At 71.0% G+C, this 45,390-nt stretch carries 35 protein-coding genes, 2 tRNA genes and 1 pseudogene; 31 read left to right on the forward strand and 7 right to left on the reverse strand.

What is annotated here, in order from left to right:
• Window positions 1-33 precede the first annotated feature (33 nt).
• The 5 genes from ACZ5C2_RS02705 to ACZ5C2_RS02725 all read left to right on the forward strand — a co-directional run bounded on the left by ACZ5C2_RS02705 (window position 34) and on the right by ACZ5C2_RS02725 (window position 4,878).
• Window positions 34-1,095 (forward strand): iron-containing alcohol dehydrogenase family protein, encoded by a 1,062-nt coding sequence (locus ACZ5C2_RS02705; protein ID WP_468785801.1) that lies wholly within the window; start codon window positions 34-36, stop codon window positions 1,093-1,095.
• A gap of 196 nt (window positions 1,096-1,291) precedes the next feature.
• Complete coding sequence (gene rplU / locus ACZ5C2_RS02710) at window positions 1,292-1,612, forward strand: 50S ribosomal protein L21 (protein WP_030217740.1); 321 nt, start codon at window positions 1,292-1,294, stop codon at window positions 1,610-1,612.
• A gap of 14 nt (window positions 1,613-1,626) precedes the next feature.
• Window positions 1,627-1,881, forward strand: coding sequence for a 50S ribosomal protein L27 (rpmA, locus tag ACZ5C2_RS02715; RefSeq protein ID WP_006132816.1), 255 nt, complete (start codon window positions 1,627-1,629; stop codon window positions 1,879-1,881).
• A 144-nt stretch (window positions 1,882-2,025) separates the two neighbouring features.
• Complete coding sequence (gene obgE / locus ACZ5C2_RS02720; protein WP_468785804.1) at window positions 2,026-3,471, forward strand: GTPase ObgE; 1,446 nt, start codon at window positions 2,026-2,028, stop codon at window positions 3,469-3,471.
• A gap of 276 nt (window positions 3,472-3,747) precedes the next feature.
• Window positions 3,748-4,878, forward strand: coding sequence for a glycosyltransferase family 2 protein (locus ACZ5C2_RS02725; protein WP_468785806.1), 1,131 nt, complete (start codon window positions 3,748-3,750; stop codon window positions 4,876-4,878).
• A 114-nt stretch (window positions 4,879-4,992) separates the two neighbouring features.
• Here the strand turns inward: ACZ5C2_RS02725 and ACZ5C2_RS02730 are convergent, their stop codons facing one another.
• Both ACZ5C2_RS02730 and ACZ5C2_RS02735 read right to left on the reverse strand, forming a co-directional pair.
• Window positions 4,993-8,556, reverse strand: coding sequence for a bifunctional glycosyltransferase/CDP-glycerol:glycerophosphate glycerophosphotransferase (locus tag ACZ5C2_RS02730; protein WP_468785808.1), 3,564 nt, complete (start codon window positions 8,554-8,556; stop codon window positions 4,993-4,995).
• A 25-nt stretch (window positions 8,557-8,581) separates the two neighbouring features.
• A complete protein-coding gene (locus tag ACZ5C2_RS02735) occupies window positions 8,582-10,813 on the reverse strand; it encodes a bifunctional glycosyltransferase/CDP-glycerol:glycerophosphate glycerophosphotransferase (RefSeq protein WP_468785810.1) in 2,232 nt (743 codons plus the stop codon).
• A 337-nt stretch (window positions 10,814-11,150) separates the two neighbouring features.
• On the opposite strand from ACZ5C2_RS02735, the gene galE reads away from it, so the two are divergent.
• Window positions 11,151-12,119, forward strand: coding sequence for a UDP-glucose 4-epimerase GalE (gene galE / locus ACZ5C2_RS02740; protein ID WP_468786674.1), 969 nt, complete (start codon window positions 11,151-11,153; stop codon window positions 12,117-12,119).
• Between the two features lie 37 nt (window positions 12,120-12,156).
• On the opposite strand, the gene ACZ5C2_RS02745 is transcribed toward galE, so the two are convergent.
• A complete protein-coding gene (locus ACZ5C2_RS02745) occupies window positions 12,157-14,280 on the reverse strand; it encodes a hypothetical protein (RefSeq protein WP_468786676.1) in 2,124 nt (707 codons plus the stop codon).
• Window positions 14,281-14,530: 250 nt separating this feature from the next.
• Here ACZ5C2_RS02745 and proB point away from each other — a divergent pair, with 250 nt between their 5' ends.
• The 5 genes from proB (at window position 14,531) to ACZ5C2_RS02770 (ending at window position 19,534) form a co-directional block, all read left to right on the forward strand.
• Entirely contained in the window at window positions 14,531-15,658 is a 1,128-nt protein-coding gene (gene proB, locus ACZ5C2_RS02750; RefSeq protein WP_468785812.1) for a glutamate 5-kinase, read from the forward strand.
• Window positions 15,659-15,799: 141 nt separating this feature from the next.
• The gene (locus ACZ5C2_RS02755) at window positions 15,800-16,258 is read left to right on the forward strand and encodes a hypothetical protein (protein WP_468786678.1); all 459 of its coding nucleotides are present in this window, start codon (window positions 15,800-15,802) and stop codon (window positions 16,256-16,258) included.
• Window positions 16,259-16,421: 163 nt separating this feature from the next.
• Window positions 16,422-17,708, forward strand: coding sequence for a glutamate-5-semialdehyde dehydrogenase (locus tag ACZ5C2_RS02760; protein WP_468785814.1), 1,287 nt, complete (start codon window positions 16,422-16,424; stop codon window positions 17,706-17,708).
• 98 nt (window positions 17,709-17,806) lie between these two features.
• Window positions 17,807-18,373, forward strand: coding sequence for an SCO2584 family spore wall biosynthesis protein (locus ACZ5C2_RS02765; RefSeq protein WP_468785816.1), 567 nt, complete (start codon window positions 17,807-17,809; stop codon window positions 18,371-18,373).
• Window positions 18,374-18,460: 87 nt separating this feature from the next.
• Complete coding sequence (locus tag ACZ5C2_RS02770) at window positions 18,461-19,534, forward strand: SCO2583 family membrane protein (RefSeq protein ID WP_468785818.1); 1,074 nt, start codon at window positions 18,461-18,463, stop codon at window positions 19,532-19,534.
• 196 nt (window positions 19,535-19,730) lie between these two features.
• Here the strand turns inward: ACZ5C2_RS02770 and ACZ5C2_RS02775 are convergent, their stop codons facing one another.
• Window positions 19,731-20,849, reverse strand: coding sequence for a M48 family metallopeptidase (locus ACZ5C2_RS02775; protein ID WP_468785820.1), 1,119 nt, complete (start codon window positions 20,847-20,849; stop codon window positions 19,731-19,733).
• A gap of 295 nt (window positions 20,850-21,144) precedes the next feature.
• Between ACZ5C2_RS02775 and ACZ5C2_RS02780 the strand changes: the two genes are divergently transcribed.
• The 9 genes from ACZ5C2_RS02780 to ACZ5C2_RS02820 all read left to right on the forward strand — a co-directional run bounded on the left by ACZ5C2_RS02780 (window position 21,145) and on the right by ACZ5C2_RS02820 (window position 25,990).
• A complete protein-coding gene (locus tag ACZ5C2_RS02780; RefSeq protein WP_468785822.1) occupies window positions 21,145-21,309 on the forward strand; it encodes a hypothetical protein in 165 nt (54 codons plus the stop codon).
• Window positions 21,310-21,379: 70 nt separating this feature from the next.
• Window positions 21,380-22,018 carry a nicotinate-nucleotide adenylyltransferase gene (nadD, locus tag ACZ5C2_RS02785; RefSeq protein WP_468785824.1) on the forward strand — a complete coding sequence of 213 codons (639 nt, stop codon included), beginning with the start codon at window positions 21,380-21,382 and terminating at the stop codon, window positions 22,016-22,018.
• 16 nt (window positions 22,019-22,034) lie between these two features.
• Complete coding sequence (locus ACZ5C2_RS02790; RefSeq protein WP_468785826.1) at window positions 22,035-23,756, forward strand: LytR C-terminal domain-containing protein; 1,722 nt, start codon at window positions 22,035-22,037, stop codon at window positions 23,754-23,756.
• Window positions 23,757-23,873: 117 nt separating this feature from the next.
• On the forward strand, window positions 23,874-24,320 hold the full coding sequence (gene rsfS, locus ACZ5C2_RS02795; protein WP_468785828.1) for a ribosome silencing factor: 447 nt from the start codon (window positions 23,874-23,876) through the stop codon (window positions 24,318-24,320).
• The gene (locus ACZ5C2_RS02800) at window positions 24,311-24,985 is read left to right on the forward strand and encodes a histidine phosphatase family protein (protein WP_468785830.1); all 675 of its coding nucleotides are present in this window, start codon (window positions 24,311-24,313) and stop codon (window positions 24,983-24,985) included. Before rsfS ends, ACZ5C2_RS02800 begins: the two co-directional genes overlap by 10 nt.
• Before the next feature lie 132 nt (window positions 24,986-25,117).
• Window positions 25,118-25,190 (forward strand) — tRNA-Ala (locus tag ACZ5C2_RS02805).
• A 201-nt stretch (window positions 25,191-25,391) separates the two neighbouring features.
• The gene (locus ACZ5C2_RS02810; RefSeq protein ID WP_468785832.1) at window positions 25,392-25,565 is read left to right on the forward strand and encodes a hypothetical protein; all 174 of its coding nucleotides are present in this window, start codon (window positions 25,392-25,394) and stop codon (window positions 25,563-25,565) included.
• A 3-nt stretch (window positions 25,566-25,568) separates the two neighbouring features.
• On the forward strand, window positions 25,569-25,802 hold the full coding sequence (locus ACZ5C2_RS02815) for a hypothetical protein (RefSeq protein ID WP_006136074.1): 234 nt from the start codon (window positions 25,569-25,571) through the stop codon (window positions 25,800-25,802).
• Between the two features lie 115 nt (window positions 25,803-25,917).
• Window positions 25,918-25,990, forward strand: a tRNA-Ala gene (locus ACZ5C2_RS02820).
• A gap of 145 nt (window positions 25,991-26,135) precedes the next feature.
• Here ACZ5C2_RS02820 and ACZ5C2_RS02825 read toward each other — a convergent pair.
• Both ACZ5C2_RS02825 and ACZ5C2_RS02830 read right to left on the reverse strand, forming a co-directional pair.
• Window positions 26,136-27,746, reverse strand: a complete 1,611-nt coding sequence (locus ACZ5C2_RS02825; protein WP_468785834.1) for an NADH-ubiquinone oxidoreductase-F iron-sulfur binding region domain-containing protein — start codon at window positions 27,744-27,746, stop codon at window positions 26,136-26,138.
• Complete coding sequence (locus ACZ5C2_RS02830; protein ID WP_468785836.1) at window positions 27,743-28,990, reverse strand: cytochrome b/b6 domain-containing protein; 1,248 nt, start codon at window positions 28,988-28,990, stop codon at window positions 27,743-27,745. Before ACZ5C2_RS02830 ends, ACZ5C2_RS02825 begins: the two co-directional genes overlap by 4 nt.
• 483 nt (window positions 28,991-29,473) lie before the next feature.
• Here ACZ5C2_RS02830 and leuS point away from each other — a divergent pair, with 483 nt between their 5' ends.
• The 9 genes and pseudogenes from leuS (at window position 29,474) to ACZ5C2_RS02875 (ending at window position 40,575) form a co-directional block, all read left to right on the forward strand.
• Window positions 29,474-32,410: a leucine--tRNA ligase gene (gene leuS, locus ACZ5C2_RS02835; protein ID WP_468785838.1), complete on the forward strand. Its 2,937-nt coding sequence runs from the start codon at window positions 29,474-29,476 to the stop codon at window positions 32,408-32,410.
• A 142-nt stretch (window positions 32,411-32,552) separates the two neighbouring features.
• Window positions 32,553-33,299: a hypothetical protein gene (locus tag ACZ5C2_RS02840; RefSeq protein WP_468785840.1), complete on the forward strand. Its 747-nt coding sequence runs from the start codon at window positions 32,553-32,555 to the stop codon at window positions 33,297-33,299.
• A gap of 81 nt (window positions 33,300-33,380) precedes the next feature.
• Window positions 33,381-34,226, forward strand: coding sequence for a DegV family protein (locus tag ACZ5C2_RS02845; protein WP_468785842.1), 846 nt, complete (start codon window positions 33,381-33,383; stop codon window positions 34,224-34,226).
• 841 nt (window positions 34,227-35,067) lie between these two features.
• Window positions 35,068-35,808 carry a ComEA family DNA-binding protein gene (locus tag ACZ5C2_RS02850; protein ID WP_468786680.1) on the forward strand — a complete coding sequence of 247 codons (741 nt, stop codon included), beginning with the start codon at window positions 35,068-35,070 and terminating at the stop codon, window positions 35,806-35,808.
• A gap of 8 nt (window positions 35,809-35,816) precedes the next feature.
• The gene (locus ACZ5C2_RS02855) at window positions 35,817-38,345 is read left to right on the forward strand and encodes a ComEC/Rec2 family competence protein (protein WP_468785844.1); all 2,529 of its coding nucleotides are present in this window, start codon (window positions 35,817-35,819) and stop codon (window positions 38,343-38,345) included.
• A gap of 39 nt (window positions 38,346-38,384) precedes the next feature.
• Window positions 38,385-38,537: pseudogene (locus ACZ5C2_RS02860) on the forward strand (arylamine N-acetyltransferase); the annotation flags it as partial.
• 100 nt (window positions 38,538-38,637) lie between these two features.
• Entirely contained in the window at window positions 38,638-38,883 is a 246-nt protein-coding gene (locus ACZ5C2_RS02865; protein WP_468785846.1) for a hypothetical protein, read from the forward strand.
• A 153-nt stretch (window positions 38,884-39,036) separates the two neighbouring features.
• On the forward strand, window positions 39,037-40,026 hold the full coding sequence (gene holA, locus ACZ5C2_RS02870; RefSeq protein WP_468785848.1) for a DNA polymerase III subunit delta: 990 nt from the start codon (window positions 39,037-39,039) through the stop codon (window positions 40,024-40,026).
• Window positions 40,027-40,131: 105 nt separating this feature from the next.
• Entirely contained in the window at window positions 40,132-40,575 is a 444-nt protein-coding gene (locus tag ACZ5C2_RS02875) for a nuclear transport factor 2 family protein (protein ID WP_468785850.1), read from the forward strand.
• A 177-nt stretch (window positions 40,576-40,752) separates the two neighbouring features.
• Here ACZ5C2_RS02875 and rpsT read toward each other — a convergent pair whose 3' ends face one another.
• Window positions 40,753-41,019 (reverse strand): 30S ribosomal protein S20, encoded by a 267-nt coding sequence (gene rpsT / locus ACZ5C2_RS02880; RefSeq protein WP_468785852.1) that lies wholly within the window; start codon window positions 41,017-41,019, stop codon window positions 40,753-40,755.
• Between the two features lie 255 nt (window positions 41,020-41,274).
• Here rpsT and lepA point away from each other — a divergent pair, with 255 nt between their 5' ends.
• Both lepA and ACZ5C2_RS02890 read left to right on the forward strand, forming a co-directional pair.
• Window positions 41,275-43,143 carry a translation elongation factor 4 gene (gene lepA, locus ACZ5C2_RS02885; RefSeq protein ID WP_468785854.1) on the forward strand — a complete coding sequence of 623 codons (1,869 nt, stop codon included), beginning with the start codon at window positions 41,275-41,277 and terminating at the stop codon, window positions 43,141-43,143.
• Between the two features lie 246 nt (window positions 43,144-43,389).
• Entirely contained in the window at window positions 43,390-45,264 is a 1,875-nt protein-coding gene (locus ACZ5C2_RS02890) for an AMP-dependent synthetase/ligase (protein WP_468785856.1), read from the forward strand.
• Window positions 45,265-45,390 lie beyond the last annotated feature (126 nt).

Below are 45,390 nucleotides of genomic sequence, written 5' to 3' on the forward strand. Positions count from 1 at the left end.
CCACGACGACCTCGCCCGCGGACGGGAGATCGCGTGCCAGTACTGACCCGGCTCATCCCCTCGCCGGTCGTCGTCGACATCCGCCCGGGTGCCCTAGACGACCTGGCGAGCGTCCTCGCGGACCAGCGGATCTCGCAGTCGGGAAGACTGGCGGTGGCGATCAGCGGCGGCTCCGGCGCCCGGCTGCGGGAGCGGCTGTCGCCGGCCCTGCCGGGGGCCGACTGGTTCGAGGTCGGCGGCGGCACCATCGACGACGCGGTGCGGCTCGCCGACAGGATGAAGTCCGGCCACTACGACGCGGTCGTCGGACTCGGCGGCGGCAAGGTCATCGACTGCGCCAAGTACTCGGCGGCGCGCATCGGACTGCCCATGGTCGCCGTGGCCACCAACCTCTCGCACGACGGCATCTGCTCGCCCGTATCCATCCTGGACAACGACGCGGGCCGCGGCTCGTACGGCGTGCCCATGCCCATCGCGCTGCTCATCGACCTCGCCGTGATACGCGAGGCGCCGATCCGGTTCGTGCGCTCGGGCATCGGGGACGCGATATCCAACATCTCCGCCGTCGCGGACTGGGAGCTGTCCCACCGCGTCAACGGGGAGAAGGTCGACGGCCTCGCCGCCGCCATGGCGCGCCAGGCCGGGGAGGCGGTGCTGCGCCACCCCGGCGGCTGCGGCGACGACGGTTTCCTGACCGTGCTGTCCGAGGGTCTGGTGCTGTCGGGCATCGCGATGTCGATCGCGGGGCACACCCGGCCCTCCTCGGGGGCCTGCCACGAGATCAGTCACGCCCTCGACCTGCTGTTTCCCAGGCGTGCGGCCAGCCACGGCGAACAGGTCGGCATCGGTGCGGCGTTCGCCATGCATCTGCGGGGCGACCACGACTTCTCCCGGATCATGGCCGACACGCTTCGCAGGCACGGACTTCCGGTCGTGGCGCAGGAGATGGGTTTCAGCGACGAGGAGTTCGTCCGCGCCGTGGAGTTCGCCCCGGAGACCCGCCCCGGCCGCTACACGATCCTGGAGCACCTGGAGCTGTCGCCGGCGCAGATCAAGGACGCCTACGGCGACTACGTCGCGTCGGTCACCGGCTGACGGCGGGGGGTCCGGTTTGACCCTCGTGGGCCGGGCCCCGTAACCTTGACCGTCGGCGTGTCCATCTGGACCGCCACACCCCCGTAAACCTTTTTCCTCCCGGACGCGGGTTCGCGATCGGGAGAGGTCGTCCGTGTGTGTGCGTGGGCGGCTGGCCTGCGGGGTGCCGTTCTTCGAATGAGAGAGTGAGATCCGCGTGTACGCCATCGTGCGCAGCGGTGGTCGCCAGCACAAGGTTGCTGTCGGCGACATCGTTGAGGTTGACAAGATTTCCACCGCCAAGGTCGGCGACACGGTCGAGCTCTCGACCCTGCTCGTGGTCGACGGCGAGGCCGTGACCAGCGACCCGTGGGTGCTGGCCGGCATCAAGGTCCAGGCCGAGGTCGTGGACCACCACAAGGGCCAGAAGATCGACATTCTGCGTTACAAGAACAAGACCGGCTACCGCCGTCGTCAGGGCCACCGCCAGCAGTACACGGCGATCAAGGTCACTGAGATCCCCGCGGCTGCGAAGTAAGGGACTGAGGAGAGATGGCACACAAGAAGGGCGCATCGTCCACCCGTAACGGTCGTGACTCCAACGCTCAGCGCCTCGGCGTGAAGCGCTTCGGCGGTCAGGTCGTCAACGCGGGCGAGATCCTGGTCCGCCAGCGCGGCACCCACTTCCACCCGGGCGCCGGCGTCGGCCGCGGCGGCGACGACACCCTGTTCGCGCTGCAGGCCGGTTCGGTGCAGTTCGGCACCAGCCGTGGCCGCAAGGTCGTGAACATCGTTCCGGTCGCCTGATCGCCTGACCAGGCTTTCGACCGTACGTTTCGCGAGGCGGACCTCACTTCCCGGTCGGGAAGGCGGGTCCGCCTTTCGCGTGTTGACCAAGAAGTACCGAAGTACGTACGCACCTGCGTCCCACCGTTTCTGGAGGCACCCCTCATGACCACCTTCGTGGACCGCGTCGAACTGCATGTCGCCGCGGGTAGCGGAGGTCACGGCTGTGCCTCCGTCCATCGCGAGAAGTTCAAGCCGCTCGGCGGACCCGACGGCGGGAACGGCGGGCGGGGCGGCGATGTGATCCTCACCGTCGACCAGTCCGTGACCACCCTGCTCGACTACCACCACTCGCCGCACCGCAAGGCCACCAACGGCAAGCCAGGCGAGGGCGGGAACCGCTCCGGCAAGGACGGCCAGGACCTGGTGCTGCCCGTCCCGGACGGCACCGTGGTGCTGGACAAGGCGGGCAACGTCCTCGCCGACCTCGTCGGCCACGGGACCTCGTACGTCGCCGCACAGGGCGGACGCGGCGGGCTCGGGAACGCGGCCCTCGCCTCGGCGCGGCGCAAGGCGCCCGGGTTCGCCCTTCTCGGCGTGCCGGGGGACCTCCAGGACATCGTGCTGGAACTCAAGACCGTCGCGGACGTGGCGCTCGTGGGCTATCCGAGCGCCGGCAAGTCGTCCCTGATCTCCGTGCTCAGTGCCGCCAAGCCGAAGATCGCCGATTATCCCTTCACCACGCTCGTTCCCAACCTCGGCGTCGTCACGGCCGGTTCGACCGTGTACACCATCGCCGACGTGCCGGGGCTGATCCCGGGCGCCAGCCAGGGCAAGGGGCTGGGCCTGGAGTTCCTGCGGCACGTCGAGCGGTGCAGTGTGCTGGTGCATGTGCTGGACACCGCCACGCTGGAGTCCGACCGCGATCCCGTCTCCGACCTCGACATCATCGAGGACGAGCTGCGGCAGTACGGCGGTCTGGACAACCGCCCGCGGATGGTCGTCCTGAACAAGATCGACGTCCCGGACGGCAAGGACCTCGCCGAGATGGTGCGGCCGGATCTCGAAGCGCGCGGCTACCGCGTCTTCGAGGTGTCGGCCGTCGCCCACACCGGGCTGCGCGAGCTGTCCTTCGCCCTCGCCGAACTGGTGGCCGCGGCGCGTGCCGCCAAGCCGAAGGAAGAGACGACGCGGATCGTCATCCGGCCCAAGGCCGTGGACGACGCCGGTTTCACCGTCACCCGCGAGGAGGCCGACGGAGAGCTGGTCTTCCGGGTGCGCGGCGAGAAGCCCGAACGCTGGGTGCGGCAGACGGACTTCAACAACGACGAGGCCGTCGGTTACCTGGCCGACCGGCTGAACCGCCTCGGTGTCGAGACGGAACTGATGAAGGCCGGTGCCCGCTCCGGCGACGGGGTGGCCATCGGGCCCGAGGAGAACGCGGTCGTCTTCGACTGGGAGCCGACGGTCACCGCCGGCGCGGAGATGCTCGGCCGCCGCGGCGAGGACCACCGCTTCGAGGCACCCCGCCCGGCCGCTCAGCGCCGCCGGGACCGGCAAGCCGAGCGGGACGAGTCCGAGAAGGAGTACGACGACTTCGAACCGTTCTAGACGGCAGTCGCCCTGTAGAGGCGGTGCCCCGGGCCCGAGCCGTGTGCCGTCCGGGGCACCGTCTTTTCGCCGCGGGCGTCCGTGCTCCGTTTCCCCACATGCCGTCCCGCGGACCGTTCATGACGGAGCGTCAGTCGTTACATAACCTTGCGGAGGCTGACGGGCCGTCGACATCCGACGGGAGGATTCGCGAGCTACGGTGGCCATACGGATGAGGCCCACAAGAGGATCAGTGGAAGGCCTCACCGGGCGCAAGAACGCTGCCATGGGGGGCACATGGACATCGGGCCCGCACGCGGTCTGGCCGTCTCGGTGATCATTCCGGTCTACAACGCGAGCGAATACCTCGCGGAATGTCTGCAGTCGATCGCGGACCAGACCATCGGATTCGACACCATCGAAATCATCGCCGTGGACGACGCTTCCACGGACAACAGCGGGGAATTACTCGACATCTGGGCGGCACGCCATCCCGGGCGGGTCAGGATCGTACGGCTCGAGGAGAATACCGGTGCACCGGGCGGCCCGCGCAATCGGGGCGTCGAGATGGCAGCCGGAGAATTCCTGTTCTTCGCCGACCCCGACGACCACCTCGGTGCCGAGGCGCTGGAGCGGATGGTGGGGGCCGCCCGGCGCAATGACTCGGACGTGGTGCTCGGACGCATCCGGGGAGTGGGCCGCAAGGCGCCGGTCACCCCGTTCCGCAAGAATGTCGAAGCCGGTGACGTCTTCTCCTGCAAAGCCGTCTGGAGCCTGACCGCGCACAAACTGTTCCGGCGCTCTCTCGTCATGGAGCACGGGCTGCGCTTCGCCGAAGGAGTCCGGCTGGCCGAGGAGCAGATGTTCGTCGTCCCGGCCTATCTGCACGCCCGGTCGATATCCGTCGTGGCCGACTACGACTGCTACTACCTGGTCCACCGCGACGGCTTCCCCCACCTGACGCAGGAAGTCCCCGACCCCGCACCGTTCTACGCCAATGTGCGCGACGTGCTGAGCGTCGTGGTGGCACACGTCCCGCCCGGCAGCCGGCGCAACAGCCTGTTGTACCGCTGGCTCACCCTGGAAGTACTCGGCCGTTTCAAAGAGGCCTTCTCCGACTTGCCGGACGGGACGCGCGCCCTGCATGTGAAGCTCGCCGGGCAGTTGCTGCGCGAGTACGTCCCGCCGGAGCTGGTGGCCGGACTGCCGCCGCTCTCCCGGCTGCGCTGCCTGCTCATCTCGCAGGGCCTGGTCGAGGAGCTCACCGACCTGTGCGCCCTGGTGCCCCGACCACAGCCGGCCCCACAGCCGCAGGGCACGTCACAGCGGCCCGCGCCGGGCGTCCGCAGGCGTTTACGGGGCCGCATCCGCGCCCTGACCGTCGCCCTGGCCGGCCGCGGACGCCCGGCCGGGAAAGCCGGGCGCTGACGCCGGCAGCGCCCGGGACAACGGGCCACGCACAGGGCGACGGCCGGGCGAATCCGCCCGGCCGTCGCCCTCTGCCGTCCCCGGGGACCGCCGGTCCCCGGGCTCGGGCCCCGCTCAGACCTCCTTGGCCTGCTCGATCATCCGGTCCACGACCCGCTTCGAGGCGTGGCCGTCGTCCAGGTCGCAGAACAGGTGGTGGAACCGCTCGAAGCGCTCCGTGTACTCGGCCGACACCGTGTCGATGTCGCGGATCGCCGTGACCAGTTCCTCGGACGTGGAGATCAGCGGTCCGGGCGAGTCCTTCTCGAAGTCGAAGTAGAAGCCGCGCAGCGTGTCCCGGTAGTGCTCCAGGTCGTACGTGAAGAACAGCATGGGACGCCTCAGGTGGGCGTAGTCGAACATCACGGACGAGTAGTCCGTGATCATCATGTCCGCCGCCAGGTACAGGTCGGCGATGTCCGGGTACTCCGAGGCGTCCCACACGAAGCCGTTTCCGGCGCCGGGCACCGCGTCGACCACGTTGGAGTGACGCCGGATCAGCAGCACATGGTCCTCGCCCAGACGGCGGCGGGCGTCGTCGAGGTCGATCCGCAGATCGAACAGGTACTGCCCCGCGCTGTGCGACTGGTCGTCCCGCCAGGTCGGCGCGTACAGCACGACCTTCTTGCCGCTCGGAATGCCGAGCGTCTCCCGCACCTTCTCCGCGATCTTGTCGCGGTCGGGCGAGTACATGTAGTCGTTGCGCGGGTAGCCGGCCTCCTGGATCTCCCCGTCGTACGAGAACGCCCGCTTGAGGATCGGGGTGGAGAACCGGTTCGAGGAGACGAGCAGGCTCCAGTTCTTGGCCTCGATCGCCAGACGGTTCTGGTACTCGCGGTCGAAGTACAGCGTCTCGATGTCGTGGCCGATCTTCTTGAGCATCGTGCCGTGCCAGGTCTGCACGATCACCTGACCGGGCCGCCGCTCCACCCAGTCGGGCAGATGCCCGTTGGTGACGATGTACCGGGAGGTGGCCAGCGCCTCGAACCACTCGCGGCCCCACATGCGGACCTTCTCCGCGGTGGGCGGCAGCACCACCTGGCCGTCGCGCACGGCCCACAGGTACTTCATGTCGCTGCCGCGGCGCAACAGCTCCTCGTGCATCGCCCGCGGGCTGTCGGAGTACTGCTTGCCGTTGTAGCTGAGGAAGAACACCTGGTCGCGCAGCGGCTCCCGGCGGCCGGCCTCGTACACGTCACGGCGCATCTGGAGCTGGCGGTACGGGCCGCGCTCCAGGTCGCCGAGCTCGGAGCGGCAGTTGAGCTGCGGGTAGTCGCTCCAGCGGTTCTCGAACCAGTAGCGGCGGCCGTTCAGCTCGGTCTGCAGTGGGAACTGGGAGAGTGCGAGCCGGTCGATGACGAACTGGGCGTCGGGAACGTCCGCGTCCGGGGAGCGCAGCAGCAGATCCCAGCGGCCCGCCTTCAGCGGTACCTGACCCGAACCGCCCATCACCGACGGGTCGAAGGTCACGGTGAACGTGCCGTCCTCGGACCATTCAGTGGACGCCGTCCGCTCGTCGAAGCGGTTGTTCGCCTTGACGACGAGCTCGGAGCCCTTGAGCTCCAGGCTGCTCCGGCCGCGCACCATGATCTGCCCGTCCGACAGGCCGACCTCGGTGATCACGGCACGGCGGGTCCGGCCGGTGATCTTCAGGTAGCCGTTGTGGCCGGACGTCAGGGCGATCTCGCGATGGGCGCCCGCCTCACCGAAGGAGGCCGGCAGATCGAAGGAGAGGTCCTCCAGACCCTCCCGGACCACACTGCTGAACTGGCGTTCCGTGCCGTCCCCGGCGGTGGCCACCAGGACCGTGCTCCACCGGCGCCGATCCGGCTGGGCCTGGTCGTCGACCGTGCTGGTGCTCAGCAGGGCCACGTCCTCGAGCGGAACCCTGGTGCGGAACGTCGTCCCGGCGCCCTGCCGCGTCATCTCGACGGGATAGGTGCGCACCTCGCCGCTCTTGCCGTGGCTCAGACGGAACGTCACCGTCTCCCCGCTGTTCAGCGGCTCGCGGATGTCACCGCTGATCTCCACCGCGTCGCCGTCCAGCCGGCGGTCGGTGATCAGGGCGCGCACCTTCTCGACGCGCAGCTTCAGCGCGTTGCGCTCGACGGTCGGCAGCAGCCGGAAGTCCTCGTCGAGCCACTGGTAGGGCGGGAAGTTCGCCGCCGAGCCGCCACGGGTCCAGATGCCGCTGCGCCGCACCAGACCGGAGGCGTAGACGTTGATGCCGAGGTGCCACAGGCCCTCCTGCCAGGTGCCGCCCTTGCGCAGCTTCGCCGGATCGAGGGCCAGTTCCCAGCCCGCCCAGTCGTAGTTGTACCGCTGCTGGCCGGAGTCCGTGGTGCACTCCGGCCGGTGGATGTTCCTGGCCGGCAGGAAGACACGCCGGCGCGAGCCGTGCCGCTTGAGCTGGACGATCTTGACGCTGCTGCGCTTGGCCGAAACGTCGATCTTGTCGATGTAGGCGTCACCGGACAGCACCAGCTTGCCGTCCTGCCAGGTCACCGAGCGCAGCGGGGCCCGTAGGTCCAGGTCGCCGTCGATGCGCAGTGCCGACTTCGGCAGGTCGAAGCCGCTCTCCTCGAGCGTGCGGAAGCTCGCGTACTTGCGGAAGGTGCCGGAGACCTCCACCGGCTCCTTGCGGCGCTGCGAGGCCAGTAGGGCGATCAGCTCCGGCATGGCGTGCTTGCGCACCAGCAGCCACTGCACCCGGAGATCCGTCGGCAGCGACATGACGATCTTCGGGTCCACCATGTCGAGGTAGCGGTTGGTGACTTCCAGGAACGTCTCGTGGAACTCCACCGTGGCGTCCGGCAGTACCCGCATGAACAGCCGCAGGTCGTCGCGGAGCACCCGGTCGTCGTACTGGCGCTTGTACTCGGCGAACTCGGGGCCCGGCTGCTGTGCCAGGTAGTCGCTGACCATGCTCACCGCGGTGACCCGGTCGCGGACGGCCTGGGGCTCCCTGCGGCGCTGGGTGATCGAGGGTGCCGACTCACCCTCCCGCAGTCGCCAGAAGTACGTCGGCTCACCGATGACGTCGACGGCCTCCGCCCGGTAGTGGGCGGGCAGGGTGACGGGAGTGTCCTCGTACATCATCCCCTCGGGGAAGACGAAGCCCTCCCGCTCCCAGAACGTCCGGCGGAAGACCTTGTTGCAGGCGATGCGGTCGGCTATCAGCTTGGGGTACTTCGATATGTGGGTGCGCCTGCGGGCCTCACCGGCGAGCATCTTCAGCAGGGGCACCTGCCAGGTCTTCTCGCCCTTGAGGTGGAAGACGTTGCCGGTGGCGAAGTCCGAGCCGGACTCGTCCAGGCTGGCGAGCATCTGCCGGTAGGCGTCCGGCGGGATGAGGTCGTCACTGTCGACGAAGGTGAGGTACTCCGACTCCTCCGACAGGTGCTGCACGCCGGTGTTGCGGGCCGCGCCGAGCCCGGCGTTCTCCTTGCGGATGAGCCTGAAGCGCTCGTCGCGGCTCGCGTAGCCCTCGGCTATCGCGGCGGAGCCGTCGGGGGAGCCGTCGTCGACCATCAGGACCTCGATGTCCCGGAAGGTCTGCGCGGCGAGCGAGTCCAGGCACGCGGGCAGATAGCGCTCCACGTTGTAGATGGGGACGATGACACTGAGCCGAGGGGCCATGGCTGTTGTGGTCTCCTTCCGGGGGTCAGGCCCGCTCGACCAGTTCGAGTGCCTGGTCGGGGGTCGGTGCGTGGGGTCGTTCGGTGAACGGGACGAACGGCAGCGTGCTGTCCTCGCCGAGGAAGACGCGCCGCACCACCCTTTCGGCTGCGTGCCCGTCGTCGAACTCGCAGAAACGGAGCCGGAACGCGGCGCGGCGCTCGGCGGCGTCCGGTCCCTCGTACTCCCGCGAGCCGAGCAGCCGGATCAGCTCGGCCTGGGTGGTGGCCACCACACCGGGCGGCTCCTCCAGCAGGTTGAAGTACGTGCCGCGGACCGCGGAGTAGATGTCCCAGTCGGGCGCGTAGGTGATGATCGGCCGGTCGAGGACCGCGTAGTCGAACATCGCCGACGAGTAGTCGGTGATGAGCGCGTCCGCCGCCAGGTACAGCTCCTCCACCCGGGAGTGGCCCGACACGTCGATGATCCGGCCGCTGCGGCGCAGTTCGGCGATGTGGGAGGAACCGCCGTAGAAGTAGTGGCCGCGGACCAGCAGCGTCACGTCGGATCCCAGCTCGTCGGCGAGCCGCGCGAGGTCGAGGGCCGGCGTGAACCCGGGCTGGTACTCCCGGTGGGTGGGCATGTAGAGGAACGCCCTGGTGCCGTCGGCGAGTCCCAGCGTGGCACGGGCACCGCGGACGTCCTCGGCCGTCGCGTTCACCAGGAAGTCGTTGCGCGGGTAGCCGGTCTCCAGGGAGGTGTACGAGCAGGGGTACACGCGCTCCCACACGGCGGTCGAGAAACGGTTGGAGCTGAGGCTGAAGTCCCAGCGGTCGCACCGCTCGAGCAGTTTGGTGAAGTTCATGTCGGTGGACGCCGGGTACTTCTGCTGGTCCAGGCCCATCGTCTTCAGCGGGGTGCCGTGATGGGTCTGGAGATGGATCTGGCCCTCCCGCTTCACCACCGCGTCCGCGAAGTTCACGTTGTTGACGAGGTACTTGGCCCGTGCCACGGCCGCCCAGTACTCGCGCGAACCGACACGGACGTACTCCACACCCTTCGGTACCCGGTCCACCGAGTCCGCCCGGACGGCCCACACCCGGCGGATCCCGGGGGCGAGCCTGGCGAGTTCGGCGTCGATGGCCGCGGGGTTGCAGGAGACGCTGCGGCTCCAGTAGGCGGAGAACAGCGCGAGGTTCTCGTCGAGGGGAAGCCGCAGCTGCGACTGGTAGAAGACACCTATCGCACTGCGCTTGGACCGGCTGATCGCGGCCGCCGCGCGGTTCCTGACCCGCCGCCGGAACTTGACGGCGGCGGTGGCGCCGGCCAGGGCGGTGTACGCGTCCCGTTCCAGCATCGCGTACTTGTGGCCGCGGCCGCCGGCCGGGCGCTGGAACCCCTTGGGCAGGTGGGCGCGGTAGTCGGCCGAGGCACGGTGGAAGAACTCCGCCCGGGCGGACTGCGGCAGCCGGCCCGGACGCTCCAGCACGGTCAGGTAGTGGTCGATCATCTTGCGGAACAACGGGGTGCGCCACTCGGCGAGTTCCTCGTGTGCCGCGATGAAGTCGAAGACCCGGCGGTACTGGTCGAAGACGTCGAAGTGCTTGCGGCTGACCGTCTTGAGGATGTTGCCGCCCTCACGGCGCTGCCGGTAGAACACGCAGACGCGGTCCAGTACGGCCATGCGCTCGGCGCTGATCAGCGAGCAGAACGTCCAGGGGGCGTCCTCGTAGTACCCCGGGGGGAAGGTCAGGCCGGTACGGGCGATGAACTCGCGGCGGTAGGCCTTGTTCCAGACGATCTGGAGCAGGTTGAGCAGTTCGGGGCGGTCGGCGAGGCGGAAGACGTCCGGGCCCTCGCTCCGCAGCAGGTCCGCCCGCTGATTGGGACGGACCTCTCCGTCCCAGTAGGTGCGCGCGTAGTCGTAGATCAGGACGTCCGGGTCGCCGGTGGCCCCGAGGCGCTCGGATATCGCCGTCAACGCACCGTCGGACAACGTGTCGTCACTGTCCAGGAACAGGACGTAATCACCCTCCGCCCGCTCCAGTCCCGCGTTGCGCGCACGCCCCAGCCCTACATTCTCGGTGAGGTGAATCACATGAATGCGCGCGTCCCGCTCCGCGTATTGGTCCAGAATGGCGCCCGACCCGTCCGGTGAGCAGTCGTCGACGGCGACGATCTCGAAGTCCGTGTAGTCCTGCCCGAGTATGGAATCAAGGCACTCGGGCAGATACCCCTGCACCTTGTACACGGGGACAACGAGAGAGAGTCTGGGCATCCTTACAACCTGTTCCGAGAACTGACCGCGTGCGCTGTGGCGTGGGCTTGGGGCCGGGCCGCGCTCCGGGTATCCGTGGACCTGGAGGGCGTCGCCGCATCAGCGTAAAGGATTCATGCGAAGTTTCCGTGGGCGAGGTGGCCGGACGGCCGGCGACCGGCCCGTAGCGGAAACGACCGATTTCAGGAGCTTTTTATTCGCCGTTGTGCGGACGCCGGGTGTGGGCACCGACGCCGAGTCCGTCCCTTACCTCCCCTATGCGTGATCTGTCGGATTCGATTTTCCGGGGCCTGCGGAACACTCTGCATGCAGTGACTACGACGTTGGAGGCATGAGCATGAGCTGGCTGGTCACCGGTGGGGCCGGATATATCGGCGCGCACGTGGTGCGTGCCCTGCGTGACGGCGGGGTGTCCGTGGTCGTGTACGACGACCTGTCCACGGGCAGCGCGGACCGGGTTCCGCAGGGGGTGCCCCTCGTCGTCGGCAGCGTCGTGGACCGTGACCTGCTGGAGCAGGCAATTCGTGACCATGCTGTGACAGGGGTGGTGCACATCGCCGCCAAGAAGCAGGTCGGAGAGTCCGTCGAGCGGCCGCTCCACTACTACCGCGAGAACGTCACCGGTGTGCAGACGCTCCTCGAGGCCATGACCGCGACCGGCGTCGACAAGGTCGTGTTCTCGTCCTCCGCCGCCGTCTACGGCATGCCCGACGTGGACCTCGTCACGGAGGACACCCCGTGCGCGCCGATGAGCCCGTACGGCGAGACCAAGCTCATCGGCGAGTGGCTGATCAGGGCGGCGGCCACCGCGTACGGCATCCGCGGCGCCTCCCTGCGCTACTTCAACGTGGCCGGGGCGGCCTCCCCGGAGCTGTCCGACGCCGGGGTCTTCAACCTCGTCCCCATGGTGTTCGAGCGGCTGGAGGCCGGAGAGGCGCCCCGTGTCTTCGGCGACGACTACCCGACCCCCGACGGCACCTGCGTGCGCGACTACATCCACGTCCTGGACATCGCCTCCGCCCACCTCGCGGCCGCACGCCGCCTCGAGGAGGCCCCGCAGGGCACCTCGCTCACACTGAACATCGGGCGAGGCGAGGGCAGTTCGGTACGGGAGATGGTCGACCGCATCCTCAAGGTCACCGGCAACGAGAACGTGACCCCCGAGGTCACCCCCCGCCGCCCCGGCGACCCGGCCCGCGTGGTGGCCTCGGCGGACCGCATCCGCGAGGAACTGCGCTGGACGGCCCGCCACAGCCTGGACGAGATGATCGACTCGGCCTGGCAGGGGTGGCGGCACCGGCGGTAGACGATACGGGGACCGGCCCGCGGAAGGGCGGGTGGAGCTACCTCCGCGGCACGGCCCCCCGTCGCGGCATATCCGCGGACGGCAGATCCGCGGACGGCGGATCCGCGGACGGAGCGGTGGCGTCCGGGACGTGCTCCCGCCGCTGACCGGGAAGTTCCGCCTGCTGCCGTTCCGCCATCCGCCTGCGGTGCCCCTGAGCGGCCGAACACAGCGCCCGTACCGCCGCTTCGAAGCGCTCCTGGGACGCAGGTTCCGCCGGGCCCAGCAGCCGCAGCTTCAACTCCGCGCGTGCGGTGCGTAGTTCGTCCCTCTCCGGGTGGCGTACCGACTCCAGCAGGGCCGGTACGCCGGCCGCGTCCGGGGTCAGGACCGTTGCCGCCGCCACCGTCGGGAACGCCGCGCGGAACGCGTCCTCGGGCAGGCCGGAGGTGTTGGCCACCGCGTACGGCTTTCCGCTGGCCAGGAAGTCGGTGATCACGCTGGACACATCGCTGATCAGCAGGTCGGCGACATCGAAGCAGGCGTACAGCTCCGGGCGGACCTCATCGACGACCCGGTGCTCCCCTTCCGCCGGCGAGGCCCAGTAGGCCTCCTCCCAGGCCGCCGTCACCCGCGCCACCGCCTCCGCGCGGCCCGGCTCGGGGGCGGACTGCGCGAGCATCCGCTCCACCTGGTCGGCGCCGGTCCGGAACTCGGCCGTGGTGAGACGGTCCAACTCCGCCGTGAGCCGGGCGAGTTCCACTGACGGCTCGGGACGGCGGCCGGATCGGGACCGGTTGGCCGAGCCGATCAGCTCCCGGATGCGGCGATCCGCGGCGCCCGCCCGCGGGTCCACCGAACCGGTCAGCGGGTGCGGCTTGTACAACAGCCGCACCCCCGGGTCCGCGAGCAGTGCCCGTACGAGGTTCTCGCCGGCCGCGGTCACCGACGTATTGCCCGGGTTGCCGTCCCAGCCCTCCCACGTCGGGGCGTACAGCACGGTCGTACGCCGTCCGGCCGGCGGGCCCGCGCAGGGGCGTACGGCATCCAGCTGCGGGCGGCCGATCTCCACCACGTCCTTGTCCTCGACCCCGACATCGGCCAGCGCGTAACGCTCACGCGCCGCCGGCCCGGCCACCCACACCTCGTCGTACGCCTTCGCGTACGGATTGCAGGACGAGAGCTTGTCGCTCTCGCCGTGGTTGACGAAGGCGTGCTTGATCGTGGGGATGCGCAGCACCTGCGAGGTCTTGCCGGAGTTGGAGGGGTGGATGAGCACCTGGAGCGTGGAGTGCTCGAGCCGCATGAGCGTGGGTACCTTTGGCAGGCACACGATCGGGATGTCGGTCGGCGCGATCCTCGGCACCATGAACCGCTCACGCAGGATGATGACCGGCCGGGTCTCCAGCCGGGCGAGCGGCTCCAGCCACATGCCGGCCTGGTAGGCGGACGACACCCCGCCCGAGAAGTACAGCCCGACCGTCGGCCGGTAGTCCGCCAGCCACGCGTCGAACCAGTCGAGCACCTCCTGCTCGTCCACCGGCCGCCGCCCCGGCAGCAGCCGCAGCAGCAGCGCGGCCAGACCGCCGAGCGTCAGCACCAGTGACAGCGCGACACCGGCCGCCGCGCACCGGATGTCGTCGGTCACCGCCGTCGCGGCGAGACCGGCCGTCGCGGGCAGCCCCAGCGCCAGCAGCCGGTGGCCGGGGCGGCGCAGCAGAGCGGGCGGGGCGGGGGACAGCCGCAGCGCGGAGGCGTCGATGTTCCGGGTCACCACGGGCAGCGTGCGGGTACGGCGGACCAGTACGGACACCGCCTGGATCGCACAGTGCAGGGCGTAGCAGACGAGCAGACCGGCGGCGATCGCCGCGTAGCGCGCCTCCCGCTCCTGTTCCCCGAGCCGCAGCAGGCCCACCACCAGCAGCAGATCACGCAGCACATGACGGACGGTGATGTCCGCGTGCGCCTTGGCGAACACCGTCAGCACCCCCCGCTGCCAGCGGTACAGCACTCCCTCGACGGCCAGGGACGCGACGGTCGCGGCGACCAGCAGCGGCACATGCGGCGCCAGGGCCGCCACGGCCTGGGCCGTGCAGGCGCCGACCAGTACGGCCGCCACCAGGGCCTGGGCGACGGCGGGCGGGCCGGGCAGACGGAGCAGCGGGAAGCGGTGTCGGCGGATTGCCGCCCGGAACCGCCGGGGGGACGTGGGTACGGGCACTGCGGTCACTCCAGGGTCGTCGTGGGGCGTGCGCCGGGTTAACGCCCGCCGACCGCCGGACGACACGCGCGTGTCCCGGAACCCTCCGGCGCCCGTACCTGCTATGCGGTACCGGACCGTCCCGGAGGCTGGACCGCCGGGCGTCCTTCGCTCCGCTTCGCGTAGATTGCCTGGCGGGTGAGATGTTCGACGCGAGGGGACGTGCGGCAAGGTGGCAGGGGCACGGCAGGCCGTGGGCGAGGCGCGGAGAATCGTCGTCAAGGTCGGCTCCTCGTCGCTGACCACCGCGGCGGGCGGTCTGGACGCCGACCGGGTTGACGCGCTCGTCGACGTGCTCGCCAAGGTGAGAAGCGGGGCGGAGCGGGAGATCGTCCTCGTCTCGTCCGGTGCCATCGCCGCCGGGCTCGCCCCGCTGGGGCTGCGCCGCCGGCCCACGGACCTCGCCCGCCAGCAGGCCGCCGCCAGCGTCGGCCAGGGGCTGCTGGTCGCCCGCTACACCGCCTCCTTCGCCCGCTACGGCGTCCGGGTCGGCCAGGTGCTGCTCACCAGTGACGACATGAGCCGCCGGGCCCACCACCGCAACGCCTCCCGCACCCTCGACAAACTGCTGGCGATGGGCGCCTTGCCGGTCGTCAACGAGAACGACACCGTCGCCACCGACGAGATCCGCTTCGGTGACAACGACCGGCTCGCCGCCCTCGTCGCCCACCTGGTCCGCGCCGACCTGCTGGTGCTGCTGTCCGACGTGGACGGCGTCTACGACGGCGACCCCGCCCGCCCCGGCACCTCACGCGTGGCGGAGGTCAGGGGCGTCGGGGACCTCGCCCATGTGGAGATCGGCAGCGCGGGCAGGGCGGGGGTCGGCACCGGTGGCATGGTCACCAAGGTCGAGGCCGCGCGGATCGCCGCCGCCGCCGGCATCCAGGTGGTGCTGACCAGCGCGGTGCACGCCGCCGAGGCGCTCACCGGCGGCGACACCGGCACCTACTTCCACCCCACCGGGCGCCGCTCCGCCGACCGGCTGCTGTGGCTGCAGCACGCCTCCACCCCCCAGGGCTCGCTCACCCTTGACGACGGTGCCGTGCGCGCGGTGGTTGAGGGGCGCAAGTCGCTGCTGCCGGCCGGGATCGCCGGCGTCGAGGGCGATTTCAGCGCGGGCGATCCGGTCGAACTGCGGAACCGCGAAGGGCGGGCGGTGGCCCGGGGGCTGGTCAACTTCGACGCCAAGGAGATCCCTCTCCTGATCGGCCGCTCCACCCACGAGCTCGCCCGGGATCTCGGACCGGAGTACGAACGTGAGGTCGTACACAGGGACGATCTGGTGGTCCTGCATCCGTAATGTGCCGAAACGTCCGCCCTCGGTAGTGGACGTTCCGCAAAATCGCCCCGAGATCCGCGGCGGCCTGCTCAACTTTGTCGCAGGGACCAGTCCGCCCGACCCCCGGGCGGTCCGCGTGTGAAGGAGGCCGTCGTGAGACGAGTGCGCCCCGGTACGACGGCGTCTCACGGTGGTGCCGGCTCCCGTGCGGCGGGCGACGAACGCGCCCTGACCAGCGTCGCGGCCGGGGAACGGTTCCCGGGAGGCGAAGCGCACGACCTCCCGCGGCTGTGGCACGTCACCCTCAGCGTCTCCGGCGGGCCGACCCCGGTCGCGGAGGTCCGGCGTGCCCTGGAACAGCTCGCCCACGACCACCCCTTCCTGCTGACCAGCCGCTACGCCGAGGACCACGCGGAGATCCGCTACTGGGAGGAGGCCCGTGACCTGCACGACGCCGCCGCCGTGGCGCTGCGTCTGTGGGGTGAGCACCGGCAGACCGCGGGCCTGCCGCCCTGGGAGATCGTCGGCCTGGAGGTCATCGACCGGCCCACCTACCACCAGCGCGTCGCCGCGGGGTACGGACCGGCCCTGGCGACACCCGTCGGCGTCCATCCCTTCTAGTGCGCGTGAGCCGGCGCCGCTCCCGCGGACGTGGTGCTCGCCGTCGTCGCTCCGTACGGCTGCGGTGCCTGGGGGCAAACACGGCGAGCGGCGCATTTCGGTTGTGTCTCGGGAGTTGGGACAGAAGCCGGATGCCCGTTCCCGGCGCACTACCCTTCCCCTTATGACCACGCTTTCGCCGTTCGACTCGATGTCCCCGGTCAATCAGGCCGCCTACCGGGCCAAGGGCGCCGCGGCCACCCTCGCGCCGCTGCCGCGCGCCGCCAAGGACGACGCGCTGCTCGCCGTCGCCGACGCGCTGGAGGTCCGCACGAGCGAGATCGTCGAGGCCAACGCCCAGGACGTGGCCAAGGCGCGGGAAGCCGGCATCGGCGAAGGCATGATCGACCGGCTCACGCTCACCCCGGAGCGGGTGCGCGCCATCGCCGCCGATGTGCGGGACGTGGCCGCGCTGCCCGACCCCGTCGGCGAGGTCGTCCGCGGCTCCACCCTGCCGAACGGCATCGACCTGCGCCAGGTCAGGGTGCCGCTCGGAGTCGTCGGGATCATCTACGAGGGCCGGCCGAACGTGACGGTCGATGCCGCCGCCCTCTGCCTGAAGTCCGGCAACGCGGTCCTGCTGCGCGGCTCGTCCTCCGCCTACCGGTCGAACACCGCGCTGGTGCGGGTGCTCCGGGACGCCGTGCACGGCGCCGGACTGCCCGCCGACGCCGTGCAACTGGTCCCCGGCGAGAGCCGCGACAGCGTGCGCGAGCTGATGCGCGCCCGGGGACTGGTCGACGTGCTCATCCCGCGCGGCGGCGCCTCGCTGATCAACACGGTCGTCCAGGAGTCCGTCGTCCCGGTCATCGAGACCGGCACCGGCAACTGCCACGTGTACGTCGACGCGCAGGCCGACCTCGACATGGCCGTCGAGATCCTGGTCAACTCCAAGGCCCAGCGGGTCGGCGTGTGCAACGCCGCCGAGACCCTCCTGGTCCACCAGGACATCGCCGCCGAGTTCCTTCCGCGCGCCCTGGACGCCCTCGCCGACGCCGGGGTCACGGTGCACGCCGACGAGCGCGTGACGGCGTACGCGAAGGACTCCCGCGCCACCGTCGTGGAGGCCACCACGGAGGACTGGGAGACCGAGTACCTCTCCTACGACATCGCCGCCGCCGTCGTCGACTCCCTCGACCGGGCCGTCGAACACATCCGGCTGTGGACGTCGGGCCACACCGAGGCCATCGTCACGACCTCTCAGCAGGCCGCCCGCCGGTTCACCCAGCTGGTGGACTCCACCACGGTCGCGGTGAACGCCTCCACCCGTTTCACCGACGGCGGCCAGTTCGGCTTCGGCGCGGAGATCGGCATCTCCACACAGAAGCTGCACGCCCGGGGCCCCATGGGCCTGCCCGAGCTGACCAGCACGAAGTACATCGTCACCGGTGACGGCCACGTACGGCGCTGAACCGCGCGGGTCACGGCCCGCCGGTGGGGGTGTTCCGGCAGACGGACGAATTGCCGTACCGTCTGCCCAAATCGACCCCCCAGGTCTACTCTGGATGCGTGCCGGAGGACGTGGGGGGCACGCCGTTCCCTGACGGCTGGGAGCCCGACGACGACCACGACCGCGGGGTGTCGGACGAAGAGTTCGCCTCCGTGGTCTTCGACGAGGACTTCGTACACGCGGCCGAGGTGCACGAGCCGACCGCCGTCGAACGACTCCTGGCCGCCGCGCAGGCCAGAGCCGAGGCCTCCGAGGCCGAGGCCCACCGGGCCCGCGCGCGCGGTGAGCGGTACGACGACGGGTACGGCGGCTACCGGGGGGACCCCGGCCACGGCGACCCGGCCGACGACACGGACGTCCTGGAGGACGGCTACGGCTCCCCGGGCCCGTACGGCAGGCAGGCGCGCTGGCACCGCTCCGTCGCCTGGATGCTCGCCCTGATGATGGGCATCGGCATGGTGGCGCTCGCCTTCTCGGCCGTGTACCGCGGCGGCTCCCCGGGCCGCCAGGACCCGGCCCCGCCTCCCGCCTCCACCGGCGTCGAGCAGGGCAGCACGGTGGTACCCTCCGCGTCCGCCGACTACTCCCGGCCGACCGTCCCGGTGATCCCGCGCGGCGGTCCCTGAGACCGGCCGCCCGCCTGGTGGGAGCCTGTCAGAACTTGGGATGCGGCCGGGCGTTTACCGGGCCGCCCCCGGACCTACCCTGAAGATATGGGAGGGCCTTCGGACCCGCCCGAGGGGACGCCCGAGGGAGTTCCCGGGGGCGGAGAGGACGAGTACAGGTCCGTCGTCTTCGACGAGTCCTTCGTCCGTGCTGCCCGGCTGCGGGAGTACTCCGCCCAGGAGCGCATCACCGACCACGCCCCCGCCGTGCGCCGCAGCCCGCCGCTGCGCAGGGGCGGGCTGTCCCGGCAGGCACTGGTCCTGGTGCTGCTGATCGCCCTGGCCTTCGGCACCGCCATTTACATGGGCGTACGCAGTCCCTACCGGACTCCTGCCGACGAAGGGCTCGCCGAGCCGCTGCGGATGACCGTCGTCCCGCTCGCCCCGCAGGGGAGGGTGCCCGGCACCACCAACGTCGAACGCCTGTACGTGCGTAGTCCGGCGTCGCAGTTCCGTACCGGCGCCGAGGGGGTGCCGCTCCCCGCATCCCGGAGCACCGCGCACTTCTCCGACAGCCAGGTGGTCGCCGCGCTGCTCACCGCCAAGGACTACGTCGTACGGTCCTCTCTCGACCCCGGTGTGCTCACCGGCGGCGAGACCCGCCCCGTGCGGGTGCTGCTCGACTCCGGCCAACTGGACCAGTTCGACCGGAGCTTCGACCGCCCGGCCGCGGACGGACGGCACGCGCCCACCGGATGGCTGGTCCGCTTCGACACCTCCCGTGTGGAGCTGGCCGACCGCGGCATCCGGGTCCGGGGCACCATGCAGGCCGCCGAGGCCGACGCCGCCACCCTCGAGGTGACCACCGACCACACCTTCGTGTACGCGCTGCGGCCGGCCGGCGGCGGCCGAGACGCCGAGGCGTCCCTGTTCACGGTCCGCCGCGAACTGCACTTCCGCTTCGACCGCGACGACCTGCGCCTGCACCAGGCGGAGCTCGTCGTCGCCCACGTCCAGGCCGGCCCCCTGTCCTGCGCCCAGGACTCCGCCGGACGGCTGCGCCCGCTGCTGGCCGGCCAGAGCGCCGAGAAGGGCGGCCCCACCGGCACCGACCCCTACGCCGCGGGCGGCGTCCCGGCACTGTGCGGCTCCCTGGCCGCGGGCGCACAGCCGAAACTGTGAACGGTCCCGCGATCCCGCGGTCCCCGGAGAGCCGCCACCGGAGAGCCGCCACTGAGGAGGGGCCGTCGAAGGGCGGCCACCGAAGGGCGGACCTCGGAAAGCGGCCCCTTCAGGAAGCGGCGGTCGGAGAGAGTGGCCGTCGAAGAGCGGCAGTCAGGGAAGCGGCCCTCGGTGAGCGGCTGCCGGGCCGCGGCCCTCAGGCGCCGTCGCGCGGGGGTTGCTCACCGTCCGTGTCCGACGGCCCGCCCGGCTCCTGCGGCCCGGACTGCGGCCCCGGGGCCCCGAAGCCGCCGAATCCGCGGCGGACCCGCCCGCCCAGGTCCCCGGCGCCGCCCGCGATGTCGCTGACCAGCTTCATCAGCGGGTCCTTGGAGTTCTTCACCTCACCGGCGTAACTGCTCGCCGACTCCCGCCAGGAGTCCCGTACCGAGGCGTCCTTGTCCTCGTCGCGGCGCGGGTAGTGGCCGTCCATGATCCGCTGGTGGTCACGGGAGGACTCCCACTTCTTCAACTCGGCGGCCCGCACGGTGGTGAACGGGTGCGAGCGGGGCAGCACGTTGAGGATCTTCAGCACGGAGTCGCGCAGGTCGCCGCCGGCCTCGTACTCCTCGGCCTGCTCCAGGAACGCGTCCACGTTCATCTCGTGCAGATGGTTGCCGCCCGCGATCTTCATCAGTCCGCGCATCGAGGCCTGCAGATCCTGCCCCACGAGCAGCCCCGCGCGGTCCGCGGACAGCTCCGACTTGCGGAACCACTCCCGCAGCGCGGTCACGATCGCCATGATCGCGACGTTGCCGAGCGGGATCCACGCGACCCGGACCGCCAGCGACGTCAGGAACAGCAGGATCGTCCGGTACACCGCGTGCCCGGACAGCGCGTGCCCGACCTCGTGCCCGACGACCGCCCGCATCTCCTCCTCGTCGAGCAGCTCCACCAGCCCCGTCGTCACCACGATGACGGGCTCGTCGAGACCGATGCACATCGCGTTCGGAACCGGATCCTGGTTGACGTACATCGGCGGGACCTTCTCCAGGTCCAGGATGTAGCAGGCATCCCGCAGCATGTCGTTGAGGTGCGCGAACTGCCGGTCCGAGACCCGTACCGAGTCGGACAGGAACAGCAGCCGCAGACTGCGTTCGGGCAGCAGACCGCTGAGCACCTTGAAGACCGTGTCGAAGCCGCTCAGCTTCCGCAGCGCCACCAGCGCGGAGCGGTCGGCCGGATGTTCGTACGCACGCGAGGAGATTCCGGGGAAACGCCTGCGCTGCCTGCTCGGCACGCTCTCGTGCCCGTTGTGCTGATGGCCGTCGGACATGTTTCCCCCATGCGTCTGAGTGACCTGTGCGGGACCGGTTGCGGCCCCTCGCTCCCCCCGGCGGGACCCAGCCTAGGCGGAGATCCCTTGGACGGGCAGTGCGCTCACCGCGTGGTTCCTGGCGCGCGGCTACAGCCGGAAGGACGACTGAGAGCCGGGCAAGGTTGCCTGCCCCGGCGCGTCCCCGAGGGTGCCCGCGCCCGGAACGGCGGAGTCGGCGTGATCGCCGCGGAGGTGCCCGCTTACGATGAGCGGACGTCTTTATCCCGCCCACACGCGATAGGTTCTGCCGAAGATGAGCTTCCCCAGCACCGCTGCCCAGTTGGTCACCCTCGCCGCCGAGGGCGGAGAGCACGGCGGCAACCACGAGAGTCTCAACCCCTACCTCACCGGTGGCGGAGCGCTGCTCGTCCTGCTGCTCCTGCTGTGGATCACCACCCGCTTCAACCGCGACCGCTGACCCCCGCCGGCCTGCCCGGCAGGGAACTGGCGGAGGGGGCGCCCGGGCCGGGCCGGTAGGGTCTGCACGCATGGGAGAGCAGGACATGCCATCCGGCCCCGGCAGCGGCCCGGCCAAGCAGGGCAAGCGCCGCCTGGGTGTGATGGGCGGCACCTTCGACCCGATCCACCACGGGCACCTGGTGGCGGCCAGCGAGGTGGCCACGCGGTTCCACCTGGACGAGGTGATCTTCGTCCCCACCGGCCAGCCGTGGCAGAAGAACCACCGCGCGGTCTCCGCCGCCGAGGACCGCTACCTGATGACGGTCATCGCCACCGCCGAGAACCCGCAGTTCTCGGTGAGCCGCATCGACATCGACCGCGGCGGCCCCACCTACACCGTGGACACCCTGCGCGACCTGCGCGCGCTCAACCCGGACACGGACCTCTTCTTCATCACCGGCGCCGACGCCCTGGCCCAGATCCTCACCTGGCGCGACAGCGAGGAACTGTTCTCCCTGGCACACTTCATCGGCGTGACCCGGCCCGGCCACCATCTGACCGACGCCGGCCTCCCCGAGGGCGGTGTCTCACTGGTGGAGGTTCCCGCCCTCGCCATCTCCTCGACGGACTGCCGTGCGAGAGTCGCCAAGGGAGAACCCGTCTGGTATCTGGTGCCGGACGGAGTCGTGCGATACATCGACAAGCGCGAGCTGTACCGCGGCGAGTGATCCGAGAGGGGCACCGGTGAACGACCGATACGACGCGGGATACGGGGGCGGCGCCCCGTACGAGCTCGTCGGCTACGACGAGTACGGCCGGCCCGTCTACCGCCAGGCCACGGACCAGCAGAGCCAGCAGGCCCAGCAGGCCCAGCAGTACGACGCGTACCAGCAGCAGGGTCAGCAGGGTCAGCAGGGCTACGGCTACGACCCGTACGCCACCGGCGGGCACCAGCAGCCGTCGTACGACCCTTACGGGACCGGCGCCCCGCAGCAGCCGCAGGCCCCCTCCTACGACTCCTACGACCCGTACGGCGCTGCCCGGCAGGGCGGCCCCGGCTCGGCGGCGAACGACCCCTACGGGCAGCACGCGTACACCGGCACCGGGCAGCAGCCCCGGGCCGCCGAACAGACCGCGCACATCCCGCAGCAGGGCGGCCCGGTCGACGAGGAGCAGGAACCCGCCGGGCCCGGCCGGGAGTACCACACCGAGCAGTTCGCCTTCGTCGAGGAGCCCGACGGCGACTCCGAGGACGTCATCGACTGGCTCAAGTTCACCGAGAACCGCACCGAGCGGCGCGAGGAGGCCCGGCGTCGCGCCCGCAGCCGGATCGTCGCCCTGGTCGTGGTCTTCGCCCTGGTCGCGGCCGGCGGCGTCGGCTACCTCTGGTACGCCGGGAAGCTGCCCGGACTGTCCTCGGGCGAGGACACGGCCACCACGACGGCCGCGGGCGCCCAGAAGCGGGACGTGCTCGTCGTCCATCTGCACGACACCGAGCGGGGCGGCACGGCCACCGCCCTGCTCGTCGACAACACCACCACCAAGCAGGGCACCACCGTCCTGCTGCCCAACTCCCTCGCCCTCACCGCCGACGACGGCACCACCACCACGCTCGCCAAATCGGTCGAGGACGACGGCTCGGAGGGCACCAGGACGGCGCTCGACACGGTCCTCGGCACCGACATCGAGGGCACCTGGCGGCTGGACACCCCGTTCCTGCTGACCCTCGTCGACCTCGTCGGCAACATCGAGGTCGACACCGACACCGACGTGCCCGACCCGGACGCGAAGAAGAAGGGCGAGGCGCCCCTGGTCCGGAAGGGCGAGAACCAGACCCTCAGTGGCAAGGCGGCGGTCGCCTACGCCACCCACCGCGGCTCCGGCGAGGCCCAGAACGCCCAGCTGGAGCGGTTCGGGCAGGTCCTGCACGGCGTTCTGCGCAAGATGACCTCCGACGCGGACGCCGCCACGGTCACCATCCAGACGCTCGGGCAGATCATCGAGCCGCCGCTCACCGACAAGGACCTCGGTTCCTTCCTCGCCCGCCTCTCCGACCTGGCCAAGGGCGGCGACCACAAGACCGCCGTACTGCCCGTGCAGGACGACGGGACGCTCACCGCGGAGGCGAGCGACAGCGTGGTCAAGGACGTCCTCGGCGGCACCGCGAAGAGCCCCGACCCGGATGCCGCGGTCAGCGTCTCCGTGCGCAACGCCACCGGCGTCGAGAACCGTACCGAGAAGGCCCGCGTGGTCCTCCTCAACGGCGGCTTCACCTTCCGGGAGGCGGGCACCGCCGCCGCGGAGGCGACCTCGGAGGTCGTCTACACCGACGCCGCCGACAAGGAGAACGCCGCCGAGGTCGCCAAGACCCTGGGGCTGCCCGCCGACTCCGTCGCCAAGGGCAGGACCTCCGCGAACGCCCGTGTCTCGGTCGTCCTCGGCCAGGACTACGACCCCGGTTCGTGACGAGGACCGGCCCACCCTCCGTGACGAGGTCCGGCGCACCCCGCGCCATCACGTGGGGCGGGCCGGCCGGTCCGTGAGACCCTTGAGGGCAAACGACCGCCGAGCGAAAGCCTTGTAGTGACCGCAACCGACCGTTCCATCGAGCTCGTCCGGACCGCCGCCCAGGCGGCCGCCGACAAGCTCGCGCACGACATCGTCGCCTACGACGTCAGTGACGTGCTGTCCATCACCGACGCCTTCCTGCTGGCCTCCGCACCCAACGACCGTCAGGTCAAGTCGATCGTCGACGAGATCGAGGAGCGGCTCAGCAAGGAGCTCGGCACCAAGCCGGTCCGCCGCGAGGGCGACCGTGAGGCCCGCTGGGTACTGCTGGACTACGTCGACATCGTGGTCCACGTCCAGCACAGTGAGGAGCGCGTCTTCTACGCCCTGGAGCGGCTGTGGAAGGACTGCGCCGAGCTGGAGCTGCCCGAGGACGCCCGGGCCACCCGGGGCAAGGCCGCCGAGCACGCCAGGCAGCAGGAGGCCGAGGAGACGGCTCAGCCGGGTGGTGAGTGGCGGTGAGCCCCACCGGTGGGGCGGGCGGGTCCGGACGCCGGGGCCGCCGCGTCATCCTGTGGCGGCACGGCCAGACCTCCTGGAACGTGGAGCGCCGTTTCCAGGGCTCCACGGACGTCGAACTCACCGAGACGGGTCTCGCCCAGGCCCGTCGTTCCGCCCGTCTTCTCGCCGGCCTGCGGCCCGACGCGATCGTCGCCTCCGACCTGCAGCGGGCCGCGGCCACCGCCGCGGAGCTCGCCGCGCTCACCGGCCTGGACGTCACCCACGACGAGGCGCTGCGGGAGACCTACGCGGGTGTCTGGCAGGGTCTGACGCACGACGAGATCATCGCCAGGTACGGCGACGAGTACACCGCGTGGAAGCGCGGTGAGCCGGTCCGCCGGGGCGGGGGCGAACTGGAGACCGAGGTCGCCGACCGTGCCGCCCCCGTGGTGCTGGGGCATGTCGACAAGCTCCCGGACGACGGCACGCTCGTCGTGGTCAGCCACGGCGGCACCATCCGCACCACCATCGGCCGGCTGCTCGGCCTCGATCCGCACCACTGGGAGAGCCTGGGCGGTCTCACCAACTGCTGCTGGTCCGTCCTCGGCGAGGGCGCCCGTGGCTGGCGCCTGCTGGAGCACAACGCCGGCACCCTGCCGGAAGCCGTACTCGGCGACGACGACTGACGGTTCCGCGATCCGGCCCCGGGACGCCCCGGGACCCGGATTTCACTTTCCGGCAGGTCGCAGGCTAAAGTTCTTCTTGTTCGCCCCGCCGAGCGGGGCGCGACACCGGGAAGCCGCACCGCGTGGCAACCAGGGGCTATAGCTCAGTTGGTAGAGCGCCTGCATGGCATGCAGGAGGTCAGGAGTTCAATTCTCCTTAGCTCCACATGACGAAGATCCCGCCTCCCTTCAAGGAGGCGGGTTTTTTCATTGTCCGCCGATGAGCAGGACGGCCCCCTCAGGCGTATACCTCTGCGAGGCGTCGAGCCGTGTCCCGACCGGTACCACGGCGTCGCTGACCGTATTGGCCCGGTCGTGGCAGAATCAAACGACCGAAGGGGGCGCGGCCCGACGGGAGGGAGTTGTGATGCCAGGGAGCATCCTCGAGGGGGTCGACCACCTCCTCGGAGCGGTGTCGACCCGACGGACCTCGACCCGGCTCGGCTGCCCTTCCTGCGGTTCCGCGCATGTCGCCCAGGTGCTCGGGGACAACGGAGGGATCTCCTACGTGTGCACGGCCTGCGGCCACAGCTGGAGCTGATCGATGGGTGCACACAGGCGGAAGTGCGACTGGTGCGGCAGCGGCACGCCCATCGTCCGTGACATGGAGCCGATCAATCCCGACTACCAGTACTGGTGCGAGGAGTGCGCGCGGGCGCTGATCATAAAAGGCGACCCCATCGAGACCTACCGCGAACTCGAGGGAGAGCCGATCTACGGGCGGCTGCTGGAAGAGCACTGCACACTCAAGCGCTTCTATTCGTTCGTGACCGCGTGACCCTGATCGGGGCATTTCGGACACGGTCGAGCGAAGCGAAACGGATTTGGTGTTGGACCGGGTCAACCGTGTAAAGTTGGCGTCGCCGCCGGGGAAACCGGGCGGAGCGAGGTAAGGGGCTATAGCTCAGTTGGTAGAGCGCCTGCATGGCATGCAGGAGGTCAGGAGTTCAATTCTCCTTAGCTCCACAGAAGTCGAGGGCGGGCCATCCGAACGGATGGCCCGCCCTCGCTTGTTGTGAACGCACCGGTGGTGGGGAGCCCGTCGGCCGGTGGGGAGCCCGTGGGCCGGCAGGACACCGTTCGGGGCGTCCGCCTCGACGGATCGGTCCCGTCAGCGGCCGAGAGCCCGTCGGCCGCGCCCCTGGGAGAGCACCGGCAGATTGCGGGACGGTGCCTTGGCCTGGGGCGTCTCGTCCTCGATGCGCAGGGCCAGCGCCGGGCAGCGGCGCACCGCGCGCAGCGCCTTGGCCTCCGCGAAGCGCGGCACCTGCGCCTGAGCCACCGTCGGGAAGCCGTCCGCGCCGAGCTGGAAGACCTCCGGGAGGATGTCCGCGCACAGTCCGTGCCCCCGGCACAGCGTCCAGTCGACGTAGATCTTCTGGCGGCTGGGGCCGTTCTCCTCCCCGCCGCCGCCGGGGATGCCCGTAGGGGCCCTGCCTCCCTCGAAGAGCGGCAGCACGCCCGCCACGGGCCGTCCGCAGCCGTTGCCGAGGACATGGGCGGCGAGGTCGTCGGTGAACGCCTTGACGGTCGACTCCAGGAACATCGCGGAGCCGTCCGGATGCGAACACGCGCCGCGCCGCTTCACGTTCCTGGCGACCTGCTTGACCGCCTCCAGAGCGGCGGGACCGCCGCCGTTGAGAATGTCCTCCAGGCCGCGCGCCGCGGCCGGCAGTCCCAGATAGCAGGGGCCGCACTGGCCCGCGCTCTCCTCCGCGAGCCACTGGGCGACCCGCAGTGACTCGCCCAGCGGGCAGGTGTCCTGACTGATCGGCAGAATCGCGCCGGCACCGAGCGAACCACCCACCGCGTCCAGGGAGATGCGGGAGACGATCGCCTCGTTGACGGTCGCCGCGTCGATCCACTTGCCGTGGTAGCCGCCCGTCAGCACCCCCTGCGGCGCCGGGGGCGCGCCGGCGAGCTGGAGGATGTAGCGCAGCGGCACGCCCGTCGGCACCTCGACGACCATGGGGCGGGCCACCGCCCCGGACACCGTGAGCATCACGGTGCCCGGCTCGTCGTACAGGCCGGTGTTGCAGTAGCGCTCCGGGCCGATGCGGGCGGCGATGGCGAGCTGGGCGAAGGTCTCGGCGTTGGACAGCAAAGTGGGCGCGCCGCCGACGCCGTTCTTCGAGGCGCTGGTCTTGCGGCCCGGCGGGATCGCCGGGCCGCCGTCGATGGAGCGGATCAGTGAGGCCGCGGCGCCGGTGACCATGCGGACCGGGTTGCGCTGCACGCGGGCGCGCAGGGCAGAGCGGCGGCCGTTGTTCAGACCGCGTTCCGCGAGCGCGGCCTCCATGGAGCGCTGGGTGGACTCCCGGGTGACCCCCACCACGAGCGTGCGGGCCCCCATGGCCTCGGCGCACAGCAGCGCGCCGTCCAGGATGAGATGCGGGGCACGGTTGATCAGCACCGTGTCCTTGCGGCAGGCCGGCTCGTCCTCGCTGCCGTTGACGACGACGACCGGCCGGACGCCGCGCTTGATCGCCGTTTCGGCGACCGAGCGCAGCTTCTTGTGGAAGGGGAAGCCCGCGCCGCCGCGGCCCCTGAGGTTGATGCGTTCGGCGAGCTGCGCGAGCTGCTCACCGCCCAGGGGCTCGAGCGGCCCGTGCACCTTGAGGTGCATGGGCAGATCGAGCCGGTCGACAAGGTCGAAGCCCGACGTGAGCTGGGGAAGGCCGACCACGCGGACTTCGGGTACGTCGGGCAGAGCCTCGTTCACTTAAAGCCTCCGGAGGGCGTGTTCCAAGGTTCGCCCGAACCCGGTGCGTCGAAGTCGTAGGACGACGAGGGCGACGCACCGGGGAGTGGTTCATTGGCGGGACCGCTGTTGTACGTGTCACTCGGGTTGTACGTGCCGTAGAGGCCGTTCGTCTCACCGGTGTCGTACACATCACTCGAACCGAAGCCGGAGCCGACCGAATTGTCATAGGCCGGGATGTTGTATCCGGTGTCGTTGAGCGGGTCGTACGCCGAGGGCGGGGCCTCGCCGACCGGTGGCGGGGACGGGATCGGCCAGTTGCCCGAGGTGCTGGAGGGGCCCTCCATGCGCGGGAAGGCCTCCGTGGGCTGCAGATCCAGCGGCAGCTCCATGCGGGCGGTCGCGTCGCCGAGGGGCATCTGTCCCGGTGGCTGGACGGGCGCGGAGACCGCACGGTAGGCGGCCGCGAAGCCGTTCACCGGTTCCGGGGCGGGGGCACGCTCGGCGGTCTCGTACAGCGGGCGTTCGGCGCGCGGGGGCCGCTCGTTCCGCGCGGAGCCGCGTCCGCCGTCGTATCCGGGCAGGGCGGACTCGGCCGCCCGGGCGGCCCTGCTTTCCTCGAGCTGCTCACGATCCCGCTGGTCGGAGGTGTCGAACAGTGCGGTGAGCCGGTCGGCGACTCTGCGCTTGACGGGGCGCGGGGAGGCGCGCAGCACGAGCGCCGCCGTGACGCCGAGCACGGACAGCCCGTAGAGGATGAGGAAGATCGGCTTGGCCGCTCGACCCGCGTAGAGGCCGTGTACCAGCGCCGCGCACCAGGCCGGGTAGGCCAGCATGTGCATCGCCCGCCAGCGCGCAGCGACCGGGGCCGGGGAGGCGAAGCGGTTGCGCAGTACGCCGGTGATGCCCACGAAGATCATCAGCATGCCGGCGAGGGTGCCGAGCCCGATGAGGAAGGCCCTGCCGGTGACGGCCTCGTCATCGGTGAGGGCCAGCCCGAAGGGGATCACCGCGGCGATCCACGTGGTGTGGTCCAGGGCCAGTTTGATGCCTATGTGCACCAGCAGGAAGGCGATCGAGGCGACCGCGGTGGTGCGGTGCACCGCCTGCGCCAGGATCCGCTGGCGGGGGCCGAGCAGGATCCGGTCCTGGGCGACGAGTCCCCAGATCACCGAGCAGGTGAGGCACACGAGCGACAGGACGCCCACGCCGAAGTTGAGGAACTCGGCGAACCAGTCGTCCGCCGTGCTGTCGTCCGGCCTCACGACCTACCTCCCGACGTCACGACGCGGAGCGGGCACGACGGAGCCGCAGCCGACCGGCCCCGAGCGGGGGGTGGGCTGCTGTCTGGACGAGGGTTCATGGGGGCAACTCCGAACGGTTCGGTAAAGCGGTCCCGCTGCCGCACTCTAGGCCTCGTCGTACCGATCAGTACGAGGTTTGAGTTATTGCGCTGTTATCAAAAGACAATGCGGCTGTTGTAATGTCCTTTAGTAGCTGTTACGCGGAGTAACTCTGACCGTGAGTCAACGTGACGTGAAAGCGCGTCGCGGTGCGATCGGCGGCTGCGGTACCCTGGCGCCATGCGTGCCGTACGCCTTCTGCTTAGCGAGCCGCGCTGATCAGTCCCGACCGCCGGTGACCGGCAGGCCGGAATCGGCGCGGCGTCCCCTCCTGTGTGAGGGGATTTTTCATTTCCGCCGGAGCCGCAGCAGCAGGCAGAGACGATCGATGGAGCATTGAGGATCATGAGCGAGACGAACCCCGCTGCCACCGCAGCCGCGGAGGCCGCGCCGCACCGCTACACGGCCGCCCTGGCGGCCGAGATCGAGGCACGCTGGCAGGACTTCTGGGATGCCGAGGGGACGTACGCCGCGCCCAACCCCAAGGGTGACCTGGCCGGCGACGCGGAGCTGGCCGCCCGGCCCAAGAAGTTCATCATGGACATGTTCCCCTACCCCTCGGGAGCCGGCCTGCACGTCGGTCACCCCCTGGGCTACATCGCCACCGACGTCTTCGCCCGCTTCCAGCGCATGACCGGGCACAACGTCCTGCACACCCTGGGCTTCGACGCCTTCGGCCTGCCCGCCGAGCAGTACGCCGTGCAGACCGGCACGCACCCGCGCGTGTCCACCGAGGCCAACATGGAGAACATGAAGTCCCAGCTGCGCCGGCTGGGCCTGGGCCACGACAAGCGCCGGTCGTTCGCCACCATCGACCCGGACTACTACAAGTGGACCCAGTGGATCTTCCTGCAGATCTTCAACTCCTGGTACGACGACGAGGCGAAGCGTGCCCGTCCGATCTCCGAGCTGGTCGAGCGGTTCGAATCCGGTGAGCGCGCGCTGCCCGGGGGCCGGTCCTGGGATGAGCTGAACGAGGCCGAGCGCGCCGACGTGCTGGGCGACCACCGCCTGGCCTACGCCTCCGACGCGCCGGTCAACTGGTGCCCCGGCCTGGGCACCGTGCTGGCCAACGAGGAGGTCACCGCCGACGGCCGCTCCGAGCGCGGCAACTTCCCCGTCTTCAAGGCGAAGCTGCGCCAGTGGAACATGCGCATCACCGCCTACGCCGACCGCCTGCTCGACGACCTGGACGCCCTGGACTGGCCCGAGGCCATCAAGCTGCAGCAGCGCAACTGGATCGGCCGCTCCGAGGGCGCCCGCGTCGACTTCCCCATCGACGGCGAGAACATCACCGTCTTCACCACCCGCCCCGACACCCTGTTCGGCGCCACCTACATGGTGCTGGCGCCCGAGCACCCGCTGGTCGAGAAGTTCACCCCGGCGGCCTGGCCCGAGGGCACCCACGAGGTGTGGACCGGCGGCCACGCGACCCCGGCCGAGGCCGTCGCCGCGTACCGCGCGCAGGCCGCCTCGAAGTCCGACGTCGAGCGGCAGGCCGAGGCCAAGGACAAGACCGGGGTCTTCATCGGCGCGTACGCCACCAACCCGGTCAACGGCGAGCAGGTCCCCGTCTTCATCGCCGACTACGTCCTGATGGGCTACGGGACCGGCGCGATCATGGCCGTACCGGCCGGTGACCAGCGCGACTTCGAGTTCGCGCGCGCCTTCGAGCTGCCGATCCGCTGCATCGTCGAACCGACCGACGGCCGCGGGACGGACACCTCGACCTGGGAGAACGCCTTCGCCTCCTACGACGCGAAGATCATCGACTCGTCGAACGACCAGGTCTCCCTGGACGGCCTGGGCGTCGCCGAGGCCAAGACCCGCATCATCGAGTGGCTGGAGCGCGAGGGCAGCGGCGAGGGCACCGTCAACTTCCGCCTGCGCGACTGGCTGTTCAGTCGCCAGCGCTACTGGGGCGAGCCCTTCCCGATCGTCTACGACGAGGACGGCATCGCCCACGCCCTGCCCGAGTCGATGCTGCCGCTGGAACTGCCCGAGGTCGAGGACTACAGCCCGCGCACCTTCGACCCGGACGACGCCGACACCCAGCCCGAGACGCCGCTGTCGCGCAACCAGGACTGGGTCAACGTCACCCTGGACCTGGGTGACGGCCGCGGTCCGCGCCCGTACCGCCGCGAGACCAACACCATGCCCAACTGGGCCGGTTCCTGCTGGTACGAGCTGCGGTATCTGGATCCGCACAACTCCGAGAAGCTGGTCGACCCGGAGGTCGAGCAGTACTGGATGGGCCCGCGCGAGGGCATGCCGCACGGCGGCGTCGACCTGTACGTGGGCGGCGCCGAGCACGCCGTACTGCACCTGCTGTACGCCCGCTTCTGGTCCAAGGTGCTGTACGACCTGGGGTACGTGTCCTCCGCGGAGCCGTTCCACAAGCTGTTCAACCAGGGCATGATCCAGGCCTACGTCTACCGCGACAGCAGGGGTATCGCCGTACCGGCCGCCGAGGTGGAGGAGCGCGACGGCGGCTACTGGTACCAGGGCGAGAAGGTCTCCCGGCTGCTGGGCAAGATGGGCAAGTCCCTGAAGAACGCGGTCACTCCGGACGAGATCTGCGCCGAGTACGGGGCCGACACGCTGCGTCTGTACGAGATGGCCATGGGCCCGCTGGACGTGTCGCGGCCGTGGGACACCCGCGCGGTGGTCGGCCAGTTCCGGCTGCTGCAGCGAATGTGGCGCAACGTCGTCGACGAGGTGTCCGGCCAGGCGACCGTCGTCGACACCCAGGAGGTCGACGAGGACACCCTGCGCGCCCTGCACAAGGCCATCGACGGCGTGCGCGGCGACCTGGAGGGCATGCGCTTCAACACCGCCATCGCCAAGGTCACCGAGCTGAACAACTACCTGACCAAGCGATATGGGGGCGGTGCCGCAGGCCCCTCGGCCGAAGGTGGTGGCGGGCGACGGGCGGGCGGAGCACTGCCGCGTCCGGTCGCGGAGTCCCTGGTGCTGCTGGCCGCTCCGCTGGCCCCGCACATCGCCGAGGAGCTGTGGCGCAAGCTGGGTCACGCGGATTCGGTGGTGCACCGGGACTTCCCGGTGGCCGACCCGGCGTACGTGGTCGACGAGACCGTGACCTGCGTCGTGCAGATCAAGGGCAAGGTCAAGGCGCGGCTGGAGGTGCCCCCGGGCATCGCCGAGGACGAGCTGGAGAAGGTCGCGCTGGCCGACGAGAGGGTCGTCGCGGCGCTGGACGGGGCCGGAATCCGCAAGGTGATCGTGCGGGCGCCGAAGCTGGTCAACATCGTTCCCGCGTGAGGTGAGCGTCCGGGGCTCGGGGTAGACCCCTACGGGCAGGTTCGGGGTTCTGGCGGAACTCCTGACCTGCCCGTTGCGTTTACCGTTGAAGAGCGGCGCGGAGTGTGCCGGTACTGGCCGAAGAGCCCGGAGGAGGAGCCTCGTGGAAGCGGTGTTCGCAGTGGTCGCCCTGCTCTTCGTGCTCTTGGTGGTGTTCGGCGTCTACGCCACGGTGAAGGTCGTCGGCGCCGCCAAGCGCAGTGCCGACCGCCACATCACCCAGGCCCGCCGCACGGTCGAGGACCACGCCCTGAGGGCCAAGTCCCTCGTCCAGCCCGGCCCGGCCGGTGAGATCGCCCAGCTCCGGCTGGGGCTGCGCACCTCCATGCGGGCCACCCAGGACGCGCTCGAGTCCGCCGTCGCCGAGGACGAGTCCATCAGGGAATCCCTCGGCCTCTTCCAGCGCCTGAGCGCGCACGGCCATGAACTGGACGGCGAACTCAGGCGCCTGGAGTCCGAACCGGACCGCACCACCCTCACCGCGCGGCTGCCGGAACTGCGCGAGCGCACCGAGCGCATCACACGCTCCGCGGACTCCCTGCGCTGGGCGGCCCGCGACCGCGCCCACCGCTTCGCGGGCGACGACCTGGACTCCCTGAGCGAGCAGATCGACATGGAGACCGGTGCCCTGCGGCACTGGACCACGACGGAACAGCAGCCCGCGCCCCCGCGCTGGCCCGAGGCCCCCGCCGCCGGCGCCCAGGCACCCGGCCAGACCTGGCCCGGAACCCCGGAGCCCACCTCCGAGCGGAAGCCGGAGCAGGAGTCCGCGCGGCCCGCCCTCGACCCGCCCGCACCCCGTCCCGCCTACCCCTGGCAGAAGAAGCCCCGCCCCGAGAGCACCACTTGAGCCGCATGATCCGGCCACGGCCGGACACGGCCCGCGGGGCCGGGCTGCCGCACGGGCACTACGCCAGGTAACCTCCAGCTCATGTCCCGCCATGTCGCGATCGTCACTGATTCAACGGCCTACCTTCCGGCCCCGACGATGGAGCGGCACCGCATCACGGCGGTACCCCTGACCGTGGTCCTCGGCGACCGAGCCCTCGAAGAAGGCACCGAGATCTCCACCCGGTCCCTCGCCCTGGCTTTGCAGAAGCGGCGCCCGGTGACGACGTCACGGCCCGGCCCCGAGGTGTTCGCCGAGACCTACCGCAGGGTCGCCGCATCGGGTGCGACCGGCATCGTCTCCCTGCACCTGTCCGCCGAGCTCTCCGGCACCTACGACGCGGCGGTCGTCGCCGCCCGGCAGGCGCCGGTGCCGGTGCGGGTCGTGGACACCGGCATGATCGCGATGGCGCTCGGGTTCTGCGCGCTGGCGGCGGCGGAGACCGCCGAGGCGGGCGGCACGGTCGACGAGGCGGTCACGGCCGCGGAGAAACGGGCAGCGGGCACCTCTGCCTACTTCTACGTCGACACCCTCGACTATCTGCGCCGCGGCGGCCGGATCGGCGCCGCGCAGGCCCTGCTGGGCTCGGCGCTCGCGGTCAAGCCGCTGCTCCAGCTGGCGGGCGGCCGGATCGAACCGCTGGAGAAGGTCCGTACCGCGTCCAAGGCGATCGCCCGCCTCGAGGAGATCGCCGCCGATCGGGCGGGCAGCGCCAAGGTCGACATCGCCGTCCACCATCTCGCCGCCCAGGAGCGCGCGACGGCGCTCGCGGAGCGCCTGCGGACCCGGCTGCCGGGACTGGCCGACCTGCATGTCAGCGAGGTGGGCGCGGTGATCGGGGCGCATACGGGGCCCGGACTGCTGGGGGTTGTGGTCTCGGCCCGGTGAGGCCGGTGCGCTCGTACGGGTGACGGAGTTGTCCACAACCGGGCGGTCATCCCCGGAAACCGAGCAAGATCATCGCGGATGGGGTGATGTGCCGGATCCTCCTCGCATGGCACTCCGATCACGCTCACGCACAGCGACACCGACCAGCGGCCCGGGGCGCGGCCCGGGGTCCGACAGCCGCGCCCGCCACCGCAGCGCCGGCGGGCCCCGACCCCGGGGACGACACGGGTACCGCTCCCGGGACCACCACGCCTCGGCAGAGGAGCTCCGGCGACGGGCGGAGGCACTGTTCGGCGACAGCAGCGACAGCAGCGACAGCAGCGACGGCGCTGAGGGCGGTGCCTGCGATGAGGGCGGCGCCTGCGGTGCCGGAGCGGGGTCCGCCCGGGCCGCCGGCCGAGGCGCCAGGCGGGTGCCGAGCTGGGCGGCGGGAGCGGCGGACGAAGCGGGCCTCGGTGGCGAGACCGACGCGTTGGCGGCCGTGAACCGTTCGACGGCCACCGGGTGGGCATCCGGTGCGGCCCGGCCGACCGCGCCGGAGCACCTGCGGGGTGCGGACCGCTCCGGCCCGGACCGCTGCGCGGAGGCCGGCCGCAGGACCCCTGCGGACCCCGCGCCGCTGGACCGCCGTAGGGCGATGGCCCGTTCGTCCACGCCGGGACACCCGGCCGTTCTCATGCGCGCCGCCGTGGTGGACCGCGCGGTGCGGGCGAACGGCCCGGCGCGTCCGGGAGGTCGGGCCGCCGCGGACGGGGCGGCGGACGTGGATCACCCCTCGGCGGGCACCGGCGGGCGCGTGGCCGGCGCGGAGGGGCACGTCGACCGGGAGACACCCGACGGGGTGCCCGAGCCGGGGCCTCCGTCGGCGCGGCGCCGGCAGCGGGTGGGGCCCGCGTTACGGGAGCGCCTGCCGCTGTGGGTGCAGACGCGATGCGGTCTGGAGCGACGGAGCGCGGTCGCGCTGTCGGTGCTGCTCGTGGTCGCCGTCGGATTCGCCGCGCAGCACTTCTGGGCGGGCCGGACCCAGCCGGTCCGGGCCCCTGAGGTGGTACGGGCGGCGGTCCCCCAGGGGAAGCAGGCGGACGGGGTGGACGGCCCGCCGCCGGACGCACCGGCCGACGCGTCGCGGGCCGCCGGTTCGGCGGCTCCTGGGATCGTGGTCGACGTCAGCGGCACCGTGCGGCAGCCCGGGATCCACCGTCTGCCGGCCGGCTCACGAGTCGAGGACGCCCTGCGCGCGGCGGGCGGAGTACGGCCCGGCACCAAGACCGAGACCCTGAACCGCGCCCGTTTCCTCGTCGACGGCGAACAGGTGGTCGTAGGAGGCCCGCCACCCGCCGGCGTGGCCTCCGGTGCCGCTCCCGGCACGGCGGCGACAGCCGCCCCCACCGCACCGGTGTCCCTCAACACCGCCACCCTGGACCAGCTCGACAGCCTCCCCGGCGTCGGCCCCGTGCTGGCCCAGCACATCGTCGACCACCGCACCCGCAACGGTGGCTTCCGCTCCGTCGACGAACTGCGCGAGGTCAACGGCATCGGCGACCGCCGCTTCGCGGACCTCCGCCACCTCGTACGGCCGTGAGCGACGCGATGACGGACACGGCTGCGCCCACCACCACCCGTCGGCCCGTCCACGCCGCCTCCGGGAGGCGGCTCGGTGCCGCACATCCGAGGCAGGAGGGACCGCCGGACCTCCGGCTGGTCCCGCCCGCCCTGGCCGCGTGGGCAACAGCGGCGGTGATGCTGCACGCGCCCCCCACCCTGGTCGCGGGCGCCGTGCTCACCACCCTGCTGGCGGCGGGCGTGATCGTCGTGACGCGGAGCCGCCGGACAGACCGGGCACGCACCGCCCACGCCGCCGCCGCCGCGCTGCTCTGCGTCGCCGCCGCCGCGGGATCGGCCGGTCTGCACGGCGCGGACCTGCGGCGTGGCCCCGTGCCCGCGCTGGCGCGGGAGTACGCCCGGGTCACCGCGGAGGCCGTGATCACCGCCGACCCCCGGCTCACGCGTCCCAGGGTCAGCGGCAACCACCTGGCTCCGGCGTCCGTGCTGATCGAGGCCGATGTGCGGCGCGTGGAACGGGCCGGGGGAGAGGAGGAGACGACCAGGGCACCCGTACTGCTGATCGTCGAGACGCACCCGGCCGGGCGAACCGCGCCCGGACCGGCAGACCGGGACTCCCCGTGGCTCGGTCTGCTCCCGTCCACCCGCCTACGGGTGGAGGCACGGCTCGCTCCGGCGATGGCGGGCGGCGACCGGTTCGCGGCGGTACTGCGCCTGGAGGGCCGCGACGGGCCGGAGACCGTGGGCGGGCCCTCGGGCCCGCAGCGGCTGGCCGGCCGGCTGCGGGCCGGACTGCGGGAGGCGACCGACGGACTGCCGGCGGACGCGCGGGCGCTGCTGCCCGGACTGGTCGTGGGCGACACCGCGAGGATCACCCCGGACCTGGACGAGGCGTTCAGGGAGACCGACCTCACGCACACACTCGCCGTCTCCGGCGCCAACTTCACCATCCTCCTCGCCCTGCTCCTGGGCCCGCCCGGACTGGCGCAAAGGACCGAGCGCCGCGGACTCGCTCCCCGCCTCGGCATCTCCCTGCGGACCACGGCGCTGCTGGGCGCGGTGCTCTCCCTCGCGTTCGTCGTCGTGTGCCGGCCCGATCCCAGTGTGCTGCGGGCCGCAGCCTGCGGATCGGTCGCCCTGCTCGCGCTCGCCACCGGCCGCCGCAGATCGCTGATCCCGGCGCTGGCGACGGCCGTCCTGCTCCTGGTGCTCTACGACCCCTGGCTGGCCCGCAGCTACGGCTTCCTCCTCTCCGTGCTGGCCACCGGCGCGCTGCTCACCGTGGCTCCGCGCTGGAGCACGGGACTGCGCCGGCGCGGGATGCCGCCGCGAGTCGCGGAGGCACTGGCCGCCGCGGGTGCCGCCCAGGCACTCTGCGCACCGGTGGTCGCCGTGCTGGCGGCGCGGGTGAGTCTGGTGGCGATCCCGTGCAACCTGCTCGCGGAGTTCGCGCTCGCGCCGGCCACCGTGCTGGGTTTCCTGGCCCTGGCCACGGCACCGGCCGCGATGCCCGCGGCCAAGGCACTGGCCTGGTGCGCGAGCTGGCCCGCGGAGTGGATCGCGCAGGTCGCCAGGACCGGGGCCGCGCTGCCCGGCGCGGGCGTGGACTGGCCCGGCAGCTGGGCCGGAGCGGTGGCGCTCGGCGCGGTCACCCTGGCGGTGCTTCTCGTAGGGCGCCGACTTCTGGCACATCCCTGGTGGTGCGGTGCCTGCGCGCTGCTGCTGGCGCTGCTCGTGGTGCAGCCAAGGCCACTGGCCCGGGTGATCACGGGCTGGCCGCCGCCGGACTGGCGGATGGTCATGTGCGACGTGGGACAGGGCGACGCGATGGTGCTGGCGGCGGGCGAGGGCTCCGGCGTGGTCGTCGACGCCGGACCCGACCCGGCCCTCGTGGACCGCTGCCTGCGCTCCCTGGACATCACCAGGGTCCCGCTCGTCCTACTGACCCACTTCCATGCCGACCATGTGGCGGGCCTGCCCGGCGTACTGCGCGGACGGGAGGTGGGCGCGATCGGGACGTCGGCCTTCGAAGAACCCGCGGATCAGGCCGCGTTCGTACGGAGGCTCGCGGCCGCCCGGCGCATCCCGCTCACCCACGCCGCCGCCGGTGAGGTCCGGCGCTCGGGAGACCTGGCCTGGGAGGTGGTGTGGCCGCCACCCGGCCCCCACCCGGCGGCGGAAGGCCCGAACGACGCCAGTGTGGCCATGCTGGTCCGCACGGCCGGCCTGCGCCTGCTGCTGCTCGGAGACCTGGAACCCCCGTCCCAGCGGGCCCTGGCGAGATCACCGGCGGCCGGGAGACTGACCGGCGTGGACGTCCTGAAGGTCGCCCACCACGGCTCGGCCCACCAGGACCCCGACCTCATACGCCAGGCGTCCCCGAGACTGGCGTTGATCAGCACGGGGGAGGACAACACCTACGGACATCCGGCCCCGGGCACGGTAGCCGCGCTGCGCGCCGGGGGAGCGACGGTGCTGCGGACCGACCGGGACGGCGAACTGGCGGTGACGGGTGGAGAGGACGGCAGCGAACAACTGGGCGTAGCGCGACACTGAGGGCATCACTGAGGGCATCACTGAGGGCATCACTGAGGCATGAACACCGCGGCCATGGACGCCTGTCTGTGCCGTCTGGGCGCCGGACGGCCCGCCCGGCCCACCGTGGAGGCACTGCGTGAGCTGCTTCTGAGGCACCTGTGGACCGTGCCGTTCGAGAACCTGTCCGTCCATCTCGGCGAGGAGGTACTCGCGCTCTACACAGACCGTTTCGCCATGGCACTGGACACGGTGCCGACGGTGCGGGACAGCGGGCGGAGCGCCTGACCTGCGGTACCGGACAATGGGCCGTGTGAGTGATGTGCGACATGTGCTGGTGCTGCCCGACCGGGACGCCGCGGAAGAGGTGGCCGAGGCGCTCGGGGAACGGTTCGGCGTGGACGAGGAGCCGCGGCTGGTGCGGGACGCCCTCGCCGGTGAGGACGACGCGGAGGACGCGCAGTGGCTCGTCGTCCTGCAGGACGAGGCGGAGCGGCTGGACCCCGGCGAGCTGAACGAGTTCGTGGCCGGGTGGGACGGCTGGCGGGAGGAGCCGTAGGGAGCGTCGCCGGTGCCCTCGGGTGTGGGCCCCACCGACGGGTCCTCGGCCCGTTGAGAGCCCACCCCGATGACGTGAGCCCAAGCAGCCCTCGGCCGGCCGGCGGTCGACCGCCGGGCGGCGCTGTCAGTGGCGCGTGGGATGCTTGTCGCGATGGCCAGGAAGACCGCATCCGACGACCCCCTCGCCCCGGTGACGCTCGCCGTGGGCCAGGAGGACCTTCTCCTCGACCGCGCAGTGCAGGAGGTGGTGGCCGCGGCGAAGGCCTCCGACGCCGACACGGACGTACGCGACCTGACACCGGACCAGCTTCAGCCCGGCACCCTCGCCGAGCTGACCAGCCCGTCGCTCTTCGCGGAGCGCAAGGTCGTGGTCGTACGCAATGCCCAGGACCTGTCGGCCGACACGGTCAAGGACGTCAAGGCGTATCTCGGGGCGCCCGCCGAGGAGATCACCCTCGTCCTGCTGCACGCGGGGGGCGCCAAAGGCAAGGGACTGCTCGACGCGGCGCGCAAGGCGGGGGCGCGGGAGGTGGCGTGCCTGAAGATGACCAAGCCGGCGGACCGGCTGGGCTTCGTGCGGGGCGAGTTCCGGGCCGCCGGGAGATCGGCCGCCCCGGAGGCGTGCCAGGCGCTGGTCGACGCCATCGGCAGCGATCTGCGCGAGCTGGCCTCGGCGGTCTCCCAGCTGGTCGCGGATGTCGAGGGCACCATCGACGAGGCGGTCGTCGGCCGGTACTACACCGGGCGGGCCGAGGCATCGAGCTTCACGGTCGCCGACCGGGCGGTCGAGGGACGTACGGCGGAGGCGCTGGAGGCCCTGCGCTGGTCGCTGTCGACCGGGGTCGCCCCGGTGCTGATCACCAGCGCCCTGGCCCAGGGCGTACGGGCGATCGGCAAGCTGTCGTCGGCGCGCGGCGGCAGACCCGCCGACCTCGCCCGCGAGCTGGGCATGCCGCCCTGGAAGATCGACCGGGTGCGCCAGCAGATGCGCGGCTGGACCCCGGACGGCGTGGCCGTGGCCCTGCGCGCGGTCGCCGAGGCCGACGCGGGCGTCAAGGGCGGCGGCGACGACCCGGGGTACGCCCTGGAGAAGGCGGTCGTCACCATCGCCCGCGCGGCGCGGTCGAGGGGCCGGGCGTAGCCGGCGGGGACGAAAGCGGTCGATCAAGTCGCTTTCCGGTCCTCGAGGAGGAGAATCGGAGGCGTCAGCCGTAGGTCGCCCAGGTATGGAGAGGTGGCGAGCACGATGGCTGAACACCCGAACGCACGGCTCGTCCGCAAGGGCTACGAGGCCTTCACACGGGGAGACATGGAGGGCCTGCGCGGCATACTGGCGGCGGATGCCACCCATCATGTGCCGGGAACGGGCGCCCTGTCCGGTGACTTCAAGGGACAGGACGCGATTCTCGACCTGTACCGGCGGCTCGGCGAGGAGACCGACGGGACGTTCACCGTCGAGCTGCGGCAGGTCCTGGTCGACGGCCGGGGACACGCCATGACCCTGCACCACCTCACGGCGGACCGCGGCGGCAGGCATCTGGACGAGGACGGAGGCATCGTGTTCCGCATCGTCGGGGACAAGATGACGGACCTCGACGAGTGTGTCGCCGACATCGACACGGTGAACGACTTCTGGGCCTGGCCAGAGACCGGGTCCGCACCGCTTTGTGGGGAGCCGCAGGCGACGTGAAACCGGAGGCCCCGTCCACGACCCTGGGGAAGGGTGGGGGCGGGGCCTCCGGAACGAAGCGTGTGAGCCCGTACCCGCGTGGCGAACGCAGGCCGCGTACGGGCTCGGGGTGCCGGCCGGGGGCGGATGAGAGAGGGCCCGCCCTGGTTCCCGCCGGCGGTCAGATCAAAGGGTTGTTCAGCCCTTGACGGCCGCGACCTTCGTAGCCAGCGCCGACTTCTTGTTGGCGGCCTGGTTCTTGTGGATGACGCCCTTGGAGACGGCCTTGTCGAGCTGACGCGCGGCGACGCGCTGGTACTCGGTGGCCTTCTCGGCGTCACCCGCGGCGGCGGCCTCACGGGCCTTGCGGATCGCGGTCTTCAGAGAGGACTTGACGGCCTTGTTGCGCAGCCGCGCCTTCTCGTTGGTCTTGTTCCGCTTGATCTGGGACTTGATGTTCGCCACGAATGAGCCTCTACAGGTTCTGGCACGTGGCCGCACGGGAGCCGCACGGTCCGGTACCGGGTGATTTTCCAGAAGACGTGCCTCGCACCGAGAGGGCATGAGACACAGCCCCCCACACTACCAGCGGCCCATTCGGTGGCCCAAACCCGTCCCCGGTCCGCGCCCGTGGGACCATGGAAGCTACGTATCGATCCGACCCGAGACCGCAGACGCACCAGCACACGTATGCGGACGCCTCAAGAATCAGGACCCTGCGTGCCCGCGATCCCCAGCCATGTGCCCGAGCCGAGCCGTACCGACCCGGCGCTGATCCGCAACTTCTGCATCATCGCCCATATCGACCACGGCAAGTCCACGCTCGCCGACCGGATGCTCCAGCTGACCGGAGTGGTCGAGCAGCGGCAGATGCGCGCTCAGTACCTCGACCGCATGGACATCGAGCGCGAGCGTGGCATCACGATCAAGTCCCAAGCGGTGCGGTTGCCGTGGGCCCCGACCGACGACAAGGGCAGCACGCACATCCTCAACATGATCGACACCCCCGGGCACGTCGACTTCACCTACGAGGTGTCCCGGTCGCTCGCCGCCTGTGAGGGCACCGTCCTCCTCGTCGACGCGGCCCAGGGCATCGAGGCCCAGACCCTCGCCAACCTGTACCTGGCGATGGAGAACGACCTCACGATCATCCCGGTGCTCAACAAGATCGACCTGCCGGCCGCGCAGCCGGAGAAGTTCGCCGAGGAGCTGGCGAACCTGGTCGGCTGCGACCCCGACGACGTGCTCAAGGTGTCCGCGAAGACCGGTCTGGGCGTCGAGGCGCTGCTGGACCGGGTGGTCGCCGACGTCCCGGCCCCGGTCGGCGTCAAGGACGCCCCCGCCCGCGCGATGATCTTCGACTCGGTCTACGACTCCTACCGCGGTGTCGTCACGTACGTCCGTGTCATCGACGGCCAGCTCAACAAGCGCGAGCGCATCCGGATGATGTCCACCAACGCCACCCACGAGCTGCTGGAGATCGGCACCAACTCCCCGGAGATGCTGTCCGCCGACGGTCTCGGCGTCGGCGAGGTGGGCTACCTCATCACCGGTGTGAAGGACGTCCGCCAGTCCAAGGTCGGTGACACCGTCACCAGCCAGCACAAGGGCGCGCAGGAGGCGCTGGGCGGCTACAAGGACCCCAAGCCCATGGTGTTCTCCGGCCTCTACCCGCTCGACGGCTCCGACTACCCGGAGCTGCGCGAGGCCCTCGACAAGCTCCAGCTCAACGACGCCGCCCTGGTCTACGAGCCGGAGACCTCCGCCGCCCTCGGCTTCGGCTTCCGCGTCGGCTTCCTCGGCCTGCTGCACCTCGACGTGATCCGCGAGCGCCTCGAGCGCGAGTTCGGCCTCGACCTCATCGCCACCGCGCCGAACGTGGTCTACCGCGTGGTCATGGAGGACGGCAGCGAGCACACCGTCACCAACCCGAGCGAGTTCCCCGAGGGCAAGATCAGTGAGGTGTACGAGCCGGTCGTGCGCGCCACCATTCTGGCGCCCAGCGAGTTCATCGGCTCGATCATGGAGCTGTGCCAGACCCGGCGCGGCGTCCTGCTCGGCATGGACTACCTCTCCGAGGACCGCGTGGAGATCCGCTACACGCTTCCGCTCGCCGAGATCGTCTTCGACTTCTTCGACCAGCTGAAGTCCAAGACCCGTGGCTACGCCTCCCTCGACTACGAGCCCACCGGCGAGCAGACCTCCAGCCTGGTCAAGGTCGACATCCTGCTGCACGGCGACAAGGTGGACGCGTTCTCCGCGATCACCCACAAGGACGCGGCGTACGCGTACGGGGTGCGGCTCGTCGCCAAGCTGCGCGAGCTCATCCCGCGCCAGGCCTTCGAGGTGCCCATCCAGGCCGCCATCGGCTCCCGGGTCATCGCCCGCGAGACCATCCGTGCCATCCGCAAGGACGTCCTCGCCAAGTGCTACGGCGGTGACATCTCCCGTAAGCGGAAGCTGCTGGAGAAGCAGAAGGAGGGCAAGAAGCGGATGAAGATGGTGGGCTCCGTGGAGGTGCCGCAGGAGGCCTTCATCGCCGTCCTCTCCAGCGACGACAGCGCGGGATCGGGCAAGGGCAAGAAGTAACCAGGGGTGACCGCGGGTTACTCCGCAATCCGGGTGGAACGGGGGCCCGTCGCACGTGGGTGCGGCGGGCCCTACGCGTCGGTCGGGTAGCTCTCTGTACGAAGTAACAGGCCGTGGCCCCTTACGCCGAGGCCGGTCGGCCTTTACTCTGTCCGTGCTCGATAGTTACTCGCGAGTTAAACAACGGCGCGAGGAAACCCCAGCCGCACTGAGCCAGCCGCACCGTCGCGGGCCCCGGAGGACGTCGTGAGCGACACACAGACACTGATCGAGAACCGACCGCCGACCGTGGCGGCCCTCTTCCTGGAGCGTGTGGCGGCCACACCGGACGCAGAGGCCTACCGCTACCCCGTCCCGCCGGCCTCCGGCGAGGGCCCGGACGACTGGAAGTCGTTCACCTGGGCGGGCACCGCCGAACGGGTCCACGCCATCGCCGCCGGCCTGATCGAGCTGGGCGTACAGCCCGAGGAGCGCGTGGCCCTGGCCGCCGCGACCCGCGTCGAGTGGATCCTGGCCGACCTCGGTATCCTCTGCGCGGGCGCCGCCACCACCACGATCTACCCGCAGACCAACGCCGACGAGTCCGCCTACATCCTGTCCGACTCCCAGAGCCGGGTGCTCATCGCGGAGAACGCCGAACAGGCCGCCAAGGCGGTGGAGAAGCGCGCCGAGCTGCCCGAACTCACCCGCGTCGTGGTCATCGACCCGGCCGGCGCCGAGACCGACGACTTCGTGATCACCCTCACCGAACTGGAGAAGCGCGGTGCCGCCCGGCTCCAGAAGGAACCGGAGCTGATCAAGGAGCGGGTCGCGGCGATCACCAAGGACCAGCTCGCCACCCTGATCTACACCTCCGGCACCACCGGCCGCCCCAAGGGCGTCCGCCTGCCGCACGACTGCTGGTCGTACATGGCCAAGGCGATCGCCTCGACCGGCCTGGTCAACAGCGACGACGTGCAGTACCTGTGGCTGCCGCTCGCCCACGTCTTCGGCAAGGTGCTCACCTCCGGCCAGATCGAGGTCGGCCACGTCACGGCCGTCGACGGCCGCGTCGACAAGATCATCGAGAACCTGCCGGTGGTCCGGCCGACGTACATGGCGGCGGTGCCCCGCATCTTCGAGAAGGTCTACAACGGCGTCGCCGCCAAGGCGAAGGCCGGCGGCGGCGCCAAGTACAAGATCTTCCAGTGGGCGGCCGGGGTCGCCCGCGAGTACGCCAAGGTCACCCAGGACAACTTCCGCCGCACCGGCACCGCGAGCGCCCCAGCCGGCCTGCGCGCCAAGCACGCCGTCGCCGACAAACTCGTCTACGCCAAGATCCGCGAGGCCTTCGGCGGCAACCTGCGCGCCTGCGTCTCCGGCTCGGCGGCCCTCTCCCCAGAGATCGGTTTCTTCTTCTCCGGCGCCGGCATCCACATCCTGGAGGGGTACGGCCTCACCGAGTCCTCCGCCGCCTCCTTCGTCAACCCCGGCGAGGCCTACCGCACCGGCACCGTCGGCAAGCCGCTGCCCGGCACCGAGGTCCGCATCGCCGCCGACGGCGAGATCCTGCTGCGCGGCCCCGGCATCATGCAGGGCTACCACAACCTGCCCGACAAGACCGCCGAGGTCCTGGAGGAGGACGGCTGGTTCCACACCGGCGACATCGGCGAGCTGTCCGCCGACGGCTACCTCCGCATCACCGACCGCAAGAAGGACCTCATCAAGACCTCCGGCGGCAAGTACATCGCCCCCGCCGAGGTCGAGGGCCAGTTCAAGGCGGTCTGCCCCTACGTCTCCAACATCCTGGTGCACGGCGCCGACCGCAACTACTGCACCGCCCTCATCGCCCTCGACGAGATCGCCCTCACCGCCTGGGCGGCCGAGAACGGCCTGGAGGGCAAGCCGTACGCCGAGATCGTCGCCGCGCCCGTCACGGTCGAGATGGTCGACGGCTACGTCAAGCAGCTCAACGAGGGCCTGCAGCGCTGGCAGACCATCAAGAAGTTCCGCCTGCTGCCGCGCGACCTCGACGTCGAGCACGGCGAGATCACCCCGAGCCTGAAGCTGAAGCGCCCGGTGGTGGAGCGCGAGTACAAGCACCTCATCGAGGAGATGTACGAGGGCACCCGCGAGGCCTGAGGCGCGTGGGCGCCCCGTGAGGGGCGCGCCCGCGGGGGGGGGGGGGGGGGGGGGGGGGGGGGGGGGGGGGGGGGGGGGGAGGGAAACAACAAAGCGATGCGAGAGGGAAGAGGGTCACTGACGGCG

It is taken from the genome of Streptomyces sp. NPDC031365 (assembly GCF_055569765.1).

Bases quoted from the DNA above. Each gene is read 5' to 3' on its own strand.
- ACZ5C2_RS02815 (WP_006136074.1), top strand. From the start codon at position 25,569: ATGGGTGCACACAGGCGGAAGTGCGACTGGTGCGGCAGCGGCACGCCC.
- ACZ5C2_RS02735 (WP_468785810.1), bottom strand. From the start codon at position 10,813: ATGCCCAGACTCTCTCTCGTTGTCCCCGTGTACAAGGTGCAGGGGTAT.
- ACZ5C2_RS02770 (WP_468785818.1), top strand. From the start codon at position 18,461: ATGGGAGGGCCTTCGGACCCGCCCGAGGGGACGCCCGAGGGAGTTCCC.
- ACZ5C2_RS02810 (WP_468785832.1), top strand. From the start codon at position 25,392: ATGCCAGGGAGCATCCTCGAGGGGGTCGACCACCTCCTCGGAGCGGTG.
- nadD (WP_468785824.1), top strand. From the start codon at position 21,380: ATGGGAGAGCAGGACATGCCATCCGGCCCCGGCAGCGGCCCGGCCAAG.
- obgE (WP_468785804.1), top strand. From the start codon at position 2,026: ATGACCACCTTCGTGGACCGCGTCGAACTGCATGTCGCCGCGGGTAGC.
- rpmA (WP_006132816.1), top strand. From the start codon at position 1,627: ATGGCACACAAGAAGGGCGCATCGTCCACCCGTAACGGTCGTGACTCC.
- ACZ5C2_RS02775 (WP_468785820.1), bottom strand. From the start codon at position 20,849: ATGTCCGACGGCCATCAGCACAACGGGCACGAGAGCGTGCCGAGCAGG.
- holA (WP_468785848.1), top strand. From the start codon at position 39,037: ATGGCCAGGAAGACCGCATCCGACGACCCCCTCGCCCCGGTGACGCTC.
- ACZ5C2_RS02725 (WP_468785806.1), top strand. From the start codon at position 3,748: ATGGACATCGGGCCCGCACGCGGTCTGGCCGTCTCGGTGATCATTCCG.
- ACZ5C2_RS02760 (WP_468785814.1), top strand. From the start codon at position 16,422: ATGACCACGCTTTCGCCGTTCGACTCGATGTCCCCGGTCAATCAGGCC.
- ACZ5C2_RS02875 (WP_468785850.1), top strand. From the start codon at position 40,132: ATGGCTGAACACCCGAACGCACGGCTCGTCCGCAAGGGCTACGAGGCC.
- ACZ5C2_RS02780 (WP_468785822.1), top strand. From the start codon at position 21,145: ATGAGCTTCCCCAGCACCGCTGCCCAGTTGGTCACCCTCGCCGCCGAG.
- galE (WP_468786674.1), top strand. From the start codon at position 11,151: ATGAGCTGGCTGGTCACCGGTGGGGCCGGATATATCGGCGCGCACGTG.
- ACZ5C2_RS02855 (WP_468785844.1), top strand. From the start codon at position 35,817: ATGACGGACACGGCTGCGCCCACCACCACCCGTCGGCCCGTCCACGCC.
- ACZ5C2_RS02845 (WP_468785842.1), top strand. From the start codon at position 33,381: ATGTCCCGCCATGTCGCGATCGTCACTGATTCAACGGCCTACCTTCCG.
- leuS (WP_468785838.1), top strand. From the start codon at position 29,474: ATGAGCGAGACGAACCCCGCTGCCACCGCAGCCGCGGAGGCCGCGCCG.
- ACZ5C2_RS02730 (WP_468785808.1), bottom strand. From the start codon at position 8,556: ATGGCCCCTCGGCTCAGTGTCATCGTCCCCATCTACAACGTGGAGCGC.